This window comes from Arthrobacter sp. ISL-95, from assembly GCF_018613695.1.
Taxonomy (GTDB): Bacteria; Actinomycetota; Actinomycetes; order Actinomycetales; family Micrococcaceae; genus Arthrobacter.
In genome coordinates, this window is sequence record NZ_JAGGPR010000003.1 from 1 (window position 1) to 57,671 (window position 57,671).

General features: G+C 62.6%; 45 protein-coding genes, 2 tRNA genes and 1 riboswitch. Of the genes, 15 read left to right on the forward strand and 32 right to left on the reverse strand.

Annotated features, from left to right (window positions below):
- Positions 1-294: 294 nt before the first annotated feature.
- From J7I86_RS02300 to J7I86_RS02310, 3 genes are read right to left on the reverse strand one after another with little or no spacing between them, the layout of a single operon-like run.
- Positions 295-3,951 (reverse strand): 1,4-alpha-glucan branching enzyme, encoded by a 3,657-nt coding sequence (locus J7I86_RS02300; RefSeq protein ID WP_214815174.1) that lies wholly within the window; start codon positions 3,949-3,951, stop codon positions 295-297.
- 1 nt (position 3,952) lies between these two features.
- The gene (gene treS, locus J7I86_RS02305; protein WP_214815175.1) at positions 3,953-5,749 is read right to left on the reverse strand and encodes a maltose alpha-D-glucosyltransferase; all 1,797 of its coding nucleotides are present in this window, start codon (positions 5,747-5,749) and stop codon (positions 3,953-3,955) included.
- Complete coding sequence (locus tag J7I86_RS02310) at positions 5,749-7,833, reverse strand: alpha-1,4-glucan--maltose-1-phosphate maltosyltransferase (protein ID WP_309476645.1); 2,085 nt, start codon at positions 7,831-7,833, stop codon at positions 5,749-5,751. The genes treS and J7I86_RS02310 overlap by 1 nt, the downstream gene beginning before the upstream one ends.
- Positions 7,834-7,958: 125 nt before the next feature.
- On the opposite strand from J7I86_RS02310, the gene glgP reads away from it, so the two are divergent.
- A complete protein-coding gene (gene glgP / locus J7I86_RS02315; RefSeq protein WP_214815176.1) occupies positions 7,959-10,583 on the forward strand; it encodes an alpha-glucan family phosphorylase in 2,625 nt (874 codons plus the stop codon).
- 245 nt (positions 10,584-10,828) lie between these two features.
- Here the strand turns inward: glgP and J7I86_RS02320 are convergent, their stop codons facing one another.
- The 3 genes from J7I86_RS02320 to glgX are packed head-to-tail and all read right to left on the reverse strand — an operon-like array spanning position 10,829 to position 13,823.
- The gene (locus tag J7I86_RS02320; protein ID WP_214815177.1) at positions 10,829-11,188 is read right to left on the reverse strand and encodes a barstar family protein; all 360 of its coding nucleotides are present in this window, start codon (positions 11,186-11,188) and stop codon (positions 10,829-10,831) included.
- Positions 11,189-11,194: 6 nt separating this feature from the next.
- Positions 11,195-11,668, reverse strand: a complete 474-nt coding sequence (locus tag J7I86_RS02325; protein ID WP_214815178.1) for a ribonuclease domain-containing protein — start codon at positions 11,666-11,668, stop codon at positions 11,195-11,197.
- 40 nt (positions 11,669-11,708) lie between these two features.
- A complete protein-coding gene (gene glgX, locus J7I86_RS02330; protein ID WP_214815179.1) occupies positions 11,709-13,823 on the reverse strand; it encodes a glycogen debranching protein GlgX in 2,115 nt (704 codons plus the stop codon).
- Positions 13,824-14,063: 240 nt separating this feature from the next.
- Here glgX and J7I86_RS02335 point away from each other — a divergent pair, with 240 nt between their 5' ends.
- Positions 14,064-14,873, forward strand: coding sequence for a carbon-nitrogen hydrolase family protein (locus tag J7I86_RS02335; RefSeq protein WP_214815180.1), 810 nt, complete (start codon positions 14,064-14,066; stop codon positions 14,871-14,873).
- A 366-nt stretch (positions 14,874-15,239) separates the two neighbouring features.
- Here the strand turns inward: J7I86_RS02335 and rlmB are convergent, their stop codons facing one another.
- The 6 genes from rlmB to J7I86_RS02365 all read right to left on the reverse strand — a co-directional run bounded on the left by rlmB (position 15,240) and on the right by J7I86_RS02365 (position 20,086).
- Complete coding sequence (gene rlmB, locus J7I86_RS02340) at positions 15,240-16,232, reverse strand: 23S rRNA (guanosine(2251)-2'-O)-methyltransferase RlmB (RefSeq protein ID WP_105692036.1); 993 nt, start codon at positions 16,230-16,232, stop codon at positions 15,240-15,242.
- Positions 16,233-16,312: 80 nt separating this feature from the next.
- Positions 16,313-17,767 (reverse strand): cysteine--tRNA ligase, encoded by a 1,455-nt coding sequence (gene cysS, locus J7I86_RS02345; protein WP_214815181.1) that lies wholly within the window; start codon positions 17,765-17,767, stop codon positions 16,313-16,315.
- 35 nt (positions 17,768-17,802) lie between these two features.
- Positions 17,803-18,156, reverse strand: a complete 354-nt coding sequence (locus J7I86_RS02350; protein ID WP_214815182.1) for a hypothetical protein — start codon at positions 18,154-18,156, stop codon at positions 17,803-17,805.
- The gene (gene ispF, locus J7I86_RS02355; RefSeq protein ID WP_214815183.1) at positions 18,149-18,700 is read right to left on the reverse strand and encodes a 2-C-methyl-D-erythritol 2,4-cyclodiphosphate synthase; all 552 of its coding nucleotides are present in this window, start codon (positions 18,698-18,700) and stop codon (positions 18,149-18,151) included. Before ispF ends, J7I86_RS02350 begins: the two co-directional genes overlap by 8 nt.
- On the reverse strand, positions 18,700-19,482 hold the full coding sequence (ispD, locus tag J7I86_RS02360; RefSeq protein ID WP_214815184.1) for a 2-C-methyl-D-erythritol 4-phosphate cytidylyltransferase: 783 nt from the start codon (positions 19,480-19,482) through the stop codon (positions 18,700-18,702). The genes ispF and ispD overlap by 1 nt, the downstream gene beginning before the upstream one ends.
- Positions 19,483-19,603: 121 nt before the next feature.
- A complete protein-coding gene (locus tag J7I86_RS02365; RefSeq protein ID WP_011690592.1) occupies positions 19,604-20,086 on the reverse strand; it encodes a CarD family transcriptional regulator in 483 nt (160 codons plus the stop codon).
- Positions 20,087-20,379: 293 nt separating this feature from the next.
- On the opposite strand from J7I86_RS02365, the gene J7I86_RS02370 reads away from it, so the two are divergent.
- Positions 20,380-20,922: a hypothetical protein gene (locus J7I86_RS02370; RefSeq protein WP_214816769.1), complete on the forward strand. Its 543-nt coding sequence runs from the start codon at positions 20,380-20,382 to the stop codon at positions 20,920-20,922.
- Between the two features lie 101 nt (positions 20,923-21,023).
- On the opposite strand, the gene J7I86_RS02375 is transcribed toward J7I86_RS02370, so the two are convergent.
- Both J7I86_RS02375 and J7I86_RS02380 read right to left on the reverse strand, forming a co-directional pair.
- Positions 21,024-21,704, reverse strand: coding sequence for a response regulator transcription factor (locus J7I86_RS02375; RefSeq protein WP_020608526.1), 681 nt, complete (start codon positions 21,702-21,704; stop codon positions 21,024-21,026).
- Positions 21,701-22,975: a cell wall metabolism sensor histidine kinase WalK gene (locus J7I86_RS02380; protein ID WP_214816772.1), complete on the reverse strand. Its 1,275-nt coding sequence runs from the start codon at positions 22,973-22,975 to the stop codon at positions 21,701-21,703. The genes J7I86_RS02375 and J7I86_RS02380 overlap by 4 nt, the downstream gene beginning before the upstream one ends.
- 199 nt (positions 22,976-23,174) lie before the next feature.
- Here J7I86_RS02380 and phoU point away from each other — a divergent pair, with 199 nt between their 5' ends.
- Positions 23,175-23,828, forward strand: a complete 654-nt coding sequence (gene phoU, locus J7I86_RS02385; RefSeq protein WP_026548399.1) for a phosphate signaling complex protein PhoU — start codon at positions 23,175-23,177, stop codon at positions 23,826-23,828.
- Between the two features lie 139 nt (positions 23,829-23,967).
- Here the strand turns inward: phoU and J7I86_RS02390 are convergent, their stop codons facing one another.
- Positions 23,968-24,714, reverse strand: a complete 747-nt coding sequence (locus J7I86_RS02390; RefSeq protein WP_214815185.1) for a phosphoglyceromutase — start codon at positions 24,712-24,714, stop codon at positions 23,968-23,970.
- A gap of 166 nt (positions 24,715-24,880) precedes the next feature.
- Here J7I86_RS02390 and J7I86_RS02395 point away from each other — a divergent pair, with 166 nt between their 5' ends.
- Positions 24,881-25,702 (forward strand): class I SAM-dependent methyltransferase, encoded by an 822-nt coding sequence (locus tag J7I86_RS02395; protein WP_214816775.1) that lies wholly within the window; start codon positions 24,881-24,883, stop codon positions 25,700-25,702.
- Between the two features lie 6 nt (positions 25,703-25,708).
- Here the strand turns inward: J7I86_RS02395 and J7I86_RS02400 are convergent, their stop codons facing one another.
- Positions 25,709-26,050 (reverse strand): DUF2516 family protein, encoded by a 342-nt coding sequence (locus tag J7I86_RS02400; RefSeq protein WP_214815186.1) that lies wholly within the window; start codon positions 26,048-26,050, stop codon positions 25,709-25,711.
- A gap of 9 nt (positions 26,051-26,059) precedes the next feature.
- Positions 26,060-27,244, reverse strand: a complete 1,185-nt coding sequence (locus J7I86_RS02405; protein ID WP_214815187.1) for a PLP-dependent aspartate aminotransferase family protein — start codon at positions 27,242-27,244, stop codon at positions 26,060-26,062.
- A 73-nt stretch (positions 27,245-27,317) separates the two neighbouring features.
- Here J7I86_RS02405 and tmk point away from each other — a divergent pair, with 73 nt between their 5' ends.
- Genes tmk through J7I86_RS02420 form a run of 3 tightly spaced genes read left to right on the forward strand, consistent with a single transcriptional unit; the run spans position 27,318 to position 30,801 of the window.
- Positions 27,318-28,007 carry a dTMP kinase gene (tmk, locus tag J7I86_RS02410; protein ID WP_214815188.1) on the forward strand — a complete coding sequence of 230 codons (690 nt, stop codon included), beginning with the start codon at positions 27,318-27,320 and terminating at the stop codon, positions 28,005-28,007.
- Entirely contained in the window at positions 28,004-29,155 is a 1,152-nt protein-coding gene (locus J7I86_RS02415) for a DNA polymerase III subunit delta' (protein WP_214815189.1), read from the forward strand. The genes tmk and J7I86_RS02415 overlap by 4 nt, the downstream gene beginning before the upstream one ends.
- Before the next feature lie 8 nt (positions 29,156-29,163).
- Positions 29,164-30,801: an alpha/beta hydrolase gene (locus J7I86_RS02420; protein WP_214815190.1), complete on the forward strand. Its 1,638-nt coding sequence runs from the start codon at positions 29,164-29,166 to the stop codon at positions 30,799-30,801.
- Here the strand turns inward: J7I86_RS02420 and J7I86_RS02425 are convergent.
- Positions 30,798-31,529: an HAD family hydrolase gene (locus J7I86_RS02425; RefSeq protein WP_214815191.1), complete on the reverse strand. Its 732-nt coding sequence runs from the start codon at positions 31,527-31,529 to the stop codon at positions 30,798-30,800. The two genes, J7I86_RS02420 and J7I86_RS02425, sit on opposite strands and share 4 nt — an antisense overlap.
- A gap of 216 nt (positions 31,530-31,745) precedes the next feature.
- On the opposite strand from J7I86_RS02425, the gene J7I86_RS02430 reads away from it, so the two are divergent.
- Both J7I86_RS02430 and J7I86_RS02435 read left to right on the forward strand, forming a co-directional pair.
- Positions 31,746-31,818 (forward strand) — tRNA-Thr (locus J7I86_RS02430).
- Positions 31,819-31,893: 75 nt separating this feature from the next.
- Positions 31,894-32,172 (forward strand): helix-turn-helix transcriptional regulator, encoded by a 279-nt coding sequence (locus J7I86_RS02435; RefSeq protein WP_214815192.1) that lies wholly within the window; start codon positions 31,894-31,896, stop codon positions 32,170-32,172.
- A gap of 53 nt (positions 32,173-32,225) precedes the next feature.
- Here the strand turns inward: J7I86_RS02435 and J7I86_RS02440 are convergent, their stop codons facing one another.
- From J7I86_RS02440 to J7I86_RS02455, 4 genes are read right to left on the reverse strand one after another with little or no spacing between them, the layout of a single operon-like run.
- Positions 32,226-33,452 carry a DUF6226 family protein gene (locus J7I86_RS02440; RefSeq protein WP_214815193.1) on the reverse strand — a complete coding sequence of 409 codons (1,227 nt, stop codon included), beginning with the start codon at positions 33,450-33,452 and terminating at the stop codon, positions 32,226-32,228.
- A 56-nt stretch (positions 33,453-33,508) separates the two neighbouring features.
- A complete protein-coding gene (locus J7I86_RS02445; RefSeq protein ID WP_214815194.1) occupies positions 33,509-34,738 on the reverse strand; it encodes an amidohydrolase in 1,230 nt (409 codons plus the stop codon).
- Between the two features lie 60 nt (positions 34,739-34,798).
- On the reverse strand, positions 34,799-35,533 hold the full coding sequence (locus J7I86_RS02450; protein ID WP_214815196.1) for a hypothetical protein: 735 nt from the start codon (positions 35,531-35,533) through the stop codon (positions 34,799-34,801).
- A 60-nt stretch (positions 35,534-35,593) separates the two neighbouring features.
- Positions 35,594-36,343, reverse strand: coding sequence for a DUF5058 family protein (locus tag J7I86_RS02455; RefSeq protein WP_214815198.1), 750 nt, complete (start codon positions 36,341-36,343; stop codon positions 35,594-35,596).
- A gap of 270 nt (positions 36,344-36,613) precedes the next feature.
- Between J7I86_RS02455 and J7I86_RS02460 the strand changes: the two genes are divergently transcribed.
- Entirely contained in the window at positions 36,614-38,062 is a 1,449-nt protein-coding gene (locus J7I86_RS02460) for an amidase family protein (RefSeq protein ID WP_214815199.1), read from the forward strand.
- Here J7I86_RS02460 and J7I86_RS02465 read toward each other — a convergent pair.
- The 8 genes from J7I86_RS02465 to J7I86_RS02500 form a co-directional block, all read right to left on the reverse strand.
- Positions 38,043-38,999 carry an AsnC family transcriptional regulator gene (locus J7I86_RS02465; RefSeq protein ID WP_214815201.1) on the reverse strand — a complete coding sequence of 319 codons (957 nt, stop codon included), beginning with the start codon at positions 38,997-38,999 and terminating at the stop codon, positions 38,043-38,045. The genes J7I86_RS02460 and J7I86_RS02465 overlap by 20 nt on opposite strands.
- Positions 39,000-39,153: 154 nt before the next feature.
- A complete protein-coding gene (locus tag J7I86_RS02470; protein WP_214815203.1) occupies positions 39,154-39,993 on the reverse strand; it encodes an aldo/keto reductase in 840 nt (279 codons plus the stop codon).
- 138 nt (positions 39,994-40,131) lie between these two features.
- Entirely contained in the window at positions 40,132-40,572 is a 441-nt protein-coding gene (locus J7I86_RS02475) for a hypothetical protein (RefSeq protein ID WP_214815205.1), read from the reverse strand.
- 8 nt (positions 40,573-40,580) lie between these two features.
- Positions 40,581-41,246: a bacterial proteasome activator family protein gene (locus J7I86_RS02480; protein WP_214815206.1), complete on the reverse strand. Its 666-nt coding sequence runs from the start codon at positions 41,244-41,246 to the stop codon at positions 40,581-40,583.
- Between the two features lie 93 nt (positions 41,247-41,339).
- The gene (locus J7I86_RS02485; RefSeq protein ID WP_214815208.1) at positions 41,340-41,531 is read right to left on the reverse strand and encodes a YbdD/YjiX family protein; all 192 of its coding nucleotides are present in this window, start codon (positions 41,529-41,531) and stop codon (positions 41,340-41,342) included.
- Positions 41,531-43,801, reverse strand: a complete 2,271-nt coding sequence (locus tag J7I86_RS02490; RefSeq protein ID WP_214815210.1) for a carbon starvation CstA family protein — start codon at positions 43,799-43,801, stop codon at positions 41,531-41,533. Before J7I86_RS02490 ends, J7I86_RS02485 begins: the two co-directional genes overlap by 1 nt.
- Positions 43,802-43,977: 176 nt before the next feature.
- Positions 43,978-44,547, reverse strand: a complete 570-nt coding sequence (locus J7I86_RS02495; RefSeq protein WP_214815211.1) for a PadR family transcriptional regulator — start codon at positions 44,545-44,547, stop codon at positions 43,978-43,980.
- A gap of 42 nt (positions 44,548-44,589) precedes the next feature.
- Positions 44,590-45,573, reverse strand: a complete 984-nt coding sequence (locus tag J7I86_RS02500; protein ID WP_214815213.1) for an NAD(P)H-quinone oxidoreductase — start codon at positions 45,571-45,573, stop codon at positions 44,590-44,592.
- Between the two features lie 102 nt (positions 45,574-45,675).
- Between J7I86_RS02500 and J7I86_RS02505 the strand changes: the two genes are divergently transcribed.
- The 3 genes from J7I86_RS02505 (at position 45,676) to J7I86_RS02515 (ending at position 51,463) form a co-directional block, all read left to right on the forward strand.
- Positions 45,676-45,763 (forward strand) — tRNA-Ser (locus J7I86_RS02505).
- Positions 45,764-45,952: 189 nt separating this feature from the next.
- Complete coding sequence (locus tag J7I86_RS02510) at positions 45,953-46,738, forward strand: VOC family protein (protein ID WP_214815215.1); 786 nt, start codon at positions 45,953-45,955, stop codon at positions 46,736-46,738.
- 201 nt (positions 46,739-46,939) lie between these two features.
- The gene (locus J7I86_RS02515) at positions 46,940-51,463 is read left to right on the forward strand and encodes an ExeM/NucH family extracellular endonuclease (protein ID WP_214816791.1); all 4,524 of its coding nucleotides are present in this window, start codon (positions 46,940-46,942) and stop codon (positions 51,461-51,463) included.
- Positions 51,464-51,545: 82 nt separating this feature from the next.
- Here the strand turns inward: J7I86_RS02515 and cycA are convergent, their stop codons facing one another.
- Positions 51,546-53,012, reverse strand: a complete 1,467-nt coding sequence (gene cycA / locus J7I86_RS02520) for a D-serine/D-alanine/glycine transporter (protein WP_214815218.1) — start codon at positions 53,010-53,012, stop codon at positions 51,546-51,548.
- A 151-nt stretch (positions 53,013-53,163) separates the two neighbouring features.
- Positions 53,164-53,262, reverse strand: a riboswitch (glycine riboswitch).
- Between the two features lie 75 nt (positions 53,263-53,337).
- Positions 53,338-55,287: an FAD/NAD(P)-binding domain-containing protein gene (locus J7I86_RS02525; RefSeq protein ID WP_214815220.1), complete on the reverse strand. Its 1,950-nt coding sequence runs from the start codon at positions 55,285-55,287 to the stop codon at positions 53,338-53,340.
- Positions 55,288-55,347: 60 nt separating this feature from the next.
- Here J7I86_RS02525 and J7I86_RS02530 point away from each other — a divergent pair, with 60 nt between their 5' ends.
- A complete protein-coding gene (locus tag J7I86_RS02530) occupies positions 55,348-57,576 on the forward strand; it encodes a prolyl oligopeptidase family protein (protein ID WP_214815222.1) in 2,229 nt (742 codons plus the stop codon).
- Positions 57,577-57,671 lie beyond the last annotated feature (95 nt).

Genomic DNA, 57,671 nt, shown 5'->3' on the forward strand with positions numbered 1-57,671 from the left:
GGAGCAACTTTTCAAACTTACCGGCTAGCTTCCTCCGAGTCAAATCGGCACGCTTGACATGATTTTTCCTTGCGGTTTCTTGTCAGCTTGCGATCTCAACTCGTGGAGCAGCGCGGGTACTAACTATACCCCTACTTCGCCGCGATGGCAAAACCCGTCAACGACACGCTTCCTTCGCAGAGCAAAATCCCCGGAAACACGGGGAATAACGCAGGAAGAGGGCCCGGAAGCATGGCTTCGGACCCTCTTCGCATGAGGAACTACTGCCTCGGGTAGCTACTGCGAGTGCTCAGACTACTCAGCCGGCGTGAACCAGGAGGCACCCAGAGGAGGCAGCGTTACAGTCAGCGCTGCAGGTTGGCCGTCGGTTCCCGGAGTAGAAGCCTTCAGCGAGCCAGCGTTGACAACCCCCGAGCCGCCGTATGTCTCAGCGTCCGTGTTGAGGACTTCCGTCCACTCCCCCACTGCCGGAACACCCAGGATGTAGTCCTTGTGGGGACCACCGGAGAAGTTCACTGCGCAAACCAACGGCTTGCCGTCGTGACCCCAACGAATGAAAGTCAAGACGTTGTGATCTGCATCCGCGCCGTTGATCCACTGGAAACCGTCGGCCTCGTTGTCACGCTGGTAGAGGGCCGGCGTCGAGGTGTAGAGCTCGTTCAGATCCTTGATCAGAAGCTGCAGTCCGCGGTGCGCGGGGATATCAGCGAGGAACCAATCCAGTCCGTACTGTTCGGACCACTCTGCTTCCTGGCCGAACTCAGTGCCCATGAAGATGAGCTGCTTGCCCGGGTGAGCCCACTGGTAGGCGAAGAAGGAACGCAAGTTTGCCAGCTGTTGCCAGCGGTCACCGGGCATCTTCCGCAGCATGGAGCCCTTGCCGTGAACTACTTCATCGTGGCTGATGGGCAGTAGGAAGTTCTCGGTAAAGGCGTAAACCAAGGAGAACGTGATGGTGCCGTGGTGCCACTTGCGGTTGATGGGGTCTTCGGAGATGTACTTGAGCGAGTCGTGCATCCAGCCCATGTTCCATTTGAGCCCGAAGCCGAGCCCGCCGTGGTTGGTGGGCGCCGTGACACCAGGGAATGCTGTGGATTCCTCGGCAATGATGATGGCGCCCGGGTGGGACTTGTAAACGGTGGCGTTGACTTCCTGCATGAAGGAAATGGCTTCGAGGTTCTCGCGGCCGCCGAACTTGTTGGGCTTCCACTGACCTTCTTCACGGGAGTAGTCCAGGTAGATCATCGAGGCCACGGCATCCACCCGAAGGCCATCGATGTGGAATTCTTCCAGCCAGTACAGCGCGTTGGCCACCAGGAAGTTCCGGACCTCGCTGCGCCCGAAGTCGAAGATCAGGGTTCCCCAGTCCGGGTGTTCACCCAAGGCCGGGTCCGAGTGCTCGTATAGCGGCTGGCCGTCGAACTGTGCCAGAGCCCAGGAGTCCTTGGGGAAGTGTGCAGGGACCCAGTCGAGGAGGACGCCAATGCCGGCCTGGTGGAGTGAATCCACCAGGTAGCGGAACTCGTCCGGGTGTCCGAACCGTGAGGTCGGGGCAAAGTAGGACGTCACTTGGTAGCCCCACGAACCGCCGAAGGGGTGCTCCGCAACGGGCATGAACTCAACGTGGGAGAACCCGAGCCACTTCACGTAGTCCACCAGTTCCTTGGCGAGTTCTTTGTAGCCAAGGCCCAGCCGCCAGGAGCCCAAGTGGACTTCGTAAACGCTCATGGGCGAGTTGTGCGGGTCCTTACCAGCGCGGGCATTCATCCATTCCGCGTCCTTGAACCTGTAGCTGGCGTCCACAACACGCGAGGCCGTCAGTGGTGGAACCTCCGTGCCGAAGGCCAAGGGATCAGCCTTCTCAATCCAGTCTCCGGATTTGGTGAGGATCTCAAATTTGTAGCACGCTCCTGCTACAACGCCCGGGATGAACAGTTCCCACACCCCGGAGGAGCCCAGGGAACGCATTCCGTGGGAGCGGCCGTCCCAGCCATTGAAGTCACCCTTCACGCGGACGGCTTGGGCGTTGGGAGCCCAGACGGCGAAGGAGACTCCGTCCACCTCACTCAATGCGGAGCGGTAGTGCTGGACGTGCGCGCCGAGGACATCCCAGAGCCGCTCGTGGCGTCCCTCACCGATCAGGTGCAGGTCCACCTCGCCCACGGTTGGCAGGTAGTGGTACGGGTCATCAATGGTGACGGGTTCGACGTCGTACACCACTTCCAAACGGTAGTCAGGCACGCGGCCGGCCTGCAGCGGTTCCAGGACCGCAGTCCAGACGCCGTGGGCCTCATGGGTCATGTCGGTGCGGCCGGATTCGGTCACTACAGCCACGGACTTCGCAAGGTGCTTTACGGTGCGGATGGTGACGTGGCCGTGATCGTCCAAGTGAGCGCCGAGCACCGAGTGGGGTGCATGGTAGGCGCCGGCCGCCACGCGTTCCAAGGTCTCGGAGTCCACGTGCAGGGGAACTCGGGGCCGTTCGGTGCGTGCAGAGCCAGTCATGTCATTACCTTCCGCTGTAGCTGCCGCATGCTTGCCGCGGCTTGTGTTGTCGAGGATTCGTCGGGATGCATTCACCGGGATCGACAGCCAGTCGGGCCGGTTCCGCAACTCGTAAACAACCTCGTATAAGGCCTTGTCCAGCCACAATGCCACAAAGAGCGGCGAGCGGCGGTCAATGGTTCCCGGGGTGACGTCGCTGTAACCCTCAAGGAACGCGGCAGCGCAGTCATCCACCCAGGTTTCGGACACCTTGGCATCGGCGTTCTCGCGCGTGGCGGCCCCTGCTGCATAGTCGAACGAACGCAGCATCCCGGTGACATCCCGCAAAGGAAGATCGGGATTATTGCGCTCATCAATGGTCCGGAGCGGCTCGCCCTCGAAATCAAGGATGGCCCACCGTCCAGGCTGCCCCTCAGCGCCTGGAACCAAAAGGATCTGGCCCAGGTGGAGGTCGCCGTGGACGCGCTGCAACTGGCCGACGTCACGGGGATCCAGAGCCGCCAGCAACGCGTCCAATTGCTGGTCATGTGGCCCGACGGCGGACGAGGCTTCCGCCCACGAGGCCCGGACACGCCGGTCTACTGTGGCGATGATCTCCGGGCCCTGCTCCTGCCCGTCCCGGGTCCCGAACGTCTCTGCGAGCCTGGCGTGAACCGCGGCAGTAGCAGCGCCGAGCCCGCGGGCTTCTGCCGTGAAATCCTTGCCGGCCGCGGCTGCCTCCACTGCCAGGCGCCAGGCATCCAAGCCTCCCAGGAGGAACTCGTGGGCTACGGTCAGCTCGCCCGTGGCCGTTGCGGAACCGTTCGACGCCGGTCCACGCCACGAGCCGGTAATCCAGCCCAGCGTCGCGGGAACCTCGGTGGTCCCGGCTGCCGTCAGGGCGGCACCGAGTTCCACTTCAGGGTTTTTGCCGGCGGCAAGCACGCGGAAGACTTTGAGGATCGCTGCCGAATGGCCGTCGTCAATGATGACGGATGTGTTGGATTGCTCGCCGGAGAGGACCTTCACTGACGTGGGATGTTCCGGGAGCGGGACGCGGCCACGCGTTAGATGCCCCTGGGCACCGCCCACCTTTCCTTCGCTGCGCATAAGTTCCAGCCAGGCAGTGACGAAATCGGCATCGTAGACGGCGTCGTAGACAAGCCGCAGGCCCTGTTCAGGATCCGTAAACTCGCCCAGCAAAGCTGTTGGCGCCTCGGATAGCGGACGGCTCCTGTAGCTCAACGGAACCTGGACAACGTCAGTCCGCGAACCGCCGTCGGCCGTTCGGTGGGTTACCGCCAACAGCACCACTTCAAACTGTGCGTCGCCGCCTGTCTGAGGGAGGCTGAAACCGCCCACCTGCTCCAGCGCAAAATCCGGGCTCTTCACCGGGAACCAGCGCTTACCTGGCAGCCAGGCCCTCAGAAGTCCTTCAATGGAGGGGGTCAAGTCTTCCTTGTTCATCTCATCCTTTGGAGGTCACCACGGGAATCGCCTGGGTATAAGGCGACGTGGGATTGGAAAATGCTGAGCGGACCCGCAGCCAGTAGAAGCTGTGGCTACCCAGCATCACGGTCAAATGACCGTTGTCGCCGACCGCCGGGAAAGGCTGGCCGCCGAAAATATCGCGCAGGCCCCGGCCCGCGTACTCGGGAATATCCAGCGTTGCCGCCACGGGGTGCTGGGAGAGGTTGAAAACGCACAGTATGGTTTCGGCGTCTTCCCCTTCGGGGTTTCCCGCCGGCAATTCCCGAACGTATGCGAGCACCACCTCATGGTCCGCTTCAATGTGCCGGAAGCCCCCCAAACCAAACACCGGATGGTTCTTCCGGACGCTCAGGATCTGGCGGGTCCAGCGCAGCAGAGAACCTGAGTGCGCGGCCTCGGCCTCAACGTTGGCCATGCCGTAGTTGTAAACCAGCGACTGGATGACCGGAAGGTAAAGCTGGCCCGGATCGGCCCCGGAAAAACCTGCGTTCCGGTCGGGGTTCCACTGCATGGGTGTCCGGACGGCATCGCGGTCATCGAGCCAAATGTTGTCGCCCATGCCGATCTCATCCCCGTAGTACAGGAACGGACTGCCCGGCAGGGACAGCAGCAACGCATTGATCAACTCGATCTCGGAACGGGAGTTATCCAGCAACGGCGCCAAACGACGTCGAATACCAATGTTTGCCCGCATCCGCGGATCCGGAGCGTACCAGCCGAGCATGGCGGCACGCTCTTCGGCCGGCACCATCTCCAACGTCAGTTCGTCGTGGTTCCTCAGGAAAGTCCCCCACTGCGCCCCCTTGGGGATCTGCGGGGTATTCCGCAGGGTCTCAATGATGGGAGCGGCCTTCTGGTCCCGCAAGGCGTAGTAAAGCCTGGGCATGATGGGGAAATGAAAGGCCATGTGGCACTCCGGGGCTTCCTCGGTGCCGAAATACTCCACCACTTCATGCGGTGGCTGGTTTGCCTCGGCAATGATTACCCGGCCCGGATAGTTCGAGTCCACCATCCGGCGAAGGTCCTGCAGGAAGGTGTGCGTAGCCGGCAGGTTCTCGCAGTTGGTGCCGTCCTCTTCGAACAGGTAGGGAATGGCGTCGGCACGGAAGCCATCGATTCCCTGGTCCAACCAAAACCGGATGACGTCGTAGAGCGCCTCAGTTACCTTGGGATTCTCGAAATTCAAGTCTGGTTGGTGGCTGAAAAAGCGGTGCCAGAAGAACTGCCGACGAATGGGATCGAACGTCCAGTTGGATTCCTCGGTGTCAACGAAGATGATGCGTGCATCCTGGTACTTCTCGTCCGTATCGCTCCACACATAGAAATCGCCATAGGGACCGCTGGGGTCCTTTCGGGACTCCTGGAACCACGGATGCTGATCCGAGGTGTGGTTCAACGGCAGGTCAATGATCACCCGGACGCCACGGGCGTGGGCCTCGGCCACCAACCGCTTGAAATCGCTGATGGTGCCAAACTCGTCCAGCACGGACGTATAGTCCGCAATGTCGTAACCGCCATCGCGCAACGGGGAGTGGAAGAACGGCGGCAACCACAGACAGTCCACGCCCAACCACTGGAGATAATCCAGTTTCTCGATCAGGCCGTGAAAGTCGCCGGAACCATCCCCGTTGGCATCCGCAAAGGCCCGCACCAGTACCTCATAGAAGACTGCCTTGCGGTACCAGTGCGGATCATGCTGGAGACCTGGGGCGTTCAACTCGAAGGTGTTCTTCGGAGTGAAGTACTGGCTGGGATTCTGCGGAGAAAAACTCACTAAGGCTGCCTCCGGATGCTCAGAATGTGCGCCGGCTCAACGTGGGCGTCGAGCCGCACATAGTTGTGCTCGCCCCACTCCCAGCTTTGGCCGCTGACGAGGTCATCCACGCGGAACCGGCCGTCCTCGTTGAAGTCCGAAGGATCCAGTTGCAGTGCCGCGAGGTCCAGGGACACCGTGCTTTCGCGGGTGCTGTGAGGATCCACGTTGACCACAATGATCAAGGTGTCCTTGGTGCCGTCCGGCAGCGTTTTGTGCTTGGAGTACACAATCGTGGCGTCGTCACTGCTGCTGTGCAGTGTCAGGTTCTGCAGATCGCCCAAGGCCACGTGGTCCTTGCGGATGGTGTTGAGCCTGGTGATGTACGGGGCCAGGGTCCGCCCGGACTCCGCCGCGCCTTCCCAATCCCGCGCCTTGTACTCGTACTTCTCGTTGTCGATGTACTCCTCGGCACCCGGACGGGCCACGTGCTCGTACAACTCGTACCCGGCATAGACGCCCCACAGCGGGCTGGCCGTGGCGGCCAACGCTGCCCGGATCCGGAACGCAGCCGGACCACCGTACTGCAGGTACTCGGTGAGGATGTCCGGGGTATTCACAAAGAAATTCGGACGGAAGAACGCCGCGGTCTCGCGACTGACCTCGTGGAAGTACTGCTCCAGCTCGGTCTTGGTATTCCGCCAGGTGAAGTAGGTGTAGGACTGCTGGAATCCGGCGCGGCCCAAAGCATGCATCATAGGCGGGCGTGTGAAGGCTTCCGCCAGGAAGACGACCTCGGGGTTCTTCTTGTTGATCTTGCCGATCAGCCATTCCCAGAACCACACGGGTTTGGTGTGGGGATTGTCCACGCGGAAAACCTTGACTCCGTGGCTGATCCACAGCTGCACGATCCGCAGGATTTCCTTGGAAAGGCCGGCGGGGTCGTTGTCAAAGTTCAGGGGGTAGATGTCCTGGTACTTCTTGGGCGGGTTCTCCGCATAGGCGATGGAGCCGTCCACGCGTGTGGTGAACCATTCCGGGTTGGACGTCACCCAGGGGTGGTCCGGAGCTGCCTGCAGGGCGAGGTCCAAAGCAACTTCGAGCCCCAACTCGTTGGCACGGGCTACGAAAGCGTCAAAGTCCTCAAACGTCCCCAGTTCAGGATGGATGGCGTCATGGCCACCGTCCTTGGAACCGATGGCCCACGGCGAACCGGGATCCTGCGGGCCCGGCGTCAATGTGTTGTTGCGGCCCTTGCGGTGCTGGTAACCGATGGGATGGATGGGCGGCAGGTAAATGATGTCAAAGCCCATATCCGCCACGGCGTCCAGCCTCCTGGCTGCGGTACGGAAGTTGCCGGAAGTCCACACACCGGTGGAGTGATCCAGCTCAGCGCCTTCTGAGCGCGGGAAGAACTCGTACCAGGAACCGCGCCCCGCGAGATCGCGCTCCACCTGCAGTGGGAAACGTTCGGAAACGGTCACCAATTCGCGGATGGGAACGCGTCCGACGGCGGCCAGCACCTCGGGGCTGAAACCGGCGCCAAGGCGCTCCTCGGCAGTCTTGGTGGTATCGGCCAGCACCACGGAAGCGGCACGCAAGGTGCGCTTCTCAACGGCGCTGCGTCCGGCGTCGTCGGCTGCTTCTGCCAGGAGGGCAGCGCCCTCGGCGAGCATCAACTCAACGTCAATGCCGGCTCCTACCTTGACCTCAGCATTGTGGTGCCAGGTCCCGTAACGGTCATGCCATGCCTCAATGACGAAGGACCAGGCACCCGTGCCGGCGGGCGTGATCAGGCCCTCCCAGCGGTCCAGGCCCTTCCACTGCTCGCCTTGGGCCGGGGTCAAGCGGACACGCTGACGCTCCTTGCCCCTGGGATCGAGCAGCACAGCAGAAACGCCAAGCTGGTCATGGCCTTCACGGAAGACCGTGGCGCCGACTACGAGGTCCTCGCCCGGCAAGGCCTTCGCCGGGAAACGGCCACCCTCAACAACCGGCTGCACGGCCGTGATGGGAAACCGGCCGAAGCGAAGTCCCTCGGTGATGTCCGTAGTCGTCTTGGATTTCAGAGCGGTGATGGTTCGCGCGGTTTTCGTCACAACCACGACGTTAGCGACAAAAATCTCAGAATGCTAAGCACACGACCTATCTACTCGACGCAAGATGACTTTTACCTAAAAGAAACCCAATCCAGTTCCGGCTGCCATGCGAGTCGGTTAGTGTGGCGCTCGTGAAGGCTATTCGAAGGTTTACAGTCCGTACCGTCCTCCCCGAGCCCATCAGGCCCCTGGCCCGTCTGGCGACGAATTTGCGCTGGTCCTGGCACCGGCCCACACGGGAACTTTTTGCGAGCCTGAATCCGGCTCTCTGGGAGGCGTCACAGCACGACCCCATAGCCCTTTTGGGTTCCATCAGCCGCGAACAGCTGCAGGATCTGGCCAACAATGGCGAGGTGGTGGAACGCGTTCAGCACGCCGCCGCTGATCTGGACCGCTACCTCAGCGAACCGCGCTGGTACCAGGAGCTCAACGAGGACGCTCCAGCCTGCATCGCGTACTTCTCACCCGAATTCGGCATCACGGAAGTACTACCTCAGTACTCCGGCGGCCTCGGCATCCTCGCCGGTGACCACCTCAAAGCCGCCTCGGACCTCGGCGTGCCGCTGATTGGCGTCGGACTCCTGTACCAGGCCGGATACTTCAAACAGTCCCTCTCCCGGGACGCCTGGCAGCAGGAAACCTACCCTGTACTGGACCCGGACGGCCTCCCCCTGACGCTCCTTCGCCACCCGGCGAAGGACGGCGGCCAAGGCAAGCCCGTCCACATCTCCCTTCCGCTGCCCAACGGACGCGAGCTTCACGCCCATGTGTGGCGCGCCGACGTCGGACGTGTTCCGTTGCTGCTGCTGGACTCCAACGTTCCCTCCAACGACGAAGCCGCGCGCGGCATCACTGACCGCCTGTACGGCGGCGGCGGCGACCACCGGCTCCAGCAGGAACTCCTCCTGGGCATGGGCGGCGTCAAGGCGCTGCGCGTCTACCAGGAGCTCACCGGCACCCCCGCGCCGGAAGTGTTCCACACCAACGAAGGCCACGCAGGGTTCCTGGGAATTGAACGCATCCAGGAGGCGATGTCCGACCCCAACGAGCCCCTCAGCTGGGACGAAGCCCTCGCCGCCGGCCGCGCTTCCACCGTCTTCACCACGCACACGCCCGTCCCCGCCGGGATCGACCGCTTTGAAACCGTGCAGATCAAGCACTTCTTCGAAGCCGGCCTGGCACCTGCCGTGCCTACCGAACGCATCCTGGAACTCGGCCGCGAAAACTTCGACGGCGGCAACCCCTCTGTGTTCAATATGGCAGTGATGGGCCTTCGCCTGGCACAACGCGCCAACGGTGTGGCCAAGCTGCACGGTGTGGTGTCCCGCGAAATGTTCGCCGGGCTCTGGCCAGGATTCGACCACTCCGAAATTCCCATCACCTCCGTTACCAACGGCGTCCACGTGCCCACATGGGTGGATCCCCGGATCTCCGCCCTCGCACGGAACCAGTTCGGCGCGGAAGCCGAAGCAATGGGACGCTGGGATCTGGCCTACAACGTCAGCGACGAAGACGTCTGGGCACTCCGCCGGGAGCTCCGCGCCCAACTCATCGACGACGTCCGACGCCGGCTCCGCGCCTCCTGGAAGAAGCGCGGCGCTGCCGACGCCGAACTCGGCTGGACCGACTCCGTCCTGGACCCGGACGTCCTCACCATCGGATTCGCTCGGCGCGTACCCACCTACAAGCGGCTCACCCTCATGCTGCGCGATCCCGCACGGTTGAAGGCCCTGCTCCTGGATCCCAAACACCCCATCCAGCTGGTCATCGCAGGCAAGTCTCACCCCGCAGACGACGCCGGCAAGAAAATGATCCAAGACCTGGTCAAGTTCACCGACGACCCCCAGGTCCGGCACAGGATCGTGTTCTTGCCCAACTACGACATCGCCATGGCACGGACCCTGTTCCCCGGCTGCGACGTCTGGCTCAACAACCCGCTCCGCCCGCTCGAAGCCTGCGGCACGTCCGGCATGAAAGCCGCCATCAACGGCTCGCTCAACCTTTCCGTCCTGGACGGCTGGTGGGACGAAATGTACGACGGCGAAAACGGCTGGGCAATCCCCACAGCCAACAACAACGCATCCTCCGAGGAACGCGACGACATTGAGGCCTCAGCCCTCTACGAGCTCCTGGAAACACAGGTGGCGCCGCGCTTCTACGGAACCACCGTTGCCCAAGGCGCCGGTGCGGCAGGACCATCCGAATCCAGCCGCGAGACCGTGCCCACCCATTGGGTGTCCATGATCAAGCACACGTTGGCCAACCTCGGCCCGGCAGTCTCGGCAGAACGCATGCTCCACGACTACGTCAACAACCTCTACTGCCCGGCCGCTGTATCCGGGCGCAGGGCCGTGGCCGAAGCCTTCAAGGAAGCCAAGGAACTCGCGGCCTGGACCACCAAGGTACGGAGTGCCTGGCCCGAGGTTGTGGTGGAACACGTAGACTCCGTGGGCGTCTCCGAGGAACCCCAGGTAGGTGACGCGCTCCAAGTCAACGCCTATGTGGCCCTCAACAACCTGACACCCGACGACGTCTCCGTGGAGGTAGCCTTTGGACGCGCCGAGGACACCGACGAGCTCGAGGACGTGGTGGTAGCCGAACTGGACTCCCTCGAGGACCTCGGCGGCGGACGCCACCTGTTCAGCGGCTCCGTGGTCATCAACCGATCCGGCTCCTTCGGCTACACGGTCCGAGTGTTCCCGAAGCACTCAGCGTTGGCATCCAAAGCTGAGTTGGGGTTGATCGCGAACGCCTAAGCTTGAGTCCCAATCGGGTGACCGTAACCCTCTGCGCGTAGCCCACCGTCCCCCTAGCCTCGCAAGCTCGGCCAGGGAACCCTGACGGTGTGGGCCCACTTTGCGCTTTGACGCGCGCTCCGGGTCACGGTCACTCGTTTGGCTTTGGCTTTGGCTGCCGTGCGGTGCGGCCCGTCCAGCCTTGTGGCGCACCCGCCATTTCGGGTTGTCTAAGTTCCGCTGAAGAAGGCGGTGGTCTTTCTTGTTTAGTTTTGGAAGACGGCGATGACTGTGAGGTCGCGGCCGGCGTAGCTCTCTGCGTCTTGGAGGATTTCGCAGACTACTCCGAAGGAACGGTCAGTGCGGTAGGCCGCCGGGACCTGCCAGATCATGGTGACCGGGCTGCCGTCGTCCTCTGAGAGGGCGTCGGCGTAATCATGCAGGGAGTCGTTGAGGGCGTCAAGGTTAACGCCGTAGTATTCGGGGAAGTCGAGGACCTGGCCGAAGACCTCAAGAACCGCCTGCCTAGTGGTTGCCGGTGGGACCAAGAGGGCACGACGGCCTGCGTCCGAGATCTGCTCCTGCAGTTCTTCCAGGGTCCAGGTGTCTGCGGAATAGATCTTCATGGGCTCCTACTTGTCTTCGACGATGAATTTGAACGAGTCGTAATGGTCCGGGGTGTAGTACTTGGCGGAGTCCTTGCCCACAATGATCCTCCGCGCGCCACGGTCCGACTCCCCTGGTGTGGGCACGGTGTATTCCTTGTAGAAACCACCGGACTTCTTAGGCAGCAAGCCCTCGAAGTTGCCGAAGTTCACGCCGTCACGGTCGTAGGGGTATGGGCCGCCCTTGGCGATCAGGACTAGGGTTTGTCGGGCTTCCTTGGGTAGCTGCGAAGCGTTGATAGTGGGCAGCGTGGAAGGGTTGGCGGCGGATGGGTTCGATGCCGCGGTGCTGACTGCCGCCGGTGACGTCGCAGCGGAGCCGGGCTCCGGCGTCGTGGTTTGCGCCGTCAGCGCTCCCCCGCCAACCATGGCAACCACCAGCACGACGACGGCGATCACCAGACCCGCGAATGCCACCAGTTTGCTGCGGCTGCGGTTCATGCGGAAAAACTCCCTGTGTGCTTGACGCTGTTCGTGGCGACTACGTGCGGTAGATGTTGATGGTGTTGGCTTGCAGGATATCCCGCTCGCCGGATGCCACCAACGCGCCCTTCCTGCGCTCATGCAACACAGAGGTGGTGAAGCGAAGTTCAAACATGCGCTTTCCAATTCCCGAGTCGCTCAAGATCTCGGGCAGGACCATCTTGACGTCCTGGTTGCTGCCGTTCACCGAGATCAAGCCACGGATCTCACTGTCCTCGTGACCCATCAAGAGCTGGACGGACCGGACATTGGGATCGTTCCAGCGCGCCGGGGTCATCCGTTTTCCCTTGTCATCAAACCACTGCAGGCTGGAATCGTTCGCGCTGCCGGGGAAGCTCTCAGGCTGATGCCTCAGGAACCACCGGCGCAGCCTCACCAATTCACGCGTAGTCCTGAACATGGCGTTGGCTTCCTGTGTCCGGCTCCAATCAAGCCAGGCCGTGGGATTGTCCTGGCAGTAGGCGTTGTTGTTGCCCTGTTGCGTGCGCCCGATCTCGTCGCCGGCAGTGATCATGGGAACGCCAAAGGACAGGAGCAGGGTGGCCATCAGGTTGCGGACGGACAGTGCGCGGGAGGCCACAATGGCCTCGTTCTCGCTCCTGCCCTCTACACCGTGGTTATAGCTGCGGTTGTCTCCGTGGCCGTCACGGTTCTGCTCACCGTTGGCCTCATTGTGCTTACGGTCGTAACTGACCAAATCCTTGAGGGTGAAGCCGTCATGGGCGGTGATGAAGTTGACGCTGGCCAGGCGGGTGCGTCCCGAGGATGCGAAGAGATTGGCGGAGCCCGCCATGAGCTCAGCCAAGGACGCAACAGAGCCGCCTTGGCCACCGGACTCCATGGCAGCCCGGTCCGAGAGCCAGAAGCTCCGGACGCCGTCGCGGAAGTGGTCATTCCAGTCCGACCATCCCTGCGGGAAACGCCCCGTCTGCCAGCCACCATAGCCAACATCCCAAGGTTCGGCGATCAACTTGACCGCGGAGAGCACCGGGTCCTCGGCAATCGCCTGCAGGAACGGGTGCTGAGGATCAAAAGTGTTGCTGGCGTCGCGGCACAGCGTCACTGCGAGGTCGAAACGGAACCCGTCCACGTGGAAGTCATTCACCCAGTACCGCAGGGAATCCAGCGCCAGATCCACCACCACAGGATCACTGAAATCCAGGGTATTGCCGCACCCGGTGGTATCCAGGTAGCGGCCGTGGGCATCGTGCCGGTAGTAACGGTTCTCGGCCAAACCGCGGAAGCTCAGTGGCGGTCCGTCAGGCCCGGCTTCAGCGGTGTGGTTGTACACGACGTCAAGGATGACTTCGATCCCTGCCGCATGCAGCAGTTTGATCATGCCCTTGAGCTCATCCTGCACCGCATGGGGACCCGCATTTCGGGCCGCCTCTGTGGCGTAGTCGGCGTGGGGAGCAAAGAAGGCGGCCGTGTTGTAGCCCCAGTAATTGGTCATTCCCAGGTCTTGGAGATGGGACTCATCCAGGTGGAAATGAATGGGCAGCAACTGAACAGCGGTGATGCCGAGTTCAGTGAGGTGCTGGATCATCACAGGGTGCGCCATGCCTGCGTACGTGCCTCGGAGGTGCTCCGGGATATCCGGGTGGAGCATCGTCTGCCCGCGGACGTGCGCTTCATAGATCACCGAGGTACGCATGGGCGTTCGGGGCGGAAGATCGTCGCCCCAGTCAAAACCTGTATCCACGTGGACACTGGTGAGGAACTCCCCCCGCTGGTCCACGGCGCGGCCGTAAGGATCGAGCAGCAGCGGCTGGCCGCCGTCGTCGTCCAGGTCCAAAGCCGGGATGGACAGCGGAAGGCCGCCCTCGCCGGGGGCAGCGCGGAAACCGTAGCGAGTGCCGGGCGGCATGCCGCTGACAATGCCGCAGTGGACGCCGTCCTCGACGCTGGACAAAATGTGGGACTGCCAAGCTTCGCCCGGTGCTTGGAACACCACCTCCACCCGATCCAGATCCGGCGCGAAAACGGCCACGTTCACCGAATTGTTCGGGGTGGTTTGGGCGTCGAAGACTCCGGGCTGGGGCGTGCTCAGTCCGAGGGGCCTGGGCTGCGACGCATCCAAGGCAGTTGCTGTGTCAAAAATCGGCATAACCATTGCTTGCAAGTTTAGTTCCACGCAAAGTATGTACCGCTCGAGCCCGCCATGTGACGACGTTCAGCGTTTCGATTTCATTACTTGCCCCAAGATGGCGGGATTTGATCAGCCATTCACGTGCTGAAATGCCGCATGTGCGCGGTGCACGATTGAGTTGGAGGGTACCGATTGTGTCGCCTTGCTCTGCCTCCTTGTCGGTGGGATTGGCATACTGGGACGAAGACAACTGGAGGTTTTATCGTGCGTGTGGCACTTGCCCAAGTCATCACCGGCCGGGATCTGGCCGATAACTTGCGACTCCTTGAGGAGAACGCCCGCCTGGCCAAGGACGGCGGCGCCGAGTTGGTGGTCTTCCCTGAAGCGATGATGCGCGCGTTCGGAAACTCGCTGCTGGACATCGCCGAGCCCTTGAATGGGCCTTGGGCCAGCCGGGTACGGTCCCTCGCCGAGGAACTTCAGCTGGTGATCGTGGCCGGCATGTTCACCCCGGGCACTCCCTCAGACTCCGGCTCCCCACGGGTGCGCAACACGCTTCTGGCCACCGGACCGGGCGTGGATACGAGCTACGACAAGATACACCTCTTTGACGCGTTCGGCTTCGCGGAATCGGACACCGTTGAGGCTGGCACAGATCCGGTAACGTTCGACGCCGGTGGACTCACCTTTGGTTTGGCCACATGCTACGACATCCGCTTCCCTGCCCTGTTCACTGCCAACGCCCAGCGGGGAGCTTCGGTGAACATCGTCTCTGCGTCGTGGGGATCAGGTCCGGGCAAAGCCGATCAGTGGCAACTCCTGGCCCGTGCCCGCGCCGTGGACACCACCACGTTCGTGCTCGCCTGCGGCCAAGGTGATCCAGCGACCCAAGGCATCGAGGCCAAAGGTGCCGCACCCACGGGCGTGGGGTACTCCGCCGTCGTATCTCCGTTCGGCCAAGTTCTTGATGCGCTCGAAGGCGAGCCGGGTCTCATTTTCTACGAGCTGGACCCTACCGCCGTGGATAAAGCCCGCGCACAACTCCCTGTGCTGGCCAACCGCCGCGACTTCTAACCCGCGCGCTCCCTCACATCCCAAGCCCTTCAAACCAGCGCTCCCTCGCATCCCGAGCCCGTCAGCGTCCGGCCCAAACCCGAGGGATGTGAGAGACCGTCCAGCCCAAACCCGAGGGATGTGAGAGACCGTCCAGCCCAAACCCGAGGGATGTGAGAGACCGTCCGCCCCAAACCCGAGGGATGTGATAGAGCGTGGCACTCCGGGCACACGAAAGGCGCCGCGGGGGCCATCCGGAAGCGTGCGTCTAAGCGAGGAACGAGCGAGCACGCGGAGGATGGCGCCTGCGGCGCCTTATCGAGGACTACTTTGATGGCGCTTGCGGCGCCTACGGGAGGATAACGGACGCGCCGCCGGCGCGTAAGACTACTTAGCGGCGCGCTGCCTCGACACTTCGTACAGCGAGATTCCGACGGCCATGGACGCATTGAGCGACTCCATGGCGGAGTCGATCGGGATCGAAACGATTTGGTCGCAGTTTTCCCGGACGAGCCTACTGAGGCCCTTGCCTTCGGAGCCCACTACGATGCACACAGGTTCGGTGGCAACGGTGAGGTCCGGCAGCGAGACATCGCCGTCGCCGTCCAAGCCAAGGACGTAGATGCCCATGTTCTTGAACTGCTTGAGCGCGTTGTTGAGGTTCGCAGCACGGGCAACCGGGACACGGACAGCGGCACCGGCACTGGTCTTCCACGCGGACGCGGTGACGCCCACGGAGCGACGCTCGGGGACGATCACGCCGTGGCCGCTGAAGGCAGATACGGAACGGATGATCGCACCGAGGTTGCGGGGGTCGGTGATGCCGTCCAGTGCTACGAAGATGGGGGCGTTGGAGATGTGCCCCTTCTTCCACTTTGCGAGGGTTGTCTCGGCGAGGTCGTAAGCGTCCTCGTACTCGTACGGCGGGATCTGAAGGACCAGCCCCTGGTGGACGGCGTCTTCGGTCATGCGGTCCAGCTCAGCCTTGCCGGTTTCCAGCAGAGGGATGCCGCGTTCGGCCGCGAGCTTGAGGGATTCCTTGACGCGATCGTCCATCTCGATGCGGATGGCCACGTGCAGTGCCTTGGCGGGGATGCCGGCGCGGAGGGCTTCGACCACCGAGTTACGGCCGGTGACCAGCTCTTCCGTTGCACGGCCCTTGGGACCGGAGCGGGCGCCGGCGCCACCGGGACGGGTGCCCGGTCCGCGTTTGGCAGCCGAGCGCTCAGCCAGCTGCTTGTTCTTGTATGCCTTGTGGTAGGTGCGTTCCTCCGCCTTGGGCGTGGGACCCTTGCCCTCCAGAGCCTTGCGGCCGTGGCCACCGGTTCCGGTGGTGGGGCCCTTCTTCTGCTTGACCGACCGGCGACCATTGTTGGCCATAAGATTCCATCCTTGATTTTGTGAGTAAGTCTGGAATCAAGTCTACTGACCCGATGCAATTCGGCTGCCGCGCCGGTTCGTCAGTCGCGTTTGAGGCTCCAGGTGGCGCCGTCCGCACCGTCTTCGACCACCACACCGGCGGCAGAGAGTGTGTCCCGGATAGCGTCGGAAGCAGCCCAGTCCTTGTTGGCCCTGGCCGCAGCACGGGCTTCCAGTTGAGCTTCGATCAGCACTTCCAGTGCCGCGTGCTCGCGTCCTTGGACAGCTTCCGGACGCTTCACCGAATCCAGGCCAAGCACTTCGGTCATCGACAGCACACTGTAGAGAGCGGTTTTCGCGGCTTCCACGTCACCGGAAGCCAACGCCGTGTTTCCTGCCCGCACTGTTTCGTGAAGCACGCCAAGCGCCTGAGGCACGTTGAGGTCGTCATCCATGGCCGCAATGAAAGCAGCGGGCATGTTGGCTTGCGGGGATACATCCGAGGCGCCCGTTCCCACCTTGGCGGATGCCTTATGAATGAAACCGTCAATGCGCTCGACGGCGGCAGCTGCCTCCTGCAGGGACGTGGGCCGGTAGTCCAAGATTGAACGGTAGTGGGCCTGGCCGAGGTAATAGCGGACTACGCGAGGCGACGCGAGCTGGAGCATTTCGGCCGGGCTCACCGTGTTGCCGATGGACTTGGACATCTTTTCGCCCTCGTAAGTGACCATGCCGTTGTGCATCCAGAAGTTGGCGAAATCGTCGCCGGCAGCCTGGGACTGGGCCATCTCGTTCTCGTGGTGCGGGAAGCGAAGGTCCAGTCCTCCACCGTGGATATCAAACCGCGGCCCAAGGTACTTGGTGACCATTGCAGAGCACTCCAGGTGCCATCCGGGACGGCCTGCACCCCAGGGCGACTCCCATTTGGCGGTGACGGGCTCGCCGTCTTTGAAACCCTTCCACAGCGCGAAGTCGCGGGGATCGCGCTTGCCCCGAGGGTCGGCGTCGGGCGCTCCCTGCATGTCATCAATATTTTGCCGCGTCAGCGAGCCGTACTTGCTCCAGGAGCGGACGTCGAAGTAGACGTCGCCGGAATCGTCCAGCGCGGGGTAGGCATGTCCGCGGTCGATGAGGCGCTGAATCAGTGCGTGCATTTCCGGGATGTGGCCTGTGGCGCGGGGTTCGTAAGTGGGCCGTTGGACGCCGAGGGATTCGTAGGCGTTCTCGAATTCCTGCTCGTAGCGGTACGCCAGGGCCCACCATTCTTCGGCCTGGCGTGCCGAGGGATCCGCGTCCCAGTCCAGCCCGAAGGACTGCGCGGACTTGGCCAGGATCTTGTCGTCGATGTCCGTGACGTTGCGTACCACGGTGACCCGGAGGCCGCGGAATTCGAGCCAACGCGTCAATTGGTCAAAGGCGATGGCCGACCTGACGTGGCCCACGTGCGGCATTCCTTGGACAGTGGCCCCGCAGTAGTACACGCTGGCCTTGCCGTCTTCGAGGGGAACGAAGTCGCGGACTTCGGCGGAGGCAGTGTCATAGAAGCGCAGGGTCACCGCTCCAGATTAGCCGATGACGCGGCGTGACCTGCCTACTTGCAGTATTCGCCGATCTTGTTGAACTGCACCTTGAGCTTCTCCTGTTGGTCCTGGGTGGCTGCCCCGAGGGAGGATGCCGCCGCTTCGTCCATGATTGCCGCCATCGCTTTGATGGGGTCCCCGATCTCCGGAGCCAGTTTTTCCGCGATCTGGTGATAGTGCTCGGCGATCTGTTTGGACTGCTGCTGCTGGTTGCCGTCGGGTTTGAAGGTGTCGTCGTTCAGGAACGCGCAGCTGGCTGTGACGTCCATGGTTTGAGTCCCTCCACAACCGCCCAGCAGGAGCGAGGCAGCCAGGCCTGCGGACAACACGGCGGCACGCACGACGCCGACGCTTGGCTTAGGCATGTGGCGCGCCTTTCGCAGGGCCAGACTCTGAAGCGGCCGCCTCATGGGCGGACGCCGGATACACGAGGGCGGTGGCAACCGCGGAAATTCCTTCGCCCCGGCCGGTGAAACCCAGTCCGTCGCTGGTGGTTGCCGTGACGCTGACCGGCGCGCCCGCGGCTTCGCTCAGGACCAGCTGGGATTCTTCCCGGCGAGGTCCGAACTTGGGACGGTTGGCCACGAACTGAACTGCGACGTTGCCGATCTCGAACCCTGCCTCGCGCACGATGCGTGCCGCTTCCCCGAGTAACTTGACCCCGGAGGCGCCCGCGAACTCAGGGCGGTCCGTGCCGAAGTGGGTGCCCAAATCACCGATCCCGCAGGCGGAGAAGAGGGCGTCGGCCGCAGCGTGGGCTACGCAGTCGCCGTCGGAATGCCCCGAGAGCCCCTGCTCGCCCTCCCAGAACAGCCCGCCCAACCACAGCGGCTGCGGATCATTTTCGGGAGCAAACGCATGGACATCTATGCCAACGCCGGTGCGGGGAAGGACCACGTTCCGTGTCATCAGCCTTCCACCCAACGAATTCCCAGCGGCCCCTCGAGCAGGCCCTCGGCAATGATGAGGTCCAACGGCGTGGTGATCTTCAGAGACTGGCTCGCGCCGCGGACGGCATGGACCGGAACGCCAAGGAGCTCCACCAACATGGCGTCGTCTGTGACAGCTGCTGACTGTTTGTCGTCGAAGAGCCCGGCAGCTTCGTGTGCCCTGCGCAGGACGGCCAGTTCAAAACCTTGCGGGGTTTGAACCGCCCGGAGCTGTTCGCGGGGAGCTGTGCCTGTGACAACTTCCGGGGCAATGGAGGAGTCTGCGCCGTTCGTTTCGGCAACGGTCTTGATGGTGTCTACTACCGGCATGGTGGGAATGACGGCCTTCGCTCCGGAGGCCAAGGCAGCGGATACGCGCTGGAAGACCCGCTCGGGCGTTAGGGCGCGCGCGGCGTCGTGGACCAGGACCAGTTCCATTCCGTCCTCCAAGGCAGCCATGGCGGCGCGGACCGAATCCGCGCGGGAGGAACCGCCGTCGACCACTGAAATTTCGGGGCCGCCGTCCACCAAGTCAATAGTGAACTCGGAGATGGACTCGCGCAGGGCGGTGTCCCCCTTGGGCACGGCGATGCAGATCTGGCGCGCAACATCCGAGGCAACCACACCACGCAGGGCATGCATCAGGATGGTTTCGCCGCCCAGCGGTACCTGGGCTTTGGGCATGCCGTAGCCGAGGCGTTCACCGGAACCGGCAGCAACCACGATCACGGCCGTAACGGCGCGCTTGGAAGGAATACTCATGCGCCCAAGGTTATGCGGAATGTGCATGGAATACCCACAAGCCGGGTAATTCCGCGATGCTGCAGCTAGCTTTGTGGCAAAAAGAAACCCGGCGGCGCTTTCGCACCACCGGGCTCAATTCTTAGGAAGCCAAGACCTCGTCAAGAACGCTTGCAGCCTTCTCTTCATCCGTCTTCTCAGCCAGGGCCAGTTCTGAAATCAGAATCTGCCGCGCCTTGGCCAGCATCCGCTTCTCACCTGCGGAAAGGCCGCGATCGTGATCACGACGCCAAAGATCGCGAACGACCTCTGCCACCTTGATGACATCGCCTGAAGCAAGCTTCTCCAGGTTCGCCTTGTAACGACGTGACCAGTTGGTAGGCTCTTCAGTGAACTCGGCGCGGAGAACGTCAAATACGTGCTCCAAGCCTTCTTTGCCCACTACGTCCCGGACCCCAACAAGGTCAACATTCTCTGCTGGAACTTCTATGGTCAGATCACCCTGAGCCACCTTGAGCTTGAGATACATCTTCTCTTCGCCCTTGATGGTGCGCATCTTGATTTCCTCAATTTTTGCTGCACCGTGGTGAGGGTAAACTACTGTCTCGCCGACCTCAAAAACCATGTGGACTTTCCCCTTTCCCGCAGATTAGTCTATCACGATTAAGGCATACAACTGGCACCCGACAGGGCCTTCTACCGCGCCAATAAAGGGAATAAGGCCCTAAACGACTTCCTCCAAGGTCTTGACGTATTCGGCGAAAGATGCTTCCCGGAGGCTAAGTGCGAGCAAGATCTCCTCCGGCGATGGCGCCACATAGCCTTCCCGAATCCTTATTTCCGCCAGTTTGCCGATAGGCTATGGCTGAAAAGTGTTCCAATGACTCTTGAGGAGTAGGTGTCGTGCGCAATACTGCGATGAACCCTGTCCAGCGCGGCAAGCTGGCAATTGCGGCGGCTGCAATCGGCGTCGGTCTTCTGTCCGTCACCGGCTGTGGATTCGTCAACGCCCAGCAGACTACCCACCAGTACTCGGCATCGGACGGGATCAAAGCTGATCTCGGTCCCCTGCAGTTGCGTAACATCCTGATTGTTTCCTCGGGCGAGAAAGAGCCGGGCCGTGTTATCGGTGCCGTGTTCAACCAGTCCGGCAACGACGTCACCCTCACCGTGAGTGGCGCGAACGGTGCCCAGACCGAGATCCCGGTCAAGGCCAACTCGGAGACGTACCTGAACGACACCGCAGATGCCGCCATCCTCAGCACCGCGGGCGTCGTGCCGGGTGGCCTCACTCCTGTGACCATTCGCAGCGGATCCGACTCCGCCACCATCAACGTCCCGGTGGTGGACGGCACCTTGCCTGAGTACGCCAAGTACCTGCCCTCCACACCGACCCCGACGGCAACGCCAACGTCGACGTCCACGGCAACCACCTCAGAGGCTCCGGCCGCCGGCCACTAGCAGGCAGCAAGATGTAAGCGACACAAAGGAAGGGTCCCGCCGCGGCGGGACCCTTCCTTACTTATATAACCGTCTCTATCATGACCCTTAGCTACAGACCTTTACGGCTCGAACTTGTAACCGAGGCCGCGCACTGTCACCAGGTATCGAGGTGCAGAGGGATCCGGCTCGATCTTGCTGCGAAGCCGCTTCACGTGGACATCCAGGGTCTTGGTGTCCCCCACGTAGTCCGAACCCCACACACGGTCGATCAATTGGCCGCGCGTTAAAACCCGGCCCGAGTTACGGAGCAGCATTTCCAGCAACTCGAACTCCTTGAGCGGCAGCGAGACCTGCTCGCCGTTGACGCTCACCACGTGGCGTTCGATGTCCATGCGCACAGGACCGGCCTGCACCGTGGAGGTAATAAGTTCCTCCGGCTCGCCCTGCCGACGCAGCACCGCGCGGACGCGGGCCACGAGTTCGCGGGAGGAATAGGGCTTGGTGACGTAGTCATCGGCGCCGAGCTCCAGTCCAACAACCTTGTCGATTTCGGAGTCTTTGGCCGTCAGCATGATCACCGGGACGCTGGAGCGTTGCCGAAGTTGGCGGCACACTTCCGTCCCCGGAGTCCCCGGCAACTGCAGGTCCAAAAGGACGAGGTCGGCGCCGTTCCTGTCGAACTCCACCAAAGCGTCGCTGCCGTTATCCACTACCTCGACATCGAACCCTTCCTTGCCCAGGAGATAGGACAGGGGGTCGCTGAAGGACTCTTCGTCCTCCACTATCAAAATCCGGCTCAAGCGCTGGCTCCTTGCTCTTGGGCGCCATTGGCACCCCTTTGATGATTCACGCGATGGTGTTGTTGCCTTACGGGACGGGACTCGAGGACGGCGGCGGCCTGAAGTTCGGAAGGCGCAGCCGCCGCGGAAGGCGGCAGGCCGGCGTCGTCATCCTGGCCTTCCATCTCCGGCAGGCGGACAGTGAACGTTGAGCCTTGGCCGGGCTGGGACCACACGGTCACCTCACCGCCGTGGTTGGAGACCACGTGCTTGACGATGCTGAGACCCAAGCCCGTGCCGCCGGTATGCCGGGAACGTGCAGCGTCCACGCGGTAGAAGCGTTCGAACACCCGTTCCTGGTCCTCCGGCGTGAGGCCTTCGCCTTGGTCTGTGACGGAGATGGCGACCACGCCCTCCCGCGTCCGGACACCGACTCCCACCCGCGTGTTTTCCGGCGAGTAGCGGATGGCGTTGTCGATCAGGTTCCGCAGTGCGGTGACCAGGAGGTCGTGGTCACCGAACACCAGCGACTCCGAGTGTCCGCCCACCACGATCTGGATGTTCTTGCTTTCTGCCGGCAGCTGGGATCGATCCACAGCTTCGGAGATGACGGTGTTGATATTCACCGGGAGACCCTGCTGGGCGACGTTGGCTCCCTGCAGGCGGGAAAGTTCAATGATGTCCTGGACCAAGGCTGCCAGTCGTCCGGATTCCTTGTGCATGCGCTTGGCGAACCGGCGCACTGCTTCTTCGTCATCGGGCGAGGCTTCGAGGGCTTCGGCCAGGAGCGAGATGGCACCCACGGGAGTCTTGAGCTCATGGGAGACGTTAGCCACGAAGTCGTTCCGGATCTCCTCGGTGCGGGTGATCTCGGTGCGGTCATCGGCCAGGAGCACGATGTATTCCCACCCGAGCATGGCTGCCCGGACCTGGACCACAATGGTTCCTTTGCCCAGCGGACCACGCGGGAGTTCGTATTGCTCCTCGAGAATCACGCCGTCGCGGCGGACCTTGGCAGTCATGTCCAGGAGCTGTTTGTGGACCACTGTGTGGCCGCGCACCAGGCCGTACGCGTAGGCCGCAGGACTTGCGCGGACGACGCCGTCGATCGCGTCCACCACCACAAAAGCACGCCCGACGACGGACAATACTTCCGCGGCACCCTCAGGAAGCAGGGGTTCGCTCACGTCCAGGTCCACGATGCTGCGCTGCCGCTCGCTGATTCTGAACGCGAGCATGCCAAAGACGCCCAACGACAGGCCTACCAGGCCAGCGACGACACCTATGAGCAATGGATCCACGTGTCCAGCTTATGCTGTGGAAACACGGCCAAGCAGTGATCCGGCCCCAAACGCGGACGGTTCAACTAACGTTCATCTAAAGGTGCCGAACCGTTCACTGGCCCCTGACACAGTTACTGGTTGGACTGTCAATGGTTTTGAAATCCGCCGCCCGGCATGGGAACAGGATTTCCAAGGAAAGGACGCCTTAGTGCGCAAGGTTTTTCAGGAGGAGCTCACCCAGGTAGGTGACGACCTCATCGAGATCTCCAAGCTGGTTCACGAAGCAATCACGAAGGCTACTACTTCCTTTGAAGGCGCAGACGTGGATCTTGCCCAGGACGTCATCGCGGCAGACGCCCGAATCGACTTCCTGCAGAACAGCCTCGACGAGCGTGCCATCGACATCCTTGCCCTGCAGGGCCCCGTGGCGAGCGATCTCCGCATGATTGTGGGTTCGTTGCGCATGAGTGCATCGCTGGAACGCATGGGCGACCTCGCCCGCCACGTTGCCCAGCTGGCTCGCCTGCGCTACCCGGCCACAGTTATCCCCGCATCGCTGACCCAGACCTTCAAGGCCATGGCCCAGCACGACATCGAAATCACCGCGAAGGTCATTGAACTCTTGGAGACCCGCGACCTTGAGGTGGCCCGGGACATCCTCAAAATCAACATCGCCGTAGACGACCTGCACCTCAGCGTCTTCAAGGCGATCGCCGCTCCCGAATGGAGCGAAAGCCCTTCCACCACTGTGGACGTAGCCCTGGCCAGCCGCTACTTCGAGCGCTTCGCTGATCACGGCGTCTCGGTTGCCCGCAAGGTCACCTACCTGGTGACGGGCGAATGGCAGCCTGAAGGCTTCTAGCCCTACAGCATTAACGACGGCGGCCGGTCACCCAAGGTGACCGGCCATCGTTGTTAAACCTGCTCCGTAGCTGGTGCCGCGGGCGAACTGCGTCTAAGGGAGGAACGACCGAGCAGTCGCCGCGGCAGCAGCGGAGGAATTATTTCTTGCCCTGGTTGGCCACCGCGAGGATGGCCTGGGCTGCGGCGTCGGGATCCAGGTACGTTCCGCCGGGGTTGATCGGCTGGAAGTCCTCGTCCAGTTCGTACACCAGCGGGATGCCCGTGGGGATGTTGAGCCCGGCAATGGCGTCGTCGCTGATGCCGTCCAGGTGCTTCACGAGCGCGCGCAGTGAGTTGCCGTGGGCAGTGACCAGAACGGTCTTGCCGGCCTTGAGGTCTTCCTTGATGTCCGATTCCCAGTAAGGGAGCAAACGGACCAGGACGTCCTTGAGGCACTCGGTGCGCGGGAGTGCGTCGCCAAGATCCTGGTAGCGGACGTCGTGTGCCTGGGAGAACTCGCTGTCGTCGGACAGGGGCGGCGGCGGGGTGTCGTAGCTGCGGCGCCATTCCATGAACTGCTCTTCGCCGTACTCGGCCAGGGTCTGGGCCTTGTCCTTGCCCTGCAGCGCGCCATAGTGGCGTTCGTTGAGGCGCCAATCGCGCTTGACCGGGATCCAGCCGCGTTCGGCCTTGTCCAGTGCCATGTTGGCGGTGTTGATGGCGCGCTTCAGGAGCGAGGTGTAAAGGACGTCCGGGAGGATGTCATTCTCAACCAGGAGCTCTCCACCGCGCACTGCTTCTTGGCGGCCTTGATCGTTCAGGTCAACGTCCACCCAACCGGTGAACAGGTTCTTGGCGTTCCATTCGCTGTGGCCATGGCGCAGCAGAATCAGCTTGTAAGTCATGGTTTTCATCCTAGCTGAGCAGTTACGTGCCCTGCCCGGCGTTACGAAGAGCAACAGTATCCTGCACCAGTTCCCGCTCGGCGCACCGGAGGTCGCGGAGGCGAATGGCGGAAAGGGGTGCGCCACAATCCGCGTAGTGCACGCGCGCAGCGATAAAGTGGTGGCCGTGGTGCAAAAAGCGAAACGGGTGGGCTCTCCCCGGAGTCGGGGCGGGAAGCCCGTTGGCAACATCACCCGTGGCACCACGACTCCCAACCGGATGCGCCGCCTGGACCGCTGGCTTGCCGGGCCGCAGTCGTGGCGGCTGCGCGCCGCCGTCGACCCCCTTGTGGTGGACCTGGGCTATGGCGCCTCGCCGACCACCGCGGTGGAGCTTTTCGAACGTTTGCAGGCGGTGCGGCAGGATGTCCGGGTCTGCGGGATAGAGATTGAACCGGAGCGCGTTCGGACGGCAAAAACCTTGGAACGTCCCGGGCTCAGCTTTCACGTAGGCGGTTTCGAAGTCCCTGTGCCCGGTAACCCGGTCATAGTGCGGGCGTTCAATGTCCTGCGCCAATATGAGGAAGCTGACGTGGCCGGGATTTGGCGGCTGGTGCAGTCACGGTTGGCGCCCGGCGGGCTGTTCATTGATGGTACCTGCGACGAAATCGGACGGCGCGTCACGTGGGTCGCCTTGGATGCAGAGCGCCCCTTGAGCCTCAGTTTCTCCGTGCGGTTCGGCAGTTTTGATGTGCCATCCGAGGTGGCGGAGCGGCTGCCCAAGGCGCTGATTCACCGGAATATCCCGGGTGAGCCAATCCACGCCTTCTTGCAGGCTATGGATAAGGCGTGGCTGGAAGCGGCGCCCCTGGGATCGTTCGGAAACCGGCAACGCTGGACGGGCATGTGCCGTTCACTGCGCGACGCCGGATGGCCGCTTCAGGATGGTCCGGCGAGGTGGCGCTTGGGTGAAGTGACGGTGGCGTGGGACGCCGTGGCGCCCCTTTAGCTGCGCTTACCAGGGGCCGTAGGGGCCGACGTTGCGGTTTCCGCCGCTGCCCGCTTCACGGACCGCCGGACGGACATCGGCAAGGTAGACGCATGCGGCGGTTACAGCAGCGATGCCGAACAACCCGAGGCCGTTGCCGCCCGTCAGGACGGTCAGGGCGCCGATCGCAAGCGCCACGCCGGTCAGTGCCAGCCAGAACATCTTGGTGCGCTTGGAGGCCGCAACGAAGAGCGTCGGCTTATGGCGCAGGCAGTCCGCGAAGGCCCACAGTTCCAAGGCAAGAGCTACCAAGCCAAGGATGAAGTAAACCCCGCTGGTAACGTAAGCGATCAAAATTTTTCCGTCCACGCCTTTAGCCTAGCTGTCCAGCGACTTTAGCGCTTGGTCAAGGTCGGACCAGAGGTCTTCCACGTTCTCGATCCCGACGCTCAACCGGACCAGGTTCTCCGGAACGCTGAGCGGCTCGGCCGTGTGCCGGCGTCGGCGTTCAATCAGGGACTCCACCCCGCCAAGGGATGTTGCAGGCAGCCAAAGCTGCAAAGCGCGGACCAGTTCGTCCGCGGCGTCGGCACCGCTGCGGTGTTCGTCTCCGGAAACCTGGATGCAGAGGATGGACCCAAAGCCCTTCATCTGTACCTTGGCGCGCTCGTGCCCGGGATCGCTGGGGAGGCCCGGGTAGCGGATGGTTTCCACGCGGGGGTGGGTGCTGAGGCGTTCGGCCAGCGTCGCAGCTGAGGCCTGCGAGCGCTCAATCCGTAGCGCAAGTGTGCGGAGTCCGCGCAGAGCCAGCCAGGCCTCGAACGGTCCGGCGATGCCACCGTGGATGATGCGGTGATGCAGGAGCGTAGCGCGCAGTTCCGGGTTGGATGTGACGAGGGCGCCGAGGACCACGTCCGAATGCCCGGCCAGGTACTTGGTCACCGAGTGAAGTACGACGTCGGACCCCAGGCTGAGGGGCTGCTGCACCAGGGGGGTGGAGAAAGTATTGTCCGTGACCACGATTGCGCCCACTGCGTGAGCGGCTTCGGTCAAGGCCCGCACGTCAGCGATGCCGAGCATGGGGTTGGTGGGGCTTTCGAGCCAGAGCAGGTCTGCCTTCTTGCCGTTCCCGGGATCGATGAGGGCTTTCACAGCGTCCGTGTCCGTGATGTCCACGGTGCGCAGTTCCAGGAAGCCCTTCTCCGCGAGTTCAGTGGCCATGACCAGGGACCCTGCGTAACTGTGTGAGGGCATCACCACCACACCGCCGGCGGGAACCAGGGACAACGCTGAGCTGACTGCTGCCAGGCCGGAGGCGTAGAGCAGGCCGGGTAGCGTGGCGCCTTCAAGTTTGGCCAGCGCGTCTTCGAAGGGATCCCAGGTGGGGTTGGCGTACCGCCCGTAACCGCGATCTCCCTCGCCTAATGAGCCTGTTCCGAAGTATGTGGAGGACAGGACGATGGGCGGGTTTACGGGCTCGTCGTGGGCGCGGTCGGGGCGGCCGGCTGCAACTACAACGGTTTCCGGAGACAAATCGGCGGCGTGCTGATCGGAGAGGCTCATGGTTTCAGCGTAGTCGCGGGCAATGCTGTGGATAAAAGCCGTCTCGTATGCCGGTGATCGGTAGGCTAGTCCAGTGAGTATTAAGAGCCCAGGCCTTTTCATCGCCTTCGAAGGCGGGGACGGAGCGGGCAAGTCCACCCAGGCCGCCCGGCTCTCTGACGCCCTTGAGTCGCGGGGGCTCTCCGTGTTGCGCACCCGTGAACCCGGTGGCACCCCCATTGGTGAGAAGTTGCGTTCTCTGGTCCTGGACCACGGACACGGCATTATCGATCCCCGGACGGAAGCCCTCATGTTCGCGGCGGCCCGCGCTGCCCATGCCAGCCAGGTGATTCGTCCTGCGCTTTCTGATGGAACCGTGGTCATCACGGACCGCTACATCGATTCCTCCGTCGCCTATCAGGGTGCCGGGCGCGGCCTCGGCGCTGAGGGCGTTTTGTCGCTTAACGAGTGGGCCACCGAAGGCCTCCATCCGGACCTGACGGTACTGCTCGACGTCGAACCCTCCGATGGTCGCCAGCGCCGAACCGTCGGGGACGCCACCGAGGACAGGCTGGAGTCCGAGCCGGACGATTTCCATTCCGCTATCCGGCACGCCTTTCTGGACCTCGCAGCGGCTGCACCTTCCAGCTATCTGGTGCTGCCCGCCAGCGCCGATATTGAGACCTTGGCGGGCAGGATCCTGGAGCGCGTGGAGTCGCTGCTCCTTTCCCACGGCGCGGCTGCGTCCCCACAGGGCGAAACTGTTTCGGGCGAGCGCTCGTGAGCGTTTGGGACGACCTCCAAGGGCAGGCTCCTGTGGTCGCCCAGCTTAAGCAGGCAGCGCAGGGCGATACCGGCCTTACGCATGCCTGGCTCTTCACCGGGCCGCCGGGATCCGGCCGTTCAAACGCAGCCAAGGCTTTCGCCGCAGCCTTGAACTGCGAGCAGGACGACGTCACCATGCGCGGCTGCGGCCAGTGCGCGGCCTGCCACACCATCCTGGGTGAGACCCACTCGGATGTGACGTTTGTGCGGACCGAGAAGGTCACCATCACCATTGATGAAGCCCGCGAACTCGTCTCCAAGGCAGGTGATCGGCCGGCCACGGGAAGGTGGCGGATCATTGTGGTGGAGGACGCCGACCGTATGGCCGAGCGCACCACCAACGTCCTGCTGAAGGCCATTGAGGAACCCACACCCAGGACCATCTGGATGCTGTGTGCCCCCTCCCCTGCCGACGTCCTGGTCACCATCCGTTCCCGGTGCCGCCCGGTGAGCCTACGGCTTCCGCCGGCCTCCGACGTCGCTGATCTTTTGGTGAGGCGCGACGGCGTCGAACGCCAACTCGCGGACCGTGCTGCTCGTGCGGCACAAAGCCACATAGGGATCGCACGCCGGTTGGCCCGCGACGCCGATGCACGGCAGCGCCGGATGGATACCGTGCGAATACCGCTTGGTCTTCGAGGCGTCACTGCGGCAGTAATGATGGCCGAAAAGTTGGTCAAAATTGCCACCGAGGAAGCCAACAGCTCCAACGACGAACGCGACGCCGCAGAGAAGATCGCACTGCTGGCGAGCTTGGGCGCTCCCGAATCCGGCACTCTCCCGCCCTCCATGCGCAGCCAGGTCAGGCAGCTTGAGGACGACCAGAAACGGCGCGCCAAGCGCTCCATCACTGACTCGTTGGACCGCACGCTGACAGATCTGTTGTCCTTTTACCGGGACGTCCTGATCATCCAGTTGGGGAACGCGGTGGAACTGGTCAACGTTGAACTCAAGAGCGAACTGGAAGAATACGCGGGCCATTCGACGCCGGAAACCACCCTGGCCCGAATGGACGCCATCAACAAAGCCCGTGTCCGAATTACCACCACCAATGTGGCGCCGCTGTTGGCGGTCGAATCCATGGCCACGAGCCTCATCCAGCAATAGGAGAATGCATGAAGTCCGCACCCCGCCGGTCCGCCGGTACCCCTTCAAGGGACCGGTCTGCCCAGATTGATGCGGGTGGTGGTTCGGCGAGCCGGGGTGCTGCAGGGCGCAGGCCCGGCCGCGGGTTCGCGGCGATATGCGTTGCGCTTGCTTCCATGTTGGTACTGAGCGCGTGCACTGTTCCGTTCCTGCCGCCTCCCACAGCCCAGCCGTCCACCAGCACCGTGGATCCGTCCATCGCGGCCTCAGCACCTGAGGGCCTGGAGAAGTACTACTCGCAGTCCGTTGAGTGGAGCTCGTGCGAGGACGGCTTCCACTGCGGCAAGGTCCAAGTGCCCAAGGACTATGCCAATCCGGCATCAGGGGACATCACACTTTCTGTCATCAAGTTACCCAGCACCGGCAATAAGCAAGGGTCCATACTGGTAAACCCCGGCGGACCAGGTGGTTCCGGTGTGGATTTCGTCAAGGACGCCGGCAACACCCACTTCACCGAGAAGCTGCGCGCCAACTACGATGTTGTCGGTTTTGATCCCAGGGGTGTGGGCCGTTCCGCTCCGGTAACCTGCATGACCGACGCAGAACGTGATGCTGCCCGCGAAAAAGTGTTCCGCAAGAACACTGACGAAGGACTGGCCGCCGCGTTTGCCTTCAACAAATCATTGGCTGAGCAGTGCGCCCAGCAAACCGGTGATGTTCTGGGACATATAGATACCGTGAGCGCCGCCAAGGACCTGGACGTCCTGCGTGCGGTGTCGAATGATGCCAAGCTCAATTACTTGGGTTTCTCCTACGGAACATTCCTGGGTTCCACCTACGCGTCGCTCTTCCCGGACAAAGTGGGCCGGGTGGTCCTGGACGGCGCCGTGGATCCTGCTATCAGCAACGAAGAACTGACAGCGGGCCAAGCGGTCGCGTTCGAAAAGGCCTTGCGCACCTACGTGGCCAGCTGCCAACGGCAGCAACAATGCCCCCTGAGCGGCTCCGCGGATAACGGTGTTCAGGAAATCCGGGAACTCATCACCGCCGTGGACCAGAACCCCCAGACCGCCAAGGACGGCAGGTTGGTTACTGCCAACGACTTCGTCAACGGCCTCATTCTGCCCCTCTACAACGACCAAAGCTGGCCGGCCCTGACCCAGGCGCTGGACAGCGCCTTCTCCGGTGACGTTTCGCAGATGATGCGGTTGGCCGATCTTGGCGCCGACCGTGAGCCTAACGGCACCTACAGCTCCAACTCAGCTTTCGCATTCCAGGCCATCAACTGCCTGGACTACCCGGTGGTCACAGACGCAGCAGCCATGAGAGCCGAGGAAGTCCGGCTCATGCAGGAATCCCCCACGTTCGGCGCGTTCTTTGCCTACGGCGGCGTCAACTGCAAGGACTGGCCCTACCCCAGCACCCGTACCCCGGCACCGGTGGAATACAACGGATCGGCACCCATTGTGGTGGTAGGAACCACGGGCGACCCCGCAACTCCCCTCGAGTGGTCCCAGTCGCTGCGCAAGCAGCTGGGGAACGCCTCCCTCCTCACGTGGGAAGGTGAAGGGCACACAGCCTACGGCCGCGCGAACTCCTGCGTCAGCACCGCCGTCGACGACTACTTTGTTGATGGCAAACTGCCGCAGGACGGCCTCAAATGCTAGAGGTGCCTGGCTTCGCGCTTCTCCACCAGAAGCGGGAGCTGCTTGATGGAATCCACGACGACGGTGGCTCCCGCCGCACGTAGCGTCGCCTCTGAATGGGAGCCGGTGAGGACACCGGCCACGAGGGAGGCTCCCGAGCGCACGCCAGACAGCATGTCCGAACTGGTGTCGCCCACTACTGCTACTTCCCGCACGTCGTCGAGGTCCAGGGCGAGCACCGCCGTCAGGATCATGTCCGGGTAAGGCCGTCCCCGTCCGGCATCGGACGGGCACAGGCTGAGGTCCGCCAGCCCCATCCACCCGAGCGATTCCAGCACCATGTTCTGGGTGTGGCGGCCGAACCCTGTGGCCAGGCAAATCTGCATGCCTGACTCACGCATCCACAGGATGGCCTCCTCCGCCCCGTGAATGGAGCGGACACCGCCGTCCTCAATGAGCTCGTCATAGGTGTCTTCGAAAACCTTGTTGGCGCTTTCGGCCACGGCAGGGTCCTCGAAAAGGTGGCTGAAGACAGTCATTTTTGAGAAACCCATGGTGTCCCTCGCATAGCCGAGCATGCCCTCAAACTGAGTGCTTCCCGGTTCAATCCCATGATCCACAAGCGCACGGGACATGGCCCGCTCGGTACGGCCGTCATCAGTAATGGTTGTGCCCACCATGTCCACCACTGCGAGCCTCAGACGGTTCGGCGTGTGTGTGGCGGCCTTGGTTAGTGCGTCCTCCGTCATGGAGCGGCTCCTTCAGCTTGTATGTTTGGCGGGTGTGCCCCGCCACAGTTGATTCCCCAGCTTCCGGCTACCGGAAAACCACCGCCTGAACCTGGTCCGACGCGTGGATGAACATCCCCGCAACGGCCGCCGCCGCCGTCGTTTTGACCCGGGTGCGGTGCCTCTATTACAGTTATGTCTTGCGTGATCGCCCGGGAGACCGGTGATGAACGCGGTGCTTCCTTAGCTCAGTCGGTAGAGCGTTTCACTCGTAATGAAAAGGTCATCAGTTCGATTCTGATAGGAAGCTCAGAGAAAAGCCCCGCCGGCTCGTTGAACCGGCGGGGCTTTTCGTTTGCCAAGTCCGGGACGGAGCAGTCCGCGCATGGCTGATGATGGAAATATCGAACATTCCGACGCGCTGACACCGTTTTACCGGGCTGTTGATGCCACCTCGCTTGGACGTTCCATCGCCGGGGCGCGCAAAGAGGCAGCACTCACCCAGCACGATCTCGCCCTGAAACTGGGAGTCACCCGAGGAACCATCGTCCGCCTTGAAGCCGGCGGTGCAGTCTCCATGGTCGTGGCTATGCAAGCCATCAGGGCCGTGGGCCGCGACGTGGCCCTGGTGCCGCGCTTTTCGAAGCTTCAGGTGCGGCCATGAGCCCCCGCAAGACCCTTGATGTGTACCTGCGGACCTACTGAACGGCGGCACAGCTAGGCGGGTCCTGGCCCCGCAACACGAGTAGACGTCCCGCTCCTCTTGAGTGGCCATGGTCTCCACCCATCCGGGACCGCTTGGAGTCGCTCCTCAGCGGCGGCGAGTTGAGCGGGCGTGGCTCCCCAAGGACCCGAACCGCTGCGGCTGCCGGATCCGTCAGCAGCAGAGAGCGCGTATTCCGCCCACTTCTTCCGGCCCACGGGGTAGCGTTCGCCGTAACCGCCTGCTGCAACGCCAAGGACCAGCTCCTCCATGCGGGACGCTTCGCTCTCAGCGGTCTCGTCACAGGCGTCGCAGCCGCAAATGGGAAACGGGGAGTCGTGCAGCGCACCGGCATGGACCACCACGCCCTGGTAACCGGTCAACACGAACGTCAGCGGAGCGGCAAACGGGTCCCGCGGTGTCAGACGCGCGACGTCGATTACCTCGCCGGTGTTCGTGGACACGTCCGCCGCGTGGGCCGGATCCCAGCTGACATCGACGTCGTACGCGCTCTCCAGGTACTCGATCAAAGCCCGGGCCACCTTGTGGAGCCCTTCGAATCGCCCAACATGGGTTTCAACGCTGTAGGAGTTCTCTGGTGGGCTATCTACACCCCATCGGTTCCCGTAATCGACCGCTTGGCCTTCAGCGTCGCGATACTCATGCGATGACAGCTCAGGCCGCACAAAAGGTTCAATCAACTGTCCCATGGGAACCGGCCGCAATTCGGGGAGCGCGGGACCGTCCGGCTCGTCAGCTGCCCACTCCATAAGGTGCGTAAGGAGGCCCGCCACCATCCCGTCGTCGGCCTCCCTCAGCCCGTCGACCAAGCGGTCCACCGTGATCATCATGCCGCGGGCTCCTACTTCGCGGGATCCGTCCGCCATCACTGTCCAATGCGCTTCCGGGCGCATGGCCGCAATGACGTTCCCAACGAAAATGGTGGCGGCCTCGCTCAGCCCGGCGTCGCCAGAGATGGTGCCGATGTTGGAGCGAATGAATTCCAGCAACATGGCGACGTCGGAGGCAAGCTGGTCAGCGGGGACTACCCTACCTTCGCAGAACACCGCGAAGGGTGCGTACCCGGCGAGGTGCTTAACCGGAGCCTCTTCCACCGCCGCTGGCCTGTCTCGAGCAGTCCGTCGATACCGCGCAGTCCGTCGAGTCAGCACAGCTTTGCTCGAAAGCAGTGCTGGCAATCCTGATGCAGGCCCGCTAAAAACATCTTCAATTTCCCCCATGAGCCCATCCTAGGTCGAGCCCGATTGTTTGGACCCTGGACTCGGGACCAAGGGCGTCAGTGGCCCAGACGGGACATCAGCACTGCGACGGCGGCAGAGACTCCCCCGGCCAGCGAACCTTCCAGCTCGGGTGCGAAGAACGGCGAGTGGTTGACGGGGATGGGACCAGGTCCAACATGCCCGGCCGTGGGTGTGCCGCCGAACATCCAGAACACGGACGGCACGCCGATGGCGGTACCCAGGTGCCCGAAGTCCTCGCTACCCATCATGGGAGGAGTGATTTCAACAGCCTCAGGGCCAAGCGCCAGCCGCAGGGCCTCAATGACGGGAGGAACGGCGTCGGGATCGTTGAAGCATTGCGGGAAGCGGTACATCTCCTCGATGTCAGGCTTCGGCGCCCCGGATGCGGCCGCTTCGGCCTCGATGATGCGGCGTACCGCCGCGAGGACCTGGCCGCGGACGTCGTCTTCGAACGTTCGGATATTGAGCGTGAACTCGGCCGAGGCCGGGATGATGTTTTCCTTGAGGCCTGCGTGGAAGGTCCCCACGGTGACGACGGCGGACTTCCGGGGATCCAGCTCGCGGGACACAATGCCCTGCAGTCGGGTGACCATGTGGGCGGCCATGACGATGGGATCGATGGAGTCCTGCGGTTGTGAGCCGTGCGACTGTTGGCCGTGAACGGTAACCCTCAGCGAATCTGCCATCGCGGCTACCGGCCCGCTGGAAATCGCAACAGTACCCACCGGCCGGGGCATGACATGCTGCCCGAAGACCACCTCCGGCCGCGGCGCTTTGTCCCACAGTCCGTCGTCGAGCATGGCCAGCGCACCGGCGGCAGTCTCCTCGCCGGGCTGGAAGATCAGCACCAAGGTCCCGGACCACGCGTCCGGGCTGCCGGCAAGCACCTCGGCGGCACCCAGGAGGCTGGCCACGTGGGTGTCGTGGCCACAGCCGTGCATGACCGGGACCGTGGTGCCATCAGGCAGTGTGCCCGTGTCCGTGCTGGCGTAGTCAAGCCCGGTGGCTTCCTCGATGGGCAGGCCATCGGAATCGGCGCGGAAGGCCACCACGGGACCGGCGCCGTTGCGCAGGATTCCCACCACCCCTGTGCCACCGCAGCGGAAATGCTCAATGCCCAGGCTGTCCAGTTGCTCCTCGATCAGCGTGGCCGTGGCGAACTCCTGCATGGACAGTTCCGGATGTGCGTGAAGGTGGCGGTACAGGGCGTGGAGCTTGGCTGTCTGGTGGGTATCGAGCTGAAGGGCTGTGGCTGTTGACGTCATGGTTCCTGACTTTCCTTGTGGCTGTGGCGCTTTGGCTTGGTGCATGCGAAGTGGGCGCTGCTACTCGATGTGAATGGGCTTCGCCTCGGCAATGGTGCTCTTTCCGCGGAAAAACCACGCCAGCAGGATGGTGCCGAGCACTGCGATGGCGGTGGACACCATGGCGAGCGAGGGCACCAGCGGCAGCACAACGAAGACGACGACTGCCGAGACCAGCAAAGCGAACACGGTGGTGCGGGGTTGCTTCATGGACACAATGGCCTGCACCAGCACGGCTCCCAGGACGGTGGGCAGCACGTAGAGCCGGGTGACGAGCAGGACCGACGGCGGGATGACGCTGATCAGCCAGCTGCCCAGGAGACCGACGAAGATCGCCAAGGAGATCAGGTGGACAACTGCTGCGCCGCAGATAGCAACGACGGCGGCAAGTTCCGCCCGCTTGCTGCCCGGCTTTGCACCGATGTTGGTTTGGGCGATCAATGCCGCTGGAAGGAGTTTGTTGGAGATGTTGCCAATCATGAACGCCTGGTACATCGCGGCCGGGCCCAGGATGGGATAGTACGTGAGGGGTTCCACGATCCAGATGATGCCGAACGTTGCGGCAACTGCCGCGAAGGCAATCCAAAGCTGGGCGGGGCCAATATCCAGTCCGGTAGCGAAAACTAGGTACAGCGGACCCGCTACGGAAATCAGGAGGCCGGCGATCATAGTGATCTGGCCCCAGCGGGACGTGGTGCGGTTGAAGTCCGCCATGGCGGTGTTGTTTGTGGTTGGAGCAGAAGTGATGGAAGACATGAGGGGTGTTCCTTTCGGGCTCAGGGAATGACGACGTCGTGCGGCTTGCGGCAAGCGGACTTAGGCGCCGACGGCCAGGTAGGCGGCACCCAGGCCAATGACGATCGAGATTCCGAGACCCCATTCACGTAACCAGCTCTTGCCGAGTTTTTTGGCCAGCAACAGGCAGGTGCCCATGACCGCTGCCGAGACGACGAAGGACAGCACGTGGATTCCAGATTTTGGTAGTTCGGTGAGTCCCAGGCAGGAAAAGGCACCGATCAATGCCGCTGCCGGGACAATGGCCATGGCGGCGGGGTTCACGGAGCGGATCTTGGCGTCACCTTTGCGGAGCAGCGGAGTCAGGATCAGGGTGGCGAGCATCCACATGGCACCGCCGATGCTCATGGCGAAGAACGCGACGGCGAAGACGCTTTGGGTGTAGCTGGCATCGCCGAGCTTGGCGCCCATGGAACCTGCCGCTATGCCGGCGGCCGAAACATCGTAGGCGGCTGAGCCGATCAGGCCGATCCTGGACAACACTGCCGGCGCCCCGAAGAGACCCAGCAGCGCGATGGCCACCAGCGATACCGCCAGGGAGGGACCAATGGCCGATACAGCGCCGGAGCGGAATGAGGTCTTGATGTCCTGCGCACTCATGTCCGCGGACGGAGCGGCCCGCCGGGCGGCCTTCATGAAGATGACGGACTGAATGATGATCACGCCGAAAACGCCTGCCACGCAGATCCACAGGACGGGATTGTTGGCGATAGCCAGGATGTCCGTTGAGTCGTTGGGGGCGAGCGGTTGAAGAGCCAGGGGTTGGTGCATGGGAACCTCCGGTGTTGGCCCCTGAGCAAGTCCGCGTTCAAACCACGCTGTTCGGATGCGGCGCTCCAGGGCAAAGCCTACCCAGCAACCAGATCGGCCAGTGGGTAACAAACACCTTCCGCTATGAGCCGGATCACACACAATAGCTGACGAAATCAGCCTGGGTGGTGGCTGAATCAGTCAAAGCTTGCCCTGGGCCGATTCAGGGCTTCCCCCGGTCAATGTGACCCGGCACACTTTCAGGCAGTAGCAATCCAGCAAAGGAGCACCATGCCTGACACCCTTGGCGACCTGTCCGCCGTCGAACTTTCCGCAGCGATTCGCACCAAGAAAGTCTCGGCTCGCGAAGCATTGGCCGACCACCTGAACCGCATTTCCGAGATAAATCCGGTGGTCAACGCAGTGGTGACCCTCGACGCTGAAGGTGCCCACTCCCTGGCACACCGTGCCGATCAGCTCACAGCTTCCGGCGCGGAACTACCACCCCTTCATGGGGTGCCCATGACCCACAAGGACACCAACAACACTGCAGGGATGCGCACCACCCAAGGCTCGCTGGCCTTGCGGGACTTCGTCCCCGACGCCGACGACCTCATCATCGCGCGATTGAAGGCGGCCGGAGTGGTCAGCACGGGAAAGTCCAACGTTCCCGAATTCGGCGCCGGCTCCCACACGTTCAACGACCTCTTCGGGACCACCACCAACCCCTACGCACCAACACTGAGTGCCGGCGGCAGCAGCGGCGGTGTGGCCGCCGTCGTCGCCTCCCGCGTCCAGAGCATCGGCGACGGCAGCGACATGGGCGGATCGCTCCGAATCCCGGCCTCCTTCTGCAATGTGGTGGGCTTCAGGCCTTCGACGGCGGTGATCCCCATGCCGTCCGACGTCAACGCCTATGCGTGGCTCGGAAGAACCGGCCCCATGGCCCGGAGCGTAGAAGACATCGCCTTATTCATGTCCGTGACTGCGGGCAGCGACCCTCGCGTTCCCCATCCCTTCGGATTGGACCCCGAGGTGTTTCGATCCACCTTGGAGACCGACATGCGAGGTGTGCGGATCGGCTGGTCCCGCGACTTCGGCATCGGAGTACCCGTGGACCCGGAGATCGTGGATCATCTGGAGCGGCAATTGGGGATCTTCGAAGATCTTGGGGCAATCGTTGAGGAAGCAGCCCCGGATTTCAGCGAAGCAGACCTGGTGTTCGGCAACACCCGTGCCCTGGACTTCGCGGCCGGTCTTGGGCCGCTCCTGGAGCGCGCCGGTGATGTCATCAAGCACGAAGTCCACTGGAACGTGAAGAAGGGATTCGCCCTCACGTCACGGGATGTCATTGAAACCGCAGCCGCCCGTACCCGCCTGGAATTGAGCGTGCAGGAGTTCTTTGGACGGTACGATCTTTTCGCCAGCCCCTGCGCCCAGGTGCTCCCCTTTGATGCCACCCTCCGGTACCCCGCGGACATAGCCGGGACGGCCTCGGAAACATACTTGGATTGGATGCGATCAGCCTGCCTCCTGTCCGCAACCGGTCTGCCTGTGCTCAGTGTTCCCGCGGGATTCAGCTCGGCCGGTCTACCCATCGGTCTGCAGCTCGCCGGCAATCACTACACGGATATGCAGCTGCTCCGCTATGGCCGGGCCTTCGAGCAGCAGACGGGGTACGCCGCCGTCGCCCCTGTTGTCACAGCAGGCCAGAAGCCCCTTACAACTGTGCGCGCATAACCCTGCCGCCGCGCTTCCGTGCATCAAGAAGGATGGACACATCCACGCCAGCGGCGTTTTGTGCCCATTCGGAGGTAGTGATGAAGCGGTACAGGTCGGTCATATCTTCCACGGTCACATCTGCCATGATCTGGTAATTCCCGGCGATCGCCGCGGCATATCGGACAGTGGGAAGCTCGGCCAAACTCTTCCCCACGTGTTCAACGTGCTGCGGCGAGGCGCGGATCCAGAGCAGCGCTTCAACGCCAAGACCAAAGGATGAGGGCTCTACGATCGCCCTTAAATGGACTTGGTTATTGGTCAGCAACCATTCGCTGCGACGGCGGGCAGTCGCCTCTGAAACACCAACCCGGCGGCCCAAAGCTTCAAAACTCATCCGGCCATCGGCGCACAGCGCGTCCACGAGCTCGTTGTCCTGACGGCTCAAATCCTGTCGCGGCACCAGGGCGCCCGAATCCTGGGTGAATGTTGAACGGAGTGCCTCGGCTTTGTCTGCGGTGAGAATTTCCGGCCGCCAGCCGCGGATGGTCCGGAAGTACCGAAGCACGGGATAGCTGGTGGAATCACGCAAGCCAAGGGTGGCCGGCAGCTCATCGGACAGAACCTCGCCCATGCGCGACGGTTCAGTGAGTACCTCGGCTACGCAGTCACTGGTACCTGTGGTGGTGTAAACGAAGGTGGTGTCGGAGCGCTGCGAAAGCGCGTGGACTGCGGCACGCACTGTGCCGGGCATGCACCGCATTTCCACCAGCACTACCGATGGTTTAGGGCGGATTCCCACCACGGCCACCGCACCGGATTCCAGCAACTGCGATCCCCTGCGGGCAACAGTTCGTTCTGCTTCCCCTAAGACGGCGGCCATCTTCCGCCACGGGCACCGCGGATCGAGTTGCAGGGCAGCAACAATCTGCCGCTCCAATGGGTCAAACACCACCATGCCAACTCCGTCCGTCTGCGTCGCTCAATTTGACCACGGACTCCGGCGGCACTGCGTCGGCGAAGGCGAGTGGCGCCGTCGAGCCTTAACGGCAAGTGCCCCGCCCCCGTATAGGGGCCGGGGCACTTGCGGTCAACCTGGTTTAGGCTTGGATTTAGGCGAAGTCGGAGACTGCCGGGTCCGGGCCGATGCGGCCCTCGGCACCGCGGTCCAAGCCGTTGAGGGCCTCGACGTCGGTGGCGTCCAGCGTGACGTTGAGCGCCGCGTAGTTTTCCTGAATGCGGGACTCCGTGACGGACTTGGGGATCACCACGTTGCCGATAGCCAAGTGCCAGGCGATGATGACCTGGGCCGGGGTGGCGTCATGCTTGGCAGCAATCTCAGCCACGGTTGCGCTCTCGAGGAGTTCGCCGCCTTGGCCCAGCGGGGACCATGCCTGGGTGAGGATTCCCTTGGAAGCATTGAATTCGCGAAGGTCAGCCTGGTTGAAGAACGGGTGCAGCTCCACCTGGTTGATGGCCGGAATAACGCCGGTCTCATCAATGATGTGCTGCAGGCCTTCCTTGGTGAAGTTGGAAACACCAATGGACTTGACCCGGCCGCGCTTCTTGAGCTCGATCAGGGCCTTCCAGGTGTCCACGTACTTTTCCTGCTTGGGCTGCTGCCAGTGAATCAGGTAAAGGTCCAGGGTCTCCAGGCCGAGGCGGTCCATGGACTCTTCAAAGGCCGCAAGGGTGGATTCGTAGCCCTGGTCCGCGTTCCACAGCTTGGTGGTGATGAAGATTTCCTCGGCGGAAAGACCGGAGGAAGCAATGGCACGGCCGACGCCTGCCTCATTGCCGTAGATCTTGGCGGTATCGATGTGGCGGAACCCGGCCTCGAAAGCCTGACGTACTACCTTTTCGGCTACATCGTCTTCAACTTGCCACACCCCGTAGCCGAGCTGGGGGATGGTGTTGCCGTCGTTGAAAGTAAGTGTTGGTGACGAAGTCATGTCTGCCATCCTGCCACCACACGGTCTCCAAAAGGGCTGAATACTACGCGGATCAGCTATGCGCTTAACTTCTTGCATGCAGGGAATAAAGGCGCACGCGTGTAGTTGCGCACGCGCGGCATTACGTTGAGACTGTGCTCAGGCGCCGAGTTGGCGCTCCGCGTCAGCAACCTGCTCGAACACCGACTCTGCCCGGCGCCGAACTGACAACGCACCAACCGGCACAGGCCCCACGGCCAACCTCAACATGGCCGCAGCCTCAGCCGTTGTGGCCAAGGAGTTTCCCGCCTTGGACAAGGCGCGGTGCACTCCGGCGAGTGATCCCGGAACATCCAGCCCATCACTTGGGGACCGTTTCTGCGCCTCGACGCAGATAATCCTCACCCGTGCAGATAATTCCGCCAGCTCGTTGGCTATCTCTACGAGCTCGTTGTAGAGCTGCTCATCATCGACGCCCTCAAGGACTTGGTGGTACCGGTCCAGTCCCCGGTGGAATCGGTCATGGGCACGGCGCCACAGCCCTTTGCCAAGCTCCAGATCGTCCTTCCGCCCTTGCCGGACGGCCCCAAAGAAACCCACCTGCGAACTCAGAGGTACTGACCCGGGCCGTGATCGGGGTCTTCCCTGCGGCCCTGGGAGGCAGGGCCGGGCGCACCCGGTGCAGCCGCCCGCTGCGGTTGACCGTTCTCGCCAATGATGATGCCCGGCGCAATGACAGTTCCCGGCGGGAGCTGACGGAGTTGCATCTGTGCGGCCGAGTGCTCCTTGGCGGCCTGCTGCGCGGCGATCGCTGCCTGAATACCGTGGAACAAGCCCTCCAGCCAGCCAACGAGTTGTGCCTGAGCGATGCGCAGCTCCGCATCGGAGGGCGCTTTCTCGTCAGGGAAAGGCAAGCTGATCCGCTCCAGCTCCTCGATGAGTTCCGGAGCCAGTCCATCCTCGAGTTCCTTGATGGACCGCTCGTGAATCTCAGCAAGCCGGCCGCGCGCAGCGTCGTCCAAAGGCGCGGACTTTACTTCTTCAAGGAGCTGCCGGACCATGGTGCCGATCCTCATCACCTTGGCCGGCTCATCAACAAGTTCGTGAAGGTTACCTTTGGGTTTGGCATCGTTCGCCACCTCCTCCTCCACCACCTCGTCCTCCAAAGGGTGCTGTCCCCCGGGCTTCTCAAGGCCCTCGTCCAGCGTGGTTCCCTCCACAGGGGTGTCGTCCGAAGCCTCATCCTTGGGCTGAATGTTGTTCAGATCGCTCATCCGTTCATACTCTCACGTGCTTCACGCGTACCCCTGTCCGTGGCCCCGATTTTAGACTTCGTTCGTAGCGAAACTTTGCACCGGCTGATTACCTCAGCAGCACCTGCCTTGGGGGTTGCTGTCCTGCCGGTCCATTCTGTCCCGCCAAAACTCGCGTTCAGTCATGACGGAACCGGAATGGCCGCTGGCTTCGAAGTGCTCAAGGTACTTCCGGTACGCATCAGCACCCATGAGCGAGCCCATGTAGGTGGCGAAGCCCCGAAGGCCCCTAACGACGGCGTTCATCAGTGATGGCCGGCCTTCTGGGTCCGTTTCTCCGCAGGCAGGGCGTTCCATTCTGCGAGCAACTTTTTCTCGACCTGAGTGGGAAACAGCCCTGCCGGTGCGAACACCCTGGAAGGAACGGGCGGGTCTTCGTGGTCCTGGCCTCCGCCTGCGCGGATTGCCTTGATGGTGGCCAGGAGAGCGGCGATGATCACGATGATGCTCAGTGTCACGAAAATGACCGAAAGCACTCCCTGGATCATGGTGTTGCGGACCACGGCTTCCATGGCAGCCACGGTCTTGGCAGTGCCAAACTCGGTCTTTCCATCAGCCAGAGCCTTGGAGAACGCCTGGTTGTTGGCGAAGTAGCCCACGGCCGGGACCGGCGAGAAAATCTTGTGGAAACTGGCGGTGATGGTCACCACGGCCGCGAAAGCCAGCGGAACAGCCACGATCCACAGCCATTTGAACACTCCACGTTTGGCAGTGATGGCAAGGCACACAGCCAGTGCAATGGCTGCCAGCAACTGGTTGGCGATGCCGAACAGCGGGAACAGCGTGTTGATGCCACCCAGCGGATCGGTGACACCCATGATCAGCACCGCGCCCCACGCCGCCACCATGATGGCCGTGCACAGCCAGGCACCCGGGCGCCATGAGGCTTCCTTGAACTTGGGAATGAAGTTGCCGATTGAGTCCTGCAGCATGAACCGGGCGACGCGGGTTCCGGCGTCGACGGCGGTGAGGATGAACAGTGCTTCGAACATGATGGCGAAGTGGTACCAGAAAGCCATCATTCCAGGTCCGCCGATGAACTGCTGCATGATGTGGGCCAACCCGACAGCCAAGGTGGGAGCGCCGCCGGAACGGGAAATGATGCTTTCCTCGCCCACGTCCTTGGCGGTCTGAGCCAGCACGTCCGGGGTAATGTTGACGTTGGCTAGGCCAAGGCTGTTGACCCATTGCGCCGCAGATTCCACGGTGCCGCCGGTGAGGGCCAGCGGTGCGTTCATGGCGAAGTAGATGCCACGGTCGATCGAGATCGCGGCGACCAAAGCCATGATGGCCACGAAGGATTCCATCAACATGCCGCCGTAACCGATGAAGCGCGTTTGCCGCTCCTTCTCGATCAGCTTGGGCGTGGTTCCGGACGAAATGAGCGCGTGGAACCCGGACAGGGCGCCACAGGCGATGGTGACAAAGAGGAACGGGAACAGGGCACCGGAGAACACCGGGCCGTTTTCCCGGCCGGCGAACTCGCTGAACGCAGGGACAGTGATTTCCGGCCTGACCACGATGATCGCGAGCGCCAGCATCACGATAACGCCGATCTTCATGAATGTGGAGAGGTAGTCGCGCGGAGCAAGAAGCAGCCAGACGGGCAGGATCGCGGCGATGAAACCGTAAATGATGATGCCCCAGGCAATGGTGACCTTATCCAGGTGGAAGAAGGCCGCACCCCACTCGGTACCGGCTACAGCACCGCCACCAATGATGGCTGCCATCAGGAGCACGAAGCCGATGATGGACACCTCCATCACCTTGCCCGGCCGGATGAACCGCAGGTAGACACCCATGAACAAAGCGATGGGAATAGTCATTCCCACTGAGAACACGCCCCACGGGCTTTCACCAAGGGCGTTGACCACTACCAAAGCAAGGATGGCCACAATGATGATCATGATCAGCAGCGTGGCCACCAAAGCCGCCGTACCGCCGATGACGCCGAGTTCCTCGCGGGCCATTTGGCCAAGTGAACGGCCACCGCGGCGCATGGAGAAGAACATGACCAGGTAGTCCTGAACGGCACCGGCAAGAACGACGCCGATGATGATCCAGATAGTGCCGGGAAGGTAGCCCATCTGCGCTGCGATAACGGGTCCCACCAGCGGTCCGGCGCCGGCAATGGCGGCGAAGTGGTGGCCGAACAACACGTTCCTGTCAGTGCGGACGTAGTCCTTGCCATCAGCTTTGTACTCAGCAGGAGTGGCGCGGCGATCATCCGGCTTCAGCAGGTAACGCTCAATGACTTTGGAGTAGAAGCGGTAACCGATGAGGTAGGTGCAAACTGCCGCGAAGACGAACCAGATGGCATTGACGGTTTCGCCGCGCACCAGTGCGAGCATGAACCACGCCACCGCTCCGAGCAGCGAGATGGCAATCCAGAGACCGATCTTGGCGGGGGTCCACCGGCGTTCCTCCGCTTCACGCACGGAGTCGTCCACAGCCGGAGGAGGCAGCGTGGGATCCAGGCCTTCCGCGACTCCGGATTGGTTAGAAATCTTGCCCATGTCTCCTCCTTGAGAACTGCTGCGGTGATGGGTACTGCTGAAGTTCAAACTGTTGCGGTGGGGACCGCTGCGTCAGCTACTTCTCCTCACCTTAACAACCGACACGGACAGGATAAGGCGGTACACGCCAATCGTCTGCAGGTACGCGGTGAACGGTCATTCCCCTACGCCGGGCGTTAGCCCTGCCGCCGGGGAGGAGCTGCTTGGCTCGATTCCCCACTTAGCTGGCCTTGCACCATGCGGGCCTCACAGAGATCCAACCAACGAACTTCCGCTTCAGCTTGGAAAATCAAGGAATCGAGCACCAATAGCCATGCGGTATCCGAGGACCGTTGATTGGCCGAGACCGTTTTTCTGGCCTGCGTGTGCTCCTGAAGGGCCTTGACCGAGACTTCTCGCTGGGACTGGATCACCGCCGAAGTATCCACGCCCGGAAGCGTCACTGCGAGCGCCAACTTGATGGCAATCTCGTTTCGCGGAGGATTGCCGCGGTCCACTGCGCCGGCGAACCAGGCCCCGGCTTCCTCAGCCCCGGCGTCAGTGATGCTGTAGATGACGTGCCCGCCGCCGTCGTCGCCGTCTTTGCTCACCAGGCCGTCGCGTTCAAGCCTGTCCAACGTGGTGTAGACCTGGCCGATGTTCAACGGCCATGCGGCACCTGTACGGTCCTCGAATTCGACACGCAGCTCGTAGCCGTACCGCGGCTGGTCCTGGAGCAGGGCCAGCAGGCTGTGCCGGATGGACATGTGGCTCCTCACTGCTGTAGGACGGATGAACGCAAATGCTGCTCAGAGGAGCAGAAGGACCTTCCCTATGTGCTCGCCGGAGTCGAAGTACTGGTGAGCTTCGCGAACCTGCTCCAGGGGGAAGGACTTGGCCACGAGGGGCCGGATCCTGCCATCGGTAAGCATGGGCCAGACGAACTCGCGGACCGCAGCCATGATGATTCCCTTTTCAGCGACCGGCCTCGGCCTCAGCGCTGTTCCGATGACGGCGGCCCTTTTGCTGAGGAGTTGCCCGAGGTTGATCTCTGCCTTGGTTCCGCCTTGCAGGCCGATGACGATGAGGCGCCCGTAGTCCGCGAGCGCATCGATGTTCTGCTGCAGGTATTTGGCACCCACGACGTCGAGGATCACGTCCGCGCCGTTGCCTCCGTTGTGTGCCTTGAGACTTTCAGCAAAGTTTTCCTCGGTGTAGTTGATGGCGATATCGGCGCCGAGGAACGCCTTGGCTGTACCGACCTTTTCATCAGTGCCTGCCGTGGTTGCCACCTTAGCGCCATATGCTTTGGCCAGTTGGATGGCCATGGTGCCGATCCCGCCGGTTGCGCCGTGGATGAGTACGGTCTCGCCGGGTTGCAGCTGTGCAGTCATGATCAGGTTGGAGTACACAGTGGCTGCAACTTCAGGCAGGGAGGCTGCTGTTACCAGGTCCACGCCGTCGGGAACCCGCAGTACTTGCTCCGCCGGGACTGCCACCTGCTGGGCGTAGCCACCGCCGGACAACAGTGCCACTACCTTGTCTCCCACGGAGAATGCTCTGGTGACGCCGGGGCCGAAGGCGGCAATGCGGCCGGATACTTCCAGGCCTGGTACTTCCGATGCCCCCGGCGGCGGCGGGTAGAACCCCCTGCGCTGCTGGACATCGGCACGGTTCAACCCCGCAGCCACGACGTCGATCAGGACCTCGCCCTCGCCGGGCACCGGAGAAGGGACCTCGCGGATTTCGAGGACTTCGGGCCCGCCCGGCTCTGAGATGTAGACGGCTTTCATGACGAACTCCCGGTTTCTTGCTTGTCCTCCAAGCCCCGGGGCAGGGGTTGGAATACGTGATGTTTTGGAACAGCCAACTCCCTATGAAACACTACTAGGCGAGGAAGGTTGTCCGAGCGGCCTAAGGAGCTGGTCTTGAAAACCAGTGTGCGGTAACCCCGTACCAAGGGTTCAAATCCCTTACCTTCCGCAAGAGGATGCCCCGGGTCTCAGGACCCGGGGCATTTTTGTGTCTGCGGGAGGCTCCCGTGCGGAACTGAGAACTGACAACCGGAAGATCATTGAAACTGTCAGAGGCCCCGCATAGTGTTCTTTCTGTCTCCACACCGCAGACATCAGCCGCAGCTTTCGCCGCGGCATAACAACAGGAGCCTCACCTATGCCTAAGCCTGACATCACTCCCGGTTCCCCTTGCTGGATCGACCTCGTGACGTCCGATACGGAAAAGGCCAAGGCCTTCTACACGGCACTTTTCGGCTGGACATATGAAACCGGAGACCAGGAAAAGTACGGCGGCTACATCACAGCTTCCAAGGACGGCCGGATGGTTGCCGGCATCATGGAGAAGCAGGCGGACATGGGTGCCATGCCGGATGTTTGGTCCACCTACCTGCGCACCGATGACATCGCAGCCACCACTAAGGCAGCGGCAGCCAACGGCGGACAAGTGCTCCTGGAACCCATGGAGGTCCCTGAGCAAGGCAGCATGGCCATGTACGGGGATGCCTCCGGTGCCGCCATTGGCGCCTGGCAGTTCGGCGAAATGAAAGGCTACGAGGTAGCGGCGGAAGCGGGAGCTCCCGCCTGGCACGAACTTCTTACCAAGGACTACGAGTCCGCTGTCACCTTCTACCAGAGGGTCTTCGGCTGGGACACGGCAGTCATGAGCGACACCCCGGAATTCCGTTATGTAACGCTTGGCGCCGGTGATGACGCCAAGGCAGGCATCATGGATGCCTCCGGTTTCCTGCCCGAACAGGTCCCCTCAATGTGGAGTGTGTACTTCGCGGTGGAGGACACAGACGCCAGCGTGGAGCAAGCCGCGGCTCTCGGTGCCACCGTCATGCAGCCTGCGGAGGACACACCTTTCGGTCGGTTGGCCACGTTATCGGACCCCACCGGAGCTGTCTTCAAGGTCATCCAGGACTTGGGCCAGACCGCCTAGTCGTCCAAGTATTTGGGCCGTAGCACGGTCCCTCATTGTTGACCCCGGGTCAACCCTCCATTCATCCGTTCGTGTTCAGCTAGGTCCGAGGCAGCTTTACCCGGGAGTAACGTCCCGGCACTCGCCCACTTCACAAGAGAGTGGGCGCGATTCATGGAGCCCCACAGGGCTCACTGATGAAAGTTCAAGCGGATGAAACTTATGCATTGGAAATACTTGGCGGGAACGGTCCTGTCAGTCGGGTTGTTTGCAGCCCCGCTGACAGCCGTCCCGGCCGTGGCCGCGGATGACCCAGTCGCCGCCGCCACCTCCCCGGTGGTGATCAACGAGGCCTACCTCAGTGGCGGAAGCAGCGGAGCCGCCTTCAAGAATAAATTCGTGGAGCTCTACAATTCCTCAGACGCACCCGTCAGTCTGGCGGGCTGGTCGCTGCAGTACAGGTCTGCCACGGCTACGGCAGCGCCCACGGGGATCACTCCATTGACCGGCAGCATTCCCGCCAAGGGGTACTTCCTGGTCAAGGGCGCCACCAATAGCGGTACTTCCACGGCACCGGATCTACCTGCCGCGGACGTTCAGGCAACCGGCACGCTGAACCCCGGCGGGACCGCCGGAACACTGATTCTGGCCAAGCAGCCAACCGCCATCACTCCCCTTCCGGCGGGCTCGGTGACGGGCAACGCCGCCATCGCCGACCTCCTCGGCTACGGCACCTCGAACACTTTCGAGACCGCCGGTGCCACAGCACCCACCAGCAATACGGACGTAAAGAGCCTCAACCGCACCAACGGTGTGGACACCGACTCCAACGCCGTTGACTTCAGCATCAGCGCCACCATCACCCCCACTGCCGCCAACGGCGGCGGGACTCCCCCTGTTGATCCCCAACCGGAGCCCGGAGTTAAGGCCATTGCCGAAATTCAGGGAACCGGTCCCGCCAGTCCCTTCGTGGGCAGCACCGTGACCACCAGCGGCAAGGTCACTGCCGTCTACGCAACCGGCGGTTTCAACGGCTACTACGTCCAGACCCCCGGAAGCGGCGGCGAAAGCGCCGGGGCGGCAAGGACGGCGTCGGACGCTGTGTTCGTCTATTCACCCTCGACGACGGCGGCAGTCCAGCCCGGCGACTACGTGCAACTCACCGGTGTCGTCAGCGAATTCGCCAACCAAACGCAGCTCACCGTTGAGGCGGCGGGGTTGAAGAAGCACACCGAGCCGGCACCGGAGGTCAAGTCCACGCCGTTCACTTTGCCAGCCAATGAGGCCGCGCGGGAAAGTCTGGAGGGCATGCTCCTGGCTCCTCAGGGTGACTTCACGGTCACGGACAACTACTCCCTGAACCAGTACGGCGAGATCGGCCTCGCGGCCGGCACATCCCCTCTGGTCCAGCCAACGGCGGTGGCCACCTACGGTTCGCCGGAGTACGCGGCCGTGGTAGCGGACAACGCCCTGCGCGGCATCAAGCTCGACGACGGCGCATCCACCAACTTCCTCAAGGACGCCACCACCAAGGCCCAGCAACTGCCGTACCTGACCACATCAGACCCCGTACGCGTGGGCTCCCCCGCGCGGTTCCGGACCGACGTCATCCTGGGCTACGGCAACAACTCCTGGAAGTTCCAGCCACTTACCGCGTTGACTGCGGCCAACGCTGACTCTGTCCAGCCGGCGAGCTTCACCGCCACCAGGCCCGAGGGTCCAGCGGATGTTGGAGGCAACCTCAAACTGGCTTCCTTCAATGTGCTGAACTACTTCCCCACCACCGGTGACCAACTGGCTGGCTGCGTCTTCTACACTGACCGCGACGGGAACCCCATCACGGTCAAGGAAGGCTGCAACGCCCGCGGCGCTGCCAATGCCGAGAACTTCGAGCGCCAGCAGGCCAAGATCGTGGCCGCCATCACCAAGTCCGGCGCCGACGTCGTGTCCCTTGAAGAGATCGAGAACTCGGCTCAGTTCGGCAAGAACCGTGACGACGCTCTGTCCAAGCTGGTGGACGCCCTCAACGTCAAGACCCCCGGCGTCTGGGACTACGTGCGGACACCCGCCAACGCTCCCCCGCTGAGCGACGAGGACATGATCCGCACCGCATTCATCTACAAGAAGGCAGTGGCCGAGCCCGTGGGCGAGTCCATCATCCACAACGACACCGTGGCGTTTGCCAGTGCGCGCAAGCCGCTGGCACAGGCATTCAAGCCGGTTGGCGGCGCTGACGATAAGAAGTTCATCGCAATCGTGAATCACTTCAAATCCAAGGGCTCCGCAGCAACCCCGGACGACACGGACAAGGGCCAGGGTGCCTCGAACACTGCCCGCACCAAGCAAGCAGAATCCCTGCTCACCTTTTCCAAAGACCTCCAGGCCTCCAAGGGCACGGACAAGGTCTTCCTGATCGGCGACTTCAACGCCTACGCCAAGGAAGACCCCATCAACGTCCTCACCGGAGCCGGCTACACCGACCTCGAGGTAGGAACAGGCAAGCACTCGTACCTCTTCGGCGGCATGGTGGGCTCCCTGGACCATATCCTCGCCTCCCCTGCCGCCCACAAGGTGGTCACCGGAACCGACATCTGGAACATCAACTCCGTGGAGTCCGTCGCACTGGAATACAGCAGGTATAACAACAATGTGACCAACTACTATGCCGCGGACGAGTTCCGGGCCAGCGACCACGACCCCGTGGTGGTGGGCCTGAATCTCACTGCCGACCAAGCGGCAACTGTTGACCTGCAATTCCTGGGTATCAACGACTTCCATGGCCGGATCGACTCCAACACAGTCCTCTTCGCCGGAACAGTTGAGAAGCTCCGCGCGGCAGCTGCCCCCGGCGCTACGGCCTTTATTTCCGCCGGCGACAACATCGGTGCTTCCCTCTTCGCTTCCTCGGTAGCGAAGGACCAGCCCACCATCGACGTCCTGAACACGCTCGATCTGCAGGCTTCCGCTGTGGGCAACCACGAGTTCGACGGCGGTTGGGCGGACCTGCGGGATCGCGTTGTTGCTGGAGGTACCAACGCACAATTCGCCTACCTGGGTGCGAATGTTTACCAGAAGGGCACCACCACTCCTGTCCTGCCGGAGCACAAGGTCATGGACATGAACGGCATGCGGGTAGCGGTGATTGGCACCGTCACCCAGGAAGTTCCTTCCTTGGTGACGCCGGCCGGAGTTGCGGACCTGGAGTTCGGCGATCCTGTAGAAGCCATCAACAGGGTGGCCGCAAAGATCAAAGCTGAAAACCTGGCCGACCTCATCATCGTGGAAAACCACGACGGCGCTGCTTCCGGAACGCCTGAAGGTGCCACATTGGAGCAGGAAGTTGCAGCCGGCGGACCGTTTGCCAAGCTCGTCAACGAAACCACTCCTGACGTCGCCGCCATCTTCACCGGGCACACCCACAAGGAATACGCCTGGGATGCCCCCGTACTGGACACCAACGGCCAGCCCACCGGTACGACCCGCCCAATCGTCCAAACCGGCAATTACGGTGAAAACGTGGGAAGCGTGACCCTTACGGTGGACACGGCAAGCAAAACGGTGACGGCCTACAAGGCCGCAGTCGTGGACCGGACCACCGACACCGCGGAAAGCCTTGTTGCCGCCTACCCACGGGTGGCTGCTGTGAAGACCATCGTGGACAAGGCCCTCGCGGAGGCTGCTGTCATTGGCAACCAGCCCGTAGGCGCAGTGACCGCTGATATCACCACTGCGTTCACCCCGGATCCGACGGGCGGCGCCCCCAAGCGGGACGACCGCGCCAACGAGTCCACGCTCGGGAACCTGGTGGCGGACTCCCTGGTGGATACGCTCAAGGCGCCCGAACTGGGTGAGGCTGAGATCGGCGTCGTGAACCCCGGCGGGCTGCGTAACGAGCTGTACTACGCGCCGGACGGGACCATCACCTACGCCGAAGCCAATGCGGTCCTGCCGTTCGTGAACAACCTCTGGACCACGTCCCTTACCGGTACACAGTTCAAGACGCTTCTGGAGCAGCAGTGGCAGACCAACGCTGACGGCACCATCCCCAGCCGCCCTTACCAGCAGCTGGGCGTGTCCGAGAACGTAAAGTACACCTACGACGCCGCTCGCCCTGCCGGGGACCGCATCACCGGCATCTGGGTGAACGGAGCCGTGATCGATCCTGCCAAGCAGTACAGGATCGGAACCTTCAGCTTCCTGGCAACCGGAGGCGACAACTTCCGGATCTTCAAGGAGGGCAGCAACACGAAGGACACCGGCCTGGTGGACCGTGACGCGTGGATCAAATACCTGCGCGAACACAACCCTGTCTCGCCGGACTTCGCACGCCGTTCCGTCGCCGTGGCCAACACAACTGCGGCTGAGGTGAAGGCCGGAGACCCCTTCGCCCTGGCTGTCTCCAAGCTGAACCTCACCTCCATCGGCAGCCCCGCCAACGCAACGCTGAACGCGGTGTTCGTTGATTCCAAGGGTGCAGCAGTTGCGCTCGGCCCGGTCCCCGTTACCACGGGCGCCGCCACGGTGGACCTCAAAGTTCCCGCGGCGGCAGCTGCAGGTACCGGAACCTTGGTGCTCACCGCCGTCGAAAGCGGAACCGTGGTGAAGGCGCTGGTGCAGGTGGCGGAAAGCGGTCCGAACCCGCCGCAGTGCACCGCACCAACCAAACCGTCCAAGTGGTACGACGTCGCGGGATGGCTCAGGTACGCGTTTGCATGGCTGGAGTATCAGAGATGCCTGAGGGGATAACCCACCCCTGAGGTAAACAACAAAAAAGGCCGGGCACTTCACGAATTTCCGTGAAGGACCCGGCCTTTTGCTGCTTATTGAGCTATTTGTTTGCTGGTTCCGGTTCCTGGATCCTGTCCGCGTCCCGCTGGAGCTCAGCCTTGAACTCTTCATAACGGGCCAAGTGTGCGGGGCGACGGCGAAGAATCAACCAAGCGACCCCCAGAATTACGAACCACACCGGCGTGGCCAGGAGGGCGGCGAGTGTATCCGGTTGCGTGGTCAAGGCCCACAAAACGAAGGCAAAGAACCCGAACACTATCCATACCATCACCACTCCACCTGGCATCTTGAACGCCGAGGATTCGTGCAGGTGCGGGCGGCGCTTCCGGAAGGCCAGGTAACTGGCCAGAATGATGGACCACACGAAAACGAAGCAGACAGCGGACACGGTGGTCACCATGTCGAACGCCTTGCCGATATCCGAGCCCGCGTACATGAGGATGACACCGGACAGCAGCAGGATGCAGGAAAGGAACAGGGCATTGCGGGGCACTTTGCGTCCGGAGAGTGAGCCGAACACCTTGGGGGCGTCGCCCTCCTGTGCCAGCCCGAACACCATGCGGGACGTGGAGTAGATGCCCGAGTTGGCAGAGGACATTGCGGAGGTCAGCACCACGAGGTTGACGATCGTAGCCGCTGCGCCGAGGCCGGCCAGGGAGAACATGGCGATGAAGGGGCTGTGTCCGGCAGCGAACTGGGTCCACGGGGTGACGGACATCAGGATGATCAGCGCGCCGACGTAAAAGAGCAGCACGCGGATGGGGATCGAGTTGATGGCCTTGGGCAGGTTCTTCTCGGGATCCTTGGCCTCGGCCGCTGTGGTGCCCACCAGTTCGATGCCCACAAACGCGAAGACGGCGATCTGGAAGCCTGCTACGAAGCCCATGAATTCGTTGGGGAAGAAGCCGCCGTGGCTCCACAGGTTGGAGAAAGTGGCAGGTCCGGCGTCGGACTGGAAGCCGCTGAAAATCATGAACAGGCCAACAATGATCAGTGCAGCGATTGCCACGATCTTGATCAGGGCGAACCAAAATTCGGTCTCGCCGAAGGCTTTCACCGTGGCGAGGTTCAGGAGCAGGAGGATGCCGATGGTGATCAGTCCGGGCACCCAGAGGGGCAACGATGGCCAGAGCTCCTGGGAGTACCCGGCGATGGCGATCACGTCCGCGATACCTGTGATGACCCAGCAGAACCAATAGGTCCAGCCGGTGAAGAAGCCGGCCCACGGTCCCAGGAGGTCCGCGGCGAAGTCGCTGAAGGATTTGTAGTTGAGGTTGCTCAGCAGCAATTCACCCATGGCACGCATGACGAAGAACAGCATGAAGCCGATGATCATGTACACGAAAATGACGGACGGGCCGGCAGCGGAAATAGTCTTTCCGGAGCCCATGAAGAGGCCGGTGCCAATGGCTCCGCCGATGGCGATGAGCTGGATGTGGCGGTTGCTGAGCTGTCGCTCAAGGTGGGGTGAATCGGGACCAGTGGAAGGCGGGCGCTGAATCGTCAAAGGAACTCCATCGTTCAGGCGGCACAGAGTGCCACGTTGATTCGGGTTCCTCCCCGCTCTGTACGTGGACCTGAGAGTTTCCGCGTTCCTGCAGGGCAGGAACGCTTGCACCTTCGGTGAGCCCGGTGACCGGACTGCTTTCCAGAGTTGCCTCGCCGCGGCGGTACATGGGCCTGAGAGATTCCTGGGGAGGGTTTGCTCCTACGGCGCCTGACGGGATGTACCGGCAGGACTCTCCCGCCGCGGATCAAAAGCGCGCACCACTCGATCGGGTGATGCAGCTCACACCATAGCGAAGTGTGGGAGCACCCGCAACTTCGAGTCGCTAGCGGCCCAAAATGCTCCAGGCAATCTCGTCCGCATCGCGCAGGGTCCGTTGTCCGCTCGCGTAGGCCGGTCCGGTGAGGGGTCTGGCTTCCGCGGCAATGGCCGTCCCCCACTGTGAAGCTGAGAGTTGAAGGCCCAGTACATACAAGTTCTCCGTGATGGACCCGTTGGCCGCCAGAGGCCTGTAAGGGTGCGGTTCCACGTCAAGCCCGGTGGTCTGCATGGGCGTCCCCTCAACACTCATCATGATCTTGGTGCGCACCAGGCCATCCGTCATGAGCTGCTCCAGCAAGGGTGAGAGGTTGATGCCCACCCTGTTGGCCGGCGACATCGCCTCGATGAGAGTCCGCGCTTCAACCGGGGCGTCGTGAACCCACGGCGACACGGCCCGGAACACCTTGGCGCCCCGGTCCACGCTGAACTTCGGGTCCGGGCCCACGAAACTCACCACGCCGGCGCGCGCCAAAGCGGCCAGCTGCTCCGAACGCAGGGCAGGCGCTCCGCTGGCCAATCCCTCAACAAAGGACTCGAACCAGCCACGCAAGCCTGCAAGCCAGGATTCATCGGTGATTCCGCCATCAGCCACCACCGACTTGAGGATGGCCCGCCCAGTGTGGAGCGCGCCGATGGCCATCTTGACGGGGTCCGACTCGCCCAGCGCTGATCGACGGGCATCGTCATCAAGGTAAGCCGTGATAGCAGCGTCCAGCTCGCTCCGGGAAGCGAAGGTCCGGCCCGCGAGCGGCGCCGCGAGCCCCCTCAGATTCAAGCGGCGGGAAGCGACAACGTGCTTTTCAACGAGGTTTCCCACCTCAACTTCCCAGTTCGTAGTGGTGTGCGCATGCGGTTGGAGCGCATCTTCAAGGTCGGCGAGGAACTGCGCGGGGTCCTTGATCGCGGTTGGCTGGGACCGGGCAAGCGTTGAGTAATACGCCCACAGTGCATCCCGGTGAAGCAACGGCCAGAGGTCATGATCGAATCCTGGCTGAATACCGGCTGCACGGAACCGGTCCACCGCGTCCTCTGTCAGGTAACGCATGGTGATGCTGCTGGGGTAATAGCCCGCCAGCCCCGCCTTGGCGCGGTACGGGGTGCCCCTTCGGGAAGCAGCAATGATCTTGGGCTCCCTGCCCGATGCCCGGTATTCGAGGACACCTGCGCCAGGTGAACCAGCCTCGACGAACTTGCCGCCGCGACCCTCCGTCAACTGCCCCATGACGTCAAAAAAGTTCAAACCCATGCCGCGGACCAGCACAGGTTCATTGTCCGGCACAGCCTGCCAATCGACGTCGGCCGGTGGAGCAGGCGGGAAATAGAGCAGCCCCTGGTCCGCCGCCGCGCTGTTGAAAGACCGCTGCTCCGGATTCAGCCGGGACTCGATGTGGCCCAGCGCGAGGACCACGGAACCGACCGTAAGCGTGACGCCGTTGGCGAGTTCGACGTCGAACCCGTCTTCTTTTTCCCGCTTCACAGGACGCGCAGCAACGGCGAGCGTCTGGTGGAAGGTGACCTCGACGCCGTCGGGCAGCCGTTCCAGCAAGCCCGCCAACGTTTGGCGAAGGTACCGTCCGTACAACGCCCGGCTGGGGAAATCGTGCGATTCGAGAGTGGCCAACTCCGCCTTTTCGGCGTCGTTCAGCCCCTCGCCATCACGACGACGGGCTTCCCGCCACTGATCGAACGAACCGCCCGTGAGCGGAGGGGCGAGCTCAGGGTCCTCAGGAATGAGAGTGGGATAGAAAGACTGGGTGTTCATCAAGTACAGCCGGGACTGCTCCGGCTGCCACACGTGACCCGAACCGGCCGGGTACGGGTCCACGACCTCGACGCGAAGGGTGGCCCCCGGAGGGCTGTCCGCGGCCCAATTCGCGAGCAACCGCTCAAGGACACTGGTGCCCCGAGGGCCGGCCCCGATCAGGGCAACACGGTTGGTTTGCGATTTAGCCACGCTCAAGCCTAACTTCCGCATGACTTGCTTACCGTCGAAGAGTGTTGCTTGGATGGGGCGATGACCACCACAGAAGCTGATCAGTCGCCACTTCCCGAGAATGAGACCGCGCAGGCCCGCGCCCCGCGGCACGCAGCGGACGTCGCGCCTGAGCCCACGGATGAAAACGTTTGGCTTGAGGACATCCACGGCGAAGAGCAACTGGCGTGGGTCCGCGAGCAGAATGCCCGCACCGAGGAATTGCTGGAGGACGCCGAGTATGCGGCCGTTGAGGCCGGCATCCTGGAAGTCCTCGACTCCACCGATCGCATTGCCATGGTCTCCAAACGCGGGGATTTCTACTACAACTTCTGGAAAGACCAGGAACACCCCAAGGGACTCTGGCGCCGCACCACGTGGGAGAGCTATCTCAGCGATGAACCCGAGTGGGACGTCCTGCTTGATATCGATGCCCTTGCTGCCTCCGAAGGCATCGAATGGGTCTTTCATGGTGCCGGTTTCCTCCGCCCGGCCGACGGTTCCGAGTACCGCCTGGCCATGGTCTCACTCTCCCCCGACGGCGGCGACGCTGACCGGCACCGCGAGTTCGACGTCGAATCCCGCACCTTCGTGGAGGGTGGTTTTGACCTGCCGACAGCCAAGGGCAATGTCAGCTGGCTGGATGCTGACACTTTGCTCGTCTCCAGCACTGCGGACGGACTACCGGCCACCACCTCGTCTTATGCGAGGACGGGTGTAAAACTTCGCCGCGGTCAGTCCCTGCCCGACGCTGAGCGACTCTTCGAAATCCCTGAGGACCACATGCTGGCCATGGTGGCGCACGACTCAACCCCGGGCTATGAGCGGACCTTCGCCGTGGACTACATCGACTTCTACAACCGGCGTACGTCCCTGCTGAGCGACGACACTTGGATGGCAATCGACGTTCCCACCGACGTGAACATCAGCGCCCACCGGGACTGGCTGCTCTTCCGTCCGCAGGAGGACTGGGATATTGCCGGAGTTGTCTACCCGGCCGGTTCATTGCTGGCCGCCGACTTTGACTCGTATCTGGCAGGTTCACGTTCAATGCTGGTCCTGTTCACCCCGGATGCCCACACGTCATTGCAGTCCTGGAGCTGGACCAAGGACCATCTCCTGCTGAACCTCCTGCGCGATGTCTCCTCCGAGATCCGTGTGCTGGACCCTGCCCGTCCCGATTCCGAGGGCGGCTGGACATCTACGGTCCTGGACGCCTGCCCTCCCCTGCACGACGTCAATGCCTATGCTGTGGACGACGAAGACGCCGGCGCTGAAGGCAACGACTTCTGGCTGGTTGCCACGGGCTTCACGACGCCCTCCACCTTGATGCGAGGGACACTTGTTGCTGCCTCTGCCGAGGGCTCCGGGGTGGCGAGCCGGCATGCCGAGGTGAAGCGGTCGCCGTCGTTCTTCAACGAGTCCGACTACGAAGTCCAGCAACACTTCGCCGTTTCCGCCGACGGGACCAAGGTTCCCTACTTCCAGGTCGCCTCCAAGGACCTGGTGTTGGACGGCCAAAACCCCACCCAGCTGTCCGGCTATGGCGGCTTCGAAATTTCACGGACACCTGCGTACAGCGGGACAATTGGCCGGGCTTGGCTTGAGCGCCGAACCTTGGGCGTAGCGTCCGACGACGGGGCTGCCGCCCACTCGCGGGGCGGCGTCTACGTAGTTGCCAACATCCGCGGCGGCGGCGAATATGGTCCCTCCTGGCACCGTGCGGCACTCCAGGAAAACCGGCACCGCGCCTACGAGGACTTCGCTGCCGTGGCGAAGGACCTCATTTCGCGGGGCGTCACCAGCCGACGTCGCCTGGGTTGCGTCGGCGGTTCCAACGGAGGCCTCCTGGTGGGCAACATGCTGACCCAGTACCCGGAATTGTTCGGTGCATTGTCCTGCGGGGTGCCGCTCCTGGATATGCGCCGCTACACCAAACTCTCCGCTGGATACTCGTGGATTGCCGAATATGGTGACCCCGATGTCCCGACGCAGTGGGAGTTCATCCGCACGTTCTCGCCGTACCACTTGCTTCACGACGGTGTGGAATATCCGGAGACCTTCATTTGGACTGCCACCTCGGATGACCGTGTGGGACCCGTCCAAGCCCGCAAAATGGCAGCGCGCATGCAGGCCATGGGCATCCGGAACGTCTGGTTCCATGAAGCCTTGGAAGGCGGCCACGCGGGGGCATCGGACAACAGGCAGGCGGCGGCGCTGCAGGCCCGGAGCAACCACTTCCTGTGGCGTTCCTTGGCCGGGAGCCATTGACCCCTCGGGTTCGATGGTTCCCTGCTGACAGTGCCGTGCGAACGGTATGGCTGGCAGGGAACCATCGAAATGAGCGGCTTGGCTGAGGCTGTTTT

Excerpts from the sequence above, each read along its gene's own strand:
- J7I86_RS02300 (WP_214815174.1), bottom strand. The coding sequence starts at position 3,951 with ATGAACAAGGAAGACTTGACCCCCTCCATTGAAGGACTTCTGAGGGCC.
- J7I86_RS02320 (WP_214815177.1), bottom strand. The coding sequence starts at position 11,188 with ATGAAGATCTATTCCGCAGACACCTGGACCCTGGAAGAACTGCAGGAG.
- J7I86_RS02325 (WP_214815178.1), bottom strand. The coding sequence starts at position 11,668 with ATGAACCGCAGCCGCAGCAAACTGGTGGCATTCGCGGGTCTGGTGATC.
- glgX (WP_214815179.1), bottom strand. The coding sequence starts at position 13,823 with ATGGTTATGCCGATTTTTGACACAGCAACTGCCTTGGATGCGTCGCAG.
- rlmB (WP_105692036.1), bottom strand. The coding sequence starts at position 16,232 with ATGGCCAACAATGGTCGCCGGTCGGTCAAGCAGAAGAAGGGCCCCACC.
- J7I86_RS02350 (WP_214815182.1), bottom strand. The coding sequence starts at position 18,156 with ATGCCTAAGCCAAGCGTCGGCGTCGTGCGTGCCGCCGTGTTGTCCGCA.
- ispF (WP_214815183.1), bottom strand. The coding sequence starts at position 18,700 with ATGACACGGAACGTGGTCCTTCCCCGCACCGGCGTTGGCATAGATGTC.
- ispD (WP_214815184.1), bottom strand. The coding sequence starts at position 19,482 with ATGAGTATTCCTTCCAAGCGCGCCGTTACGGCCGTGATCGTGGTTGCT.
- J7I86_RS02365 (WP_011690592.1), bottom strand. The coding sequence starts at position 20,086 with ATGGTTTTTGAGGTCGGCGAGACAGTAGTTTACCCTCACCACGGTGCA.
- J7I86_RS02370 (WP_214816769.1), top strand. The coding sequence starts at position 20,380 with ATGAACCCTGTCCAGCGCGGCAAGCTGGCAATTGCGGCGGCTGCAATC.
- J7I86_RS02390 (WP_214815185.1), bottom strand. The coding sequence starts at position 24,714 with ATGACTTACAAGCTGATTCTGCTGCGCCATGGCCACAGCGAATGGAAC.
- J7I86_RS02405 (WP_214815187.1), bottom strand. The coding sequence starts at position 27,244 with ATGAGCCTCTCCGATCAGCACGCCGCCGATTTGTCTCCGGAAACCGTT.
- J7I86_RS02420 (WP_214815190.1), top strand. The coding sequence starts at position 29,164 with ATGAAGTCCGCACCCCGCCGGTCCGCCGGTACCCCTTCAAGGGACCGG.
- J7I86_RS02425 (WP_214815191.1), bottom strand. The coding sequence starts at position 31,529 with ATGACGGAGGACGCACTAACCAAGGCCGCCACACACACGCCGAACCGT.
- J7I86_RS02435 (WP_214815192.1), top strand. The coding sequence starts at position 31,894 with ATGGCTGATGATGGAAATATCGAACATTCCGACGCGCTGACACCGTTT.
- J7I86_RS02440 (WP_214815193.1), bottom strand. The coding sequence starts at position 33,452 with ATGGGGGAAATTGAAGATGTTTTTAGCGGGCCTGCATCAGGATTGCCA.
- J7I86_RS02445 (WP_214815194.1), bottom strand. The coding sequence starts at position 34,738 with ATGACGTCAACAGCCACAGCCCTTCAGCTCGATACCCACCAGACAGCC.
- J7I86_RS02450 (WP_214815196.1), bottom strand. The coding sequence starts at position 35,533 with ATGTCTTCCATCACTTCTGCTCCAACCACAAACAACACCGCCATGGCG.
- J7I86_RS02455 (WP_214815198.1), bottom strand. The coding sequence starts at position 36,343 with ATGCACCAACCCCTGGCTCTTCAACCGCTCGCCCCCAACGACTCAACG.
- J7I86_RS02460 (WP_214815199.1), top strand. The coding sequence starts at position 36,614 with ATGCCTGACACCCTTGGCGACCTGTCCGCCGTCGAACTTTCCGCAGCG.
- J7I86_RS02465 (WP_214815201.1), bottom strand. The coding sequence starts at position 38,999 with ATGGTGGTGTTTGACCCATTGGAGCGGCAGATTGTTGCTGCCCTGCAA.
- J7I86_RS02470 (WP_214815203.1), bottom strand. The coding sequence starts at position 39,993 with ATGACTTCGTCACCAACACTTACTTTCAACGACGGCAACACCATCCCC.
- J7I86_RS02480 (WP_214815206.1), bottom strand. The coding sequence starts at position 41,246 with ATGAGCGATCTGAACAACATTCAGCCCAAGGATGAGGCTTCGGACGAC.
- J7I86_RS02485 (WP_214815208.1), bottom strand. The coding sequence starts at position 41,531 with ATGAACGCCGTCGTTAGGGGCCTTCGGGGCTTCGCCACCTACATGGGC.
- J7I86_RS02490 (WP_214815210.1), bottom strand. The coding sequence starts at position 43,801 with ATGGGCAAGATTTCTAACCAATCCGGAGTCGCGGAAGGCCTGGATCCC.
- J7I86_RS02495 (WP_214815211.1), bottom strand. The coding sequence starts at position 44,547 with ATGTCCATCCGGCACAGCCTGCTGGCCCTGCTCCAGGACCAGCCGCGG.
- J7I86_RS02500 (WP_214815213.1), bottom strand. The coding sequence starts at position 45,573 with ATGAAAGCCGTCTACATCTCAGAGCCGGGCGGGCCCGAAGTCCTCGAA.
- J7I86_RS02510 (WP_214815215.1), top strand. The coding sequence starts at position 45,953 with ATGCCTAAGCCTGACATCACTCCCGGTTCCCCTTGCTGGATCGACCTC.
- J7I86_RS02515 (WP_214816791.1), top strand. The coding sequence starts at position 46,940 with ATGCATTGGAAATACTTGGCGGGAACGGTCCTGTCAGTCGGGTTGTTT.
- J7I86_RS02530 (WP_214815222.1), top strand. The coding sequence starts at position 55,348 with ATGACCACCACAGAAGCTGATCAGTCGCCACTTCCCGAGAATGAGACC.